General features: G+C 71.0%; 34 protein-coding genes (2 of these 34 cut by a window edge). 15 read left to right on the forward strand and 19 right to left on the reverse strand.

All coding sequences use genetic code 11. The annotated features are described in order from the left end of the window. The 7 genes from EJK15_RS06265 to EJK15_RS06295 all read left to right on the forward strand — a co-directional run. Positions 1 to 9905, forward strand: the 3' portion of a protein-coding gene (locus EJK15_RS06265; protein ID WP_138709404.1) for a WXG100-like domain-containing protein. Its footprint begins 409 nt before the window's first position; 9905 of the gene's 10314 nt are visible here — the last part of the coding sequence; its start codon lies off the left edge, out of view; its stop codon occupies positions 9903 to 9905. A gap of 49 nt (positions 9906 to 9954) precedes the next feature. After that, on the forward strand, positions 9955 to 10479 hold the full coding sequence (locus EJK15_RS06270; RefSeq protein ID WP_138709405.1) for a hypothetical protein: 525 nt from the start codon (positions 9955 to 9957) through the stop codon (positions 10477 to 10479). Continuing rightward, positions 10472 to 11020 carry a hypothetical protein gene (locus EJK15_RS06275; RefSeq protein WP_138709406.1) on the forward strand — a complete coding sequence of 183 codons (549 nt, stop codon included), beginning with the start codon at positions 10472 to 10474 and terminating at the stop codon, positions 11018 to 11020. The genes EJK15_RS06270 and EJK15_RS06275 overlap by 8 nt, the downstream gene beginning before the upstream one ends. A 317-nt stretch (positions 11021 to 11337) precedes the next feature. Continuing rightward, complete coding sequence (locus tag EJK15_RS06280; protein WP_240776803.1) at positions 11338 to 14049, forward strand: penicillin acylase family protein; 2712 nt, start codon at positions 11338 to 11340, stop codon at positions 14047 to 14049. A 31-nt stretch (positions 14050 to 14080) separates the two neighbouring features. Continuing rightward, the gene (gene vioD / locus EJK15_RS06285) at positions 14081 to 15214 is read left to right on the forward strand and encodes a capreomycidine synthase (protein ID WP_171074143.1); all 1134 of its coding nucleotides are present in this window, start codon (positions 14081 to 14083) and stop codon (positions 15212 to 15214) included. Beyond that, positions 15211 to 16050, forward strand: a complete 840-nt coding sequence (locus EJK15_RS06290) for a metallophosphoesterase family protein (protein ID WP_138709407.1) — start codon at positions 15211 to 15213, stop codon at positions 16048 to 16050. The genes vioD and EJK15_RS06290 overlap by 4 nt, the downstream gene beginning before the upstream one ends. Beyond that, positions 16047 to 16727 (forward strand): 4'-phosphopantetheinyl transferase family protein, encoded by a 681-nt coding sequence (locus EJK15_RS06295; RefSeq protein WP_138709408.1) that lies wholly within the window; start codon positions 16047 to 16049, stop codon positions 16725 to 16727. Before EJK15_RS06290 ends, EJK15_RS06295 begins: the two co-directional genes overlap by 4 nt. 76 nt (positions 16728 to 16803) lie before the next feature. Here EJK15_RS06295 and EJK15_RS06300 read toward each other — a convergent pair whose 3' ends face one another. The 5 genes from EJK15_RS06300 to EJK15_RS06320 form a co-directional block, all read right to left on the reverse strand. Further along, a complete protein-coding gene (locus EJK15_RS06300) occupies positions 16804 to 17319 on the reverse strand; it encodes a helix-turn-helix transcriptional regulator (RefSeq protein WP_206060684.1) in 516 nt (171 codons plus the stop codon). A gap of 815 nt (positions 17320 to 18134) precedes the next feature. Next, positions 18135 to 19292, reverse strand: a complete 1158-nt coding sequence (locus EJK15_RS06305) for an aminotransferase (protein ID WP_138709410.1) — start codon at positions 19290 to 19292, stop codon at positions 18135 to 18137. 119 nt (positions 19293 to 19411) lie between these two features. Beyond that, positions 19412 to 20521, reverse strand: a complete 1110-nt coding sequence (locus EJK15_RS06310; RefSeq protein ID WP_138709411.1) for a branched-chain amino acid aminotransferase — start codon at positions 20519 to 20521, stop codon at positions 19412 to 19414. 13 nt (positions 20522 to 20534) lie between these two features. Continuing rightward, positions 20535 to 21731, reverse strand: coding sequence for a cytochrome P450 (locus tag EJK15_RS06315; RefSeq protein WP_206060685.1), 1197 nt, complete (start codon positions 21729 to 21731; stop codon positions 20535 to 20537). A gap of 81 nt (positions 21732 to 21812) precedes the next feature. Further along, a complete protein-coding gene (locus EJK15_RS06320; RefSeq protein ID WP_138709413.1) occupies positions 21813 to 22949 on the reverse strand; it encodes a winged helix DNA-binding domain-containing protein in 1137 nt (378 codons plus the stop codon). A 166-nt stretch (positions 22950 to 23115) separates the two neighbouring features. On the opposite strand from EJK15_RS06320, the gene EJK15_RS06325 reads away from it, so the two are divergent. Continuing rightward, the gene (locus EJK15_RS06325) at positions 23116 to 24237 is read left to right on the forward strand and encodes an aminotransferase class I/II-fold pyridoxal phosphate-dependent enzyme (protein WP_206060686.1); all 1122 of its coding nucleotides are present in this window, start codon (positions 23116 to 23118) and stop codon (positions 24235 to 24237) included. Positions 24238 to 24272: 35 nt separating this feature from the next. On the opposite strand, the gene EJK15_RS06330 is transcribed toward EJK15_RS06325, so the two are convergent. Further along, on the reverse strand, positions 24273 to 24815 hold the full coding sequence (locus EJK15_RS06330; RefSeq protein WP_138709415.1) for a DinB family protein: 543 nt from the start codon (positions 24813 to 24815) through the stop codon (positions 24273 to 24275). A 142-nt stretch (positions 24816 to 24957) separates the two neighbouring features. Between EJK15_RS06330 and EJK15_RS06335 the strand changes: the two genes are divergently transcribed. Beyond that, positions 24958 to 26187: a cytochrome P450 gene (locus EJK15_RS06335; protein ID WP_138709416.1), complete on the forward strand. Its 1230-nt coding sequence runs from the start codon at positions 24958 to 24960 to the stop codon at positions 26185 to 26187. A gap of 83 nt (positions 26188 to 26270) precedes the next feature. On the opposite strand, the gene EJK15_RS06340 is transcribed toward EJK15_RS06335, so the two are convergent. The 5 genes from EJK15_RS06340 to EJK15_RS06360 are packed head-to-tail and all read right to left on the reverse strand — an operon-like array spanning position 26271 to position 31122. Then, positions 26271 to 27011 (reverse strand): thioesterase II family protein, encoded by a 741-nt coding sequence (locus tag EJK15_RS06340; RefSeq protein WP_138709417.1) that lies wholly within the window; start codon positions 27009 to 27011, stop codon positions 26271 to 26273. A 14-nt stretch (positions 27012 to 27025) separates the two neighbouring features. Further along, positions 27026 to 27766 carry a thioesterase II family protein gene (locus tag EJK15_RS06345; protein ID WP_138709418.1) on the reverse strand — a complete coding sequence of 247 codons (741 nt, stop codon included), beginning with the start codon at positions 27764 to 27766 and terminating at the stop codon, positions 27026 to 27028. 32 nt (positions 27767 to 27798) lie between these two features. Further along, positions 27799 to 29070: a cytochrome P450 gene (locus tag EJK15_RS06350; protein WP_138709419.1), complete on the reverse strand. Its 1272-nt coding sequence runs from the start codon at positions 29068 to 29070 to the stop codon at positions 27799 to 27801. Beyond that, on the reverse strand, positions 29054 to 30880 hold the full coding sequence (locus tag EJK15_RS06355) for a non-ribosomal peptide synthetase (RefSeq protein WP_206060687.1): 1827 nt from the start codon (positions 30878 to 30880) through the stop codon (positions 29054 to 29056). The genes EJK15_RS06350 and EJK15_RS06355 overlap by 17 nt, the downstream gene beginning before the upstream one ends. Positions 30881 to 30900: 20 nt before the next feature. Then, positions 30901 to 31122: an MbtH family protein gene (locus tag EJK15_RS06360; RefSeq protein WP_138709420.1), complete on the reverse strand. Its 222-nt coding sequence runs from the start codon at positions 31120 to 31122 to the stop codon at positions 30901 to 30903. Positions 31123 to 31368: 246 nt separating this feature from the next. Here EJK15_RS06360 and vioC point away from each other — a divergent pair, with 246 nt between their 5' ends. Genes vioC through EJK15_RS06375 form a run of 3 tightly spaced genes read left to right on the forward strand, consistent with a single transcriptional unit; the run spans position 31369 to position 40547 of the window. Further along, a complete protein-coding gene (gene vioC, locus EJK15_RS06365) occupies positions 31369 to 32397 on the forward strand; it encodes an arginine beta-hydroxylase, Fe(II)/alpha-ketoglutarate-dependent (protein WP_138709421.1) in 1029 nt (342 codons plus the stop codon). Positions 32398 to 32430: 33 nt separating this feature from the next. Continuing rightward, entirely contained in the window at positions 32431 to 39042 is a 6612-nt protein-coding gene (locus tag EJK15_RS06370; protein ID WP_171074144.1) for a non-ribosomal peptide synthetase, read from the forward strand. Beyond that, positions 39039 to 40547, forward strand: coding sequence for an amino acid adenylation domain-containing protein (locus EJK15_RS06375; protein ID WP_138709423.1), 1509 nt, complete (start codon positions 39039 to 39041; stop codon positions 40545 to 40547). Before EJK15_RS06370 ends, EJK15_RS06375 begins: the two co-directional genes overlap by 4 nt. Before the next feature lie 33 nt (positions 40548 to 40580). Here EJK15_RS06375 and EJK15_RS06380 read toward each other — a convergent pair whose 3' ends face one another. From EJK15_RS06380 to EJK15_RS06395, 4 genes are all read right to left on the reverse strand, one after another. Beyond that, the gene (locus EJK15_RS06380) at positions 40581 to 42893 is read right to left on the reverse strand and encodes a lantibiotic dehydratase (RefSeq protein WP_171074145.1); all 2313 of its coding nucleotides are present in this window, start codon (positions 42891 to 42893) and stop codon (positions 40581 to 40583) included. Positions 42894 to 42898: 5 nt separating this feature from the next. Continuing rightward, positions 42899 to 46132, reverse strand: coding sequence for a condensation domain-containing protein (locus EJK15_RS06385; RefSeq protein WP_171074146.1), 3234 nt, complete (start codon positions 46130 to 46132; stop codon positions 42899 to 42901). 251 nt (positions 46133 to 46383) lie between these two features. Continuing rightward, positions 46384 to 48171, reverse strand: a complete 1788-nt coding sequence (locus EJK15_RS06390; protein ID WP_206060688.1) for a non-ribosomal peptide synthetase — start codon at positions 48169 to 48171, stop codon at positions 46384 to 46386. A 29-nt stretch (positions 48172 to 48200) separates the two neighbouring features. Beyond that, entirely contained in the window at positions 48201 to 48932 is a 732-nt protein-coding gene (locus EJK15_RS06395) for a thioesterase II family protein (protein WP_171074147.1), read from the reverse strand. 145 nt (positions 48933 to 49077) lie between these two features. Here EJK15_RS06395 and EJK15_RS06400 point away from each other — a divergent pair, with 145 nt between their 5' ends. Continuing rightward, positions 49078 to 50307: a cytochrome P450 gene (locus EJK15_RS06400; protein WP_206060689.1), complete on the forward strand. Its 1230-nt coding sequence runs from the start codon at positions 49078 to 49080 to the stop codon at positions 50305 to 50307. Here the strand turns inward: EJK15_RS06400 and EJK15_RS06405 are convergent. From EJK15_RS06405 to EJK15_RS06415, 3 genes are read right to left on the reverse strand one after another with little or no spacing between them, the layout of a single operon-like run. Continuing rightward, positions 50294 to 52129 (reverse strand): non-ribosomal peptide synthetase, encoded by a 1836-nt coding sequence (locus EJK15_RS06405; RefSeq protein WP_138709429.1) that lies wholly within the window; start codon positions 52127 to 52129, stop codon positions 50294 to 50296. The genes EJK15_RS06400 and EJK15_RS06405 overlap by 14 nt on opposite strands. Positions 52130 to 52153: 24 nt before the next feature. After that, positions 52154 to 53779 (reverse strand): PhpK family radical SAM P-methyltransferase, encoded by a 1626-nt coding sequence (locus EJK15_RS06410; RefSeq protein ID WP_138709430.1) that lies wholly within the window; start codon positions 53777 to 53779, stop codon positions 52154 to 52156. After that, positions 53779 to 54591, reverse strand: a complete 813-nt coding sequence (locus EJK15_RS06415) for a DUF2306 domain-containing protein (RefSeq protein WP_138709431.1) — start codon at positions 54589 to 54591, stop codon at positions 53779 to 53781. The genes EJK15_RS06410 and EJK15_RS06415 overlap by 1 nt, the downstream gene beginning before the upstream one ends. A gap of 143 nt (positions 54592 to 54734) precedes the next feature. Here EJK15_RS06415 and EJK15_RS06420 point away from each other — a divergent pair, with 143 nt between their 5' ends. Continuing rightward, a complete protein-coding gene (locus EJK15_RS06420) occupies positions 54735 to 55574 on the forward strand; it encodes an AfsR/SARP family transcriptional regulator (RefSeq protein WP_138709432.1) in 840 nt (279 codons plus the stop codon). An 18-nt stretch (positions 55575 to 55592) separates the two neighbouring features. Here the strand turns inward: EJK15_RS06420 and EJK15_RS06425 are convergent, their stop codons facing one another. Next, the gene (locus EJK15_RS06425) at positions 55593 to 56807 is read right to left on the reverse strand and encodes a cytochrome P450 (RefSeq protein ID WP_138709433.1); all 1215 of its coding nucleotides are present in this window, start codon (positions 56805 to 56807) and stop codon (positions 55593 to 55595) included. Between the two features lie 179 nt (positions 56808 to 56986). On the opposite strand from EJK15_RS06425, the gene EJK15_RS06430 reads away from it, so the two are divergent. Then, a protein-coding gene (locus EJK15_RS06430) for an MFS transporter (RefSeq protein ID WP_138709434.1) crosses the window boundary here: on the forward strand, positions 56987 to 57671 show its 5' portion. It continues 665 nt past the right edge of the window; the window shows 685 of its 1350 coding nt (coding positions 1-685); the start codon lies at positions 56987 to 56989; the stop codon falls past the right edge of the window.

Consider the following 57671-nt stretch of genomic DNA (forward strand, 5'->3'; position numbering starts at 1 on the left):
GCAACTTCGCCGTCGAGACCCAGTACTCCAAGCTCTCGATCAACGTGGCCTTCTGGGTGACGGTCGTCGCCATCGCCATCGCGCTCATCGCCGCCTTCTTCACCGCCGGGTCCACCACCGCGATCGTCGGGCCGTACGCGGCCGGGGCCCGCGCGGCCATCAGCCGGATCCTCGTCAGGCTCGCGACGCTGGGGGGCCGGGGACTGGGCACGACGCGACTGGCCGGAGTGACCACGCTCAGCGGCGCCACCGGGCCCGGCGTCATCGCCAGGCTGCTTGGCACGTCGATCGGCCGGGAACTGGTCGAGGAGATCGGCGAGGAGTTCTTCATCGACGCGGTCGCCCAGTACCAGCAGATCCAGATGGGCACGCGGAAGGAATGGGACTGGCAGAAATCCCAGGCCGCGATCATCGGCGCGGGCGCCGGAGCGATCATTGGCACGAAGCTGGCCGGGCCCATGTCAGACATCACCAGTCATGTGCCGGGATTCGCCGGCCGCGCGCTGACCACCGGCCTGACCAATACGATCGCCTCCCCGGCCGGCAGCTTCATTGCCAACGGCGTGGTCTACGGCCAGTGGCAGAACCCGTTCACGGCCGATTCCATGCTGGGCGGCTTTCTCGGCGGCGCCGGGCGTACCGGAACGATCAGCCCGTTCAATCCCGACGTCTACACCGCGCTGACCAACCCGTTGACCTCTCTCACCTCCGCTTACGACGCCGCCGCGCGCACCGACGCCGCCCGCGCGGCAGGCAATCCGCCTGCGGATCCGGCAGGCGGGAACCCGTCCAGCGGTGGCCCGAACGGGGGCGGTGGCCAGCCCGGCATGCCCGGGTCCGCGCCCCAGCCCGATCCCGCGACGCCCGCGCCGGCGAGGTCCGGCAGAACAGCCTCCGCGCCGGCTGCACCCCCGGACCAGGGGACCAGCAGGACACCGGGCACCACGTCGTCCACCACCGGACGGGACGACGACAGCAGGCGCGCGGCCCCCGCGCCGGACACGGACACGGCCTCGCACAGGCGCGGCTCCACTACGCCGGACCACGATGATCAGGGTCAAGCCGGCTCGCGTCCAGAGGTATCCGGGCAGGCCGGCGCCACACCACAGCCCACCGGCGAAGTGACGCCACAGTCCGGGCCTGACACCGCCCGGACGGCAGGGAACCCTCCGCAGGACACCTCCGGGACGGCAGAGCCAGAGCCCCACGCGCACAGCGCCGCGACGCCGGCGCAAACGCCGGACGGCACCACCGCACAGCCGGACAGCGGCCCCGCACAATCAGACGGCAGCCACACACAACCAGACGGGCCGCCCGCACAACCGGACAGCAGCCACACACAACCAGACGGGCCGCCCGCACAGCGGGACGACCGACCCACACAGCTTGCCGACCTGACGGGGGCCGCCGCATCCGCCCCCGAGCCCATGACTGCCGCCGTCCGTGCCCGTACAGCGCTGATCGGCGCGATCACCGTGGACTTCCCTGACGCGGTGATCAGCCCGACGGGCGATCTCCTCCTCTCCTCCACCAACGGCGTGCGCACCGGAGCTCAGATTTCCGCCGCCACCATGAGCCGCATCCGCGCCGCCCTGGACACCCGGGCCGAGCAGGTCCAGAACCTCGCGGACCTGCAGGCCGAGGCGACCGCCATGCTGCTGGTCGCCCAGGCCGGGGAAACTGCCGCCCCCCGAACGGACTCCGCCCCCGACAGCGGCCCCGCCGCCGCGCCGGCGTACGCGAGCAAACCGGGGACGGTCACGTCGAGGCCGGTCCCCGGCACCAGGTACGTGACCGACGGCCGGCTGGGTCCCGACCTGGATCTCGACGAGGTGCTGGCCGCCGCCCGCGAGCTGCTCGAACACCACTTCCTGGACCAGGGCGTAACCGGCTTCACCTGGTCGGACGACGGCCAGACGCTGGCGGTCCATACCGAGACGAACGGCACCCACTATTTCCGCCCCGTCGTCGGCGGCCTGTCTCCGGACCTGATGGGCCAGACCAAGATCAAGGCCGGCACGGACGAGAACCACCCACACCTGGTCCACTTCGGCCCGCGCATCGCGCCCGACCAGGTGTCCAGGGTCTGGCTGCACGAGATCACCGACACCCTGCAGGAGGTGCGGTCCGCCGGCCACGGCAAGCGGAGGAGAATCCTGCCGGGCCGGCGCGGCGCGGCCACGCAGAACGCGTGCGTGGCCGCCCGGTTCAACGAGCTGGCGTTCCTGACCCACAAGTGGCAGCAGGCGCCGACGCTCCAGGAGAAGCGGCTCCTCGCCGTCGACATCGACGGCGTGGCCCGGGAGCTGAGCGGACGCGGTCACACGCCGCCGCTGCCGCCCTGGGCGCCCACTCAAGCCACCAGGCCGCGGCGGACACCGGCCTTACCCGGCGATCACCCGTCCGCGCAGGACGTACAGGCCGTCATCGACGCACTCGTCCAGGCTGAGCAGGCGATCCAGCAGCAGATCGACGCGAAGCGGAGCAGCAGCGATGCGGCGCGCGAGCAGGCCAAGCAGGCCACGCGGCGGAAGCGGAAGGCGCTCAGGCAACACGACCAGGGCCGGTTCAAGCGGGCCGGCGACGCGCGCCGGGAGAACCAGGCGCACCGAGCCACGCAGACGCGGCACACCAGGATCGCCAACGCGTACGCCCCCGCGCTGGCGCAGGCGGCGAAGGCGAGGCAGGCCTACGAGCAGGTGCTCGCGGCGATGAACCAGGCGGGAAGACCCACTCAGCCTGGGGAGGTGAGCATGGCCACCGTCAGCAGGTCGCTGACGGCCAAGGCCACCCGGCTCCACCAGAGCTATCTGAACGCGCTGGCCGCGGCGCTGCCGCAGGAGGCCAGCCTCTCCACGGCCATGCCTACGGGCCGGCTCCCTCATCTGACCACCCTCACCACCACCGTCAACGAGATCCTGGGCCGCAACGGCGCCGGTCACAAGTTCACCCCGGACGAGCTTGAGCGCGCCCTGCGGGCCGACTTCCACAAGGCCGTCTCCCCGGACGGCGTCGTGCTGCGCGTGGGCCGCGGCAGCACGGCGGCGGAGGTTCGGGTCAGGCTCACTCTAACCGACCTGGTCGAGGTGCTCGACCCGGCCATCAAGGCGTCGGAGATGATGGTGGGCCTGTTCTTCCAGTCGGCCCGGACGGTCTCCGCCACCGCGTCGGGCAGCGTTGGGCTGCCCCTCGGTTTCAACACCGCGGCCCTGGCACAGCTCATGCCCGAAGGCGAGTGGCCCAGGGCGCTTGCCGAGCTGGTGGGTGTCGGCCTCGGGGCCGCCGCCGGGCGCAACTGGTCGGCGTCGGGCGGCGCGGGGATGTTCGCGCAGGGAGGCTCGGTCGCGGACAACAGGAGCGAGTCGCTGCTGTTCGAAGCCGCCGCGACCTGGACCGTGGAGGTCCGGACGGGGAAAGAGACGGGCTGGCGGGAGACCACGGTGGTGGACTCCGGCGCACCCGGTGACGCCGCCGCGCAGCGGCTGTGGATCTCGCACTCCTACACCGACCAGCCGCCGCGCAAGCTGGCCCGGATCGACGACGCCAAGCGGGACCCCAAGCTCCCCAACCACGTCATCTCCGGCATGACGGGCCTGGAGGACGCGCTCGGCGAGCTCACCGCCGCGCTCGGCGGAGAGTACGCCCAGGTCGGGGCCGTGGCCCACGACGAGCTGCGCATGTTCGTGACGGACGAGCTGCCCCACCGGCTGCGCGACGCGGTCAACAACGGGCTGGATCGCGTCTTCACCAAGGACGGCGAGCCGCACGCGAGGGTACGCGCCGAGACCAGGGTCGTGCTCGTGGAAGCCGAGCCGCTGGGCGGGCCGAGCGCCGAAGAGTGGGAGGAGGAGGTGCTCGTCGACTTCGTCGCCGTGCCCGGCGGGGCCTCGTCCGGCGGGTCGCTGGAGGGGAAAGTCTCGGCCGGCGTCACCGCGACCGTCAACGGCCCGGGCAACTACGAGCCGAGCATCGGGCCCAAGGTCAAGGGAGCCAGGTCGGGGTCGCGGTCGTACGCGGCCACCGCCAACAAGCAGGCGATCCACCCGAGCGTGCACAGGAAGACCAGTCCGAAGCAGAGCTACCGGGTCGCGCTGGAGACCACGTTCATCGTGGAGACGTTCGGCAAGCCGCCCGTCGAGCTGACGCCGATGCGCGGCACGGCGGTGGTCAGCATGCGGGAGTCGGCCGCCTACCGCTTCGGCCTGCCCGTCGACAGCTCGGCGCTGGTGTATAAGGACGGCCGGCCCCTGACCGACGCGGACGGGAACCAGGTGCTGCGCGGCGACCCACGGCCCACTCCGCCACCGGGCCGCAAGGCCGAGCTGCCCGACTGGCTCGGCGACGGCCCGGGCCAGATGCGTGGCGCGGGGCCCGCCCTCGTCCAGGACATCAGCGGGCTGGACGAGGTCAGGCAGAAGGTGCTGGACGAGCTCGCCGACCGCGGCATCGTGCCGAAGATCGTGGACGGCGTGCCGCAGTACTCCTCCAACCGGCTCGAGCGCGCCAGCCAGATACTCAACCTGCAGGAGGTCACGGAACAGCTGTCCGAGCACCGGATCAGATCCGCCTACGACTCGCTGGCGCAGGACGGCATCCTCGTCGACCTGGTGCTGCACGGCCTGAACAGCGCGCCGGAGCACTTCATGATGCGGGTTTCGCTGAAGCAGGACTTCGGGGACTCGCGCTACATCGGGTACACGGAGTCGGAGACCGTGGTCAACCTCGACATCGGCTCCGACACCTCGGCCCGATCCGTCAGCCGGTCCACGACCTACTCGGGCGGCTTCTCCGTCGTCGAGGGCGATGGCCCCGGCGAGGGCCAGGACGGGCTGTCGCACGAGGCGAGCGTCAACGCCGGCGGCGAGCGCAAGCGTACGGCGGGCTCCAACGTCGGCAGCACGGTCAACGTGGTGACTCTGCAGGAGAGCACCGGTCCGGTCGCGATCTTCTCGCTGGCCCACGAGCTGAGCGTCGAGCTCCTGCACGACGGCGAGTCGACGCCGCTGGCGTCCGGCAGGGGGAGGGCCAAGCTGCTGTTCGCCGCCGAATTCCTACGGCCGGAAACCGAGCAGGCGCCCGCGCCGCTGGGGAAGATGTCCAGCAAGCTGCTGTCCAGCGCGCGGCTCCTGCACATGGACGTGCGCGACGTGCTTCCCGCCGCGGAGGGGGTGCTGCCGAGGGGGATGCGCGCGGATTCCGTCGCGTACCAGACCCACACGGCGTTCCTGAACGTGCGCAACCTCGTCGCCCACCCCAAGTTGCTGTCCAGACCGCTCCCCAACGACCTCGCGCTCAGCACCCGGGGATTGCCCACCCGGTCGAAGCTGCCGGTAGTCGGGGAGGTCGGCGAGGCGGAGGTGCTGTGCGTCGTCAACCAGGTGAGCGGCAATATCCTCTTCGGGCTCGGCAGCGCCGGCGTGTCCTGGGGCGGGTCGTCCGGCCACTCCGCCGGCGCCTCGGCGAACCTCACCGACCTCGACGACGACGGGGAGTCGAGCGACGGCGGGGAGTCGAGCGACGGCGGCACGCTCTCCCTGCCCTCCCGCTCAGGAGGCACCGCCGACTCCACCTCGATCCTCGACATCTGGGGCACCGAGGAGCTCACGATCGAGTTCGGCCGCCAGTACATCGTGCGAGCCCCCGTGGACCTCACCCTCACCGGCTCGGAGAGCGCGGCGCAGGCGCTGCCGCTGGCGGACCGCCTTACGCCCGGCAAGACCCTGGCGGACACGGCGCAGGGCACCGCGCTGTTCTCGATCCCCGAGTTCGACGCGCTCGTGATGTACGCGGAGGGCGAGCTCGCGCTGCCGGGAGCCCTGGTGGGCGACGCGGTCGAGTGTTTCCTCAACGGCAGCATGACCCTCGACCGAACCCTCGCCGTGCCTCTGGTCCAGCGGTACCTCAAGGACATGGCCCAGGCCGGGCCCGCGAATCCGGGGTTCGCGAGGCGGCACACCCCGCAGGCCCTGCTCGCCAAGATCAGGGAGGTCGCGGGTCTCGGCCCGGCGGCGACCACGGCCCAGCAGGGCAACGAGAGACAGCAGCTCGACCAGACACTGAGCGAGGCCGCGGACCTGATCGAGCGCTCCAGCGACGTCGTGCTGGCCCCGTCGTACGACCGGGCGACGAGCATGGGCGCGGCCAAGTCGCTCGACTTTACCGACGAACAGGGCAATCCGGTCGACATACGGAACGCGGTGCTGGACGCCGTCCGCGCCGCCGACCCCAAGGCGCTGGACGGGAGCCCGACGCTGAGCGAGGAGCTCGACGTCGACTTCTCCAGCGACTCCGCGCTGATCCACATCACCGACATGTGGTCGCCGCGCGGTTTCGAGAAGAGCTATCACTTGCAGGCCGACCCGCAGGTGAGGCGGGCCGAGGAACTGACGGTCCGGACCCGGCTGGTCTACGCCGACGCCGCGGACTCCCGCCGGGGCACCCTCCTCACGCACACCTCGCAGGCCGGCGTCATCGTCCAGCACTACCGCTACATCGATCTGTCGCACTCTGAGGCGTACAACGGCTCCTACTCGGCAGGGCTGGACCACGGCGCCGCGGACGAGGGCGGCGGGCACGGGATCGGCGTGTCGACGGACCGGGGGCGCTCGTACTCGGGCTCCGTCAACCAGCAGGGAATCCGGCTGCAGCGGATGGCCGTCTTCAACGGCCTCAACCGGGTCCGGCAGAAGATGACCCTGGTCATCGAGGTCGAGCGCAGGCCGGTGCGCGCGCGCACGATCCCGGCGAAGGTGGACCGGTGGATCGGCGTGCTCCGGGGCAGGCACCGCACGCCTCCCCCGGTCACGTACGGCGCCTCGCTCGTACGGAGCATCCCGACCGGCATGATCCGGCCCGTCGCGGAGGATCCGGGACCGCTCGTCGTCGTGCCCGATCCCCGGCAGGTCGAGCTGCACCCCGGCCACTTCCCACAGGCGCTCTGGGAGGACCCGCACGGGCCGAGCCTCTTCGAGGTGGTCACCGCCCAGCTCGGGAAGATGCTGGGCGCCAAGACGGTCGAGGAGCACCGATCCGAGTTGGTCGCACGACTGTCCCCGTCGGCCCTGCTGACCGGCTTCGAGCGGATGGCGGGGGCCGCGGGCGACATCGCCGTGCGGGTGGCCAGGCAGAAGTTCAAGGACCAGGGCGCCGAGGTCACGATCCAGGCCCGCATGTCGGACCTCACCATCGTCGCCGGGCCTTTCGAGGCCGAGAGGGGAGAGGTCGACAGGAAGGCCGACGCCCAGAACGCGACCGTGTCCCGGAGCCGAGTGCTGCCCGTCAGCATGAGCGGCAGCGCGAGGCACGGCGACTCGGGCCTCGACGGCGGCATACGGACCGGCGAGCAGGCGTCGGAGAGCGTGACCGACCACCACGGGGCGCGCCGCGAGCGCAGCATGTTCGCGAAGGGCACCGCCGCCTACACCGTCCGGTTCAGAGTCGACTACGACCTGACCTTCCAGCACGTCGCGCGGCTGCGGGACGGCAGCGAGCGCGCCGTCGGAGATCCTGCCCACCTTCCGTTCGCCGCCGGCACCCAGGTGGACGTGATGCTCTTCGAGGACGAGATCGATGAGCTGCGCTCCCGGATGGAGTCGAACGTGCGGCTCGCGCCCCCGCGCTCCGGCGATCCCGGATGGACGACGTTCACCTTCGTCCCCGGCTCCGGCTCCCAGAGGCCGATCCAGGTCCTGCAGGCCGCGCGCCTGGCCGCCCGAGAGCGCGGCGCGGTGGCCCGCGTGGCGGTCCGGGAGGCGGACGGCCTCCATCGCTACCGGGCCGCTCCCGACGGCACCGTGCACAGCGAGACCCCCGACGGGGGGTTCGCCGAGGCTTTCGCCACCCTCTCCCCGGCGCTGCTTGACGCGGCCGACCGAGCCGGCGTCGACCTGCGCCACGTCTTCATGAGCTCTGCGGAGCCCGGCACGTTCGCCCGGCAGGTCGAGGCCGACCTGACGGCGCGCGGCGTCCCCGTGGCGGGCCCGGACAAGCCGGCCTGGCCAGCCCGCCAGCCGGCGTCGAGCTCGCCGGTGGGCGGGAGCGTCGCCCAGGGGATCACGTCCGTGAGCTCTCCCGCGATCGAGGGCACGCCGTTCAGCAGGTCCGGCCGGCCCGCCGGGGATCCGGACCTGGCCCTGGCCGAGGTACGCGCGCAGCACGTCTTCGCGGCCGACGTGGGCGGGGTCGGCGCGCACCTGTCCTGGTCCGCGGACGACCAGCTGACCCTCCAGCTGCCCGCCGCGCCCGACCAGCACGTCCGCGTGCTGATCAGCGACCCGGGGGAGGGCTTCAACGCCGCCACCGAGCTGCACGCGGGGACGGAGGAGGATCCGCACGTCATGCGCGTCTGGCCGAGGGTGCACCCGGACGCCGTGTCGTCGGTCCTCGTGCACGAGCTCTCGCACGTCGCGCAGGCCGCCGCCGCGACGGCGGCGGGCGCGCCGCAGGGCGTGATCAGGACGTCGCTGTCGGACCACCAGGCCGAGGGCACGGACCTTTGCCTGACTCCCCGCCTGGACGAGCACGCCCATCTGTCGCGCAAATGGCGGGCGGCCACCGACCCCGCCGTACGCTCGCGCCTGGCCGACGCGATCGACGCCATCGGCGCGGACATCGAACGCCGCGGCCACACCCCGCCCCCGCCTCCGTGGGGAACGGGGCCGCGCGCACCGGCCGACGCCCAGCCGCAGGGCAGGATCGCGAGGCTGCTCAATGGCGGAACCACCGCCGGGCTGGACACCTCGGCGGCCGGGCTCGCCAGGCTGGCGGAGATCGCCGGCGTCGCCGAGGTGGCTCCGGTGGCCGGCCACGCGGGCGAGTTCACCGTGACCACCAGCGGCGGGGCCTTCACGCTGGTGCTGGACGCCGCAGCGCAGAATGCCACGGAGGTGAGCGTCGGCTCGCAGACGCCGGACCGGCTGGCGCTCCAGGTGCCCGGTGGAGGGAGGCACACAGGCGTCGTCGCTGTGGCCGAGCAGATCGCGGCACACGCGGCAACGCTGGCCGGCCGGCTGCCCGGCCGAGCACTCGGGCCAGGACCGATGACGCCCGGAACGGGCCCTACGGCGCCAGGCCAGGCGCTCGGCGTACCCGACGCCGTGACGCTCGCGAGGCTTCGCGGGCTGGCCCTCGCGGTCTCCGAAGCCGGGCCGGTCGGCGCGGCCGGCGCTGCGGCCGCGCTGCGCACCGCGGCGGAGCGGGCAGGTGTGGCGCCGGGCCAGGCCGGGGCGGCCCCCCGGTTGCTGGCGCTGGCGCGGGCCGGCGAGCTCTCTCCCGCTCACGTCGCGGCGATCCGTGGCCACGAGACGCTGCCGGAGGCGGCCGCGGCCAGGGCCATCGAGCGCGGAGCGGCGCTCATGGGCGCCCGGGTCCACGCGTACGGTGCCGGCCTGGCGGACATCGTGCTGCCCGGCCGCGCGCCCATCCCCGTCGAGGTGAGGCCGGCCCAGGCCGGTGACCCCGAGCCGGGCATGCTGACCTACCAGGTGGACGGCCGCCTCACGATCGGCGCGAACGAGCGCGCCGCCGCCGCGACGGCCGCGGGAGCGGTCGCCCGGGCGCTGGGCGCGGCGGCAGGCGATCACGAGGCCCTGGCCGAGCTGTACGAAGCCGTGCGCCAGGTGCGAGCGGCCACCCCGGCGCAGCGGCCGGCACGGCTGGGCGTGCTGCACGGCCTGCTCACCACCACCGATCCGGAGGTGTGGCGGCTCATCCCGGAACCGCTGGCCGCCGAACTCGGCACGCTGGCGGGCGGTCGACGCCCCCGGGACTGGCCCGCGCACCTGAACCGCCTCCGCGCGCTCGCCAACGCGACGGGCTGGTACCCGCCGGAAATGGAGTGCCGGTGCCCTGCCGGCGTGCCGTGCGTGTGCGGCCGCCGCCCCGGACCGCAACGGGTCCGGGCGTGAGCGGGATCACGCATTCCGGCATGATGGGACTCCCGAAGAGAGGACGGCTATGGCATTCGCGGTGGCGCGGACGAGGGATGAGGCACACCTCTACCTCGATCTGCACCCGTGCGCTTGCGGGTCGGTGGACACCACCTGGCAGAGCGGGCTGGTCAGCGTCGAAGGAGGGCTGGCCAACCGCTATTCCGGCACGTGCGAGGAGTGCGGGACACGACGGGAACACCTGTTCGGGCTGCCGGAGCGTCCTGTGATGCCCTCCGGATATCCGACATTCGGCGGGGCGGAGCCATCGGAGCTGCTCGACGCGGGTGAGTGGCTGTGGGTGGCCGACCTGACGGCGGGCAACGTCCCGGTGGACGACGAGGCCGAGGCCCGGCGCGCGCTGAAGATCGCGACCGCGGCCGTCGAGGAGGTCGTCAAGTTCGTGCCGCCCGGCGCGGACGCGGTGCCCGACGACGGGTTCTGGTCCGAGCGCGGGCAGCGGATACGAGCGGCCGAGCCCGGCAGGTTCCAGCTCGACCGGCTGCTGGTCGTCAGGGACACCTACCAGGACCTGGCGGGCCGGCATGCCTGAGCGCGGTCTCGCACGTTCACTCGTGGAGTCGTACGTCTACCTCGACCTGGTGGCTCACGGTGGCGAGACGGGCGCGTCGCGCCAGGCGGTGGTCACACAGGAGGAGGACGGCTGGCTGCTGCGTCTCGGCGACGCGGAGGTTCTCGTCCCCTTCGAGGCCGAGGCAGGGGCGAGACAGGAGGAGCTGACCTTCGGCTTCGGCCTCTCCGAACTGATCGACCCCGGCCAGTGGGTGCTCATCGCCGCCACATACGCGAGCAGGGCCTTGGAGGGCGGACTCCTCTTCGCCGTCGATCCCTCGGACGCCGGGGCGTTCGACAAGGTGGCGGCCGACTGGCGCTTCGCCGCCGACGCCGTGGCCGAGGCGCTGAAGTTCTTCCCCGACGGCGCCGCCGAGCTGGCCCCGGAGGCGTTCTGGAGCGAGATGGGCAGGTCGCTCCGGGAGTCCGAGCCCTATCGGCTCACCAGGAGGAAGCTGGAGAGCGACCTCGCCTTCTACCGCCAGAGCCTGGACGACTTCCGCCGCCTCCACGCCCGCTGACCGCCGGTCGGATGAGAGCGCTCACTGCTTCCACCCTGTGACGCCTTGGTCACACGATCAACCTCCGGCTGCGGCGGCGTTACGGTCACCACGAATCGAAAGACGGCCGGAACGACGCCGACGGCACGCTCGACTCCTACAACGTCAAGAGGGAATGAAGCTGACGCTCTACCTGGGCGCCGCGGGCCCATGCCGAAGGGAGCGTTAGGCGTCCTGCTGACGGCCGCGCTCATGGTCGCCAGAACACGGGACGTGTCCGGCTCCGACGCGCCACCGACGATCTGAAGGAGGGCGATCCCGCACGAGACAGGCATACCTTGATACCCGACGACACTCTGCGAACCGGTGAGACGGACGTCGAACGAGCCAAGCCGCCCAAGCACGTTCCGCGTCGTGGCCGGCGGCGCCTGCGCAGGGCCCTGCGGTGGACGGCCGGTGTGGTCACGGCGCTGGCACTCGTGGTCTCCGCGCTGGTGGTCTGGTCGGTGCGGCGCGGCTTCCCCCAATACTCCGGGCAGCTCTCACTGACCGGGCTCACGGCACGGGTGACCGTCTACCGCGACGCCTACGGCGTGCCCCAGCTGCATGCCAGGTCCGCGGAGGATCTGTTCAAGGCGCAGGGCTACGTGACCGCCCAGGACCGCTTCTGGCAGATGGACTACCGCCGCCACCTCACCTCGGGACGGCTCGCCGAGCTGTTCGGCGACCCGCTCGTGCCCACCGACGCCTTCCTGCGCACGCTGGGCTGGCGGCGCGTCGCCGAGCGCGAATGGGCGCTGATCTCCCCGGAAACGCGGAACTACCTGCGCGCCTACGCGGACGGCGTCAACGCCTGGATCGCCGCGAACGGCGGCGCGGACCCGGCGGGCAAGGGCCTGGAGTACACGCTGGTCGGCCTGCAGAACTCCGCCTACACGGTAGAGAAGTGGGACCCGGTGGACTCCCTCGCGTGGCTCAAGGCGATGGCGTGGGAGCTGCTGGGCAACATGGACGCCGAGATCGACAGGTCACTCCTGCTGGCTCACGGGCTGAGCAGGAGCCAGATCGAGCAGTTGTACCCGCCTTACCCGTACGCGAGGAACAGTCCCATCTCCGGCGACAGCGCGTTCCACACCGGCGTGACGGCTCCGGCGGCGTACTCCCGCCCAGGCGAACGCCTCTCCCGCCAGGCGGCGCCCGCGCTCGCCGCGCTCGGTGACACGATGCGGTCCCTCCGGCTGCGGCCGTGGAAGGACCCCGCCGGCATCGGGTCGAACGCCTGGGCCGTCAGCGGCGCGCACACGGCGTCGGGCAAGCCGATGCTGGCCAACGACCCACATCTGGCGGCCTCCATGCCGGGGACCTGGTACCAGGTGGGGATGCGCTGCGACTGCTCGTACAACGTCCAGGGCCTGTCGATGCCCGGGGTTCCCGGGGTGGTCATCGGGCGCAACGATCGCATCGCCTGGGGCCTGACCAACCTGGCCGCCGACGTGACCGACCTCTACCTGGAGAAGGTCAAGGACAACCGCTACTTCGACGGTACGGCGTGGCGCGACCTCACGACGAGGCAGGAAGTGATCAAGGTGGCCGGCGGGAGACCAGTCGCCATCACGGTGCGAGCCACCAGGCACGGCCCGCTCCTGTCCGACCGCAGGCCCGACATGCTCGGGGTCGCGGCGCGGCCGCCCATCGACCCGTCGGGCAGACCGCTGAGCAACGTCACCCCGGCGCTATTGAGCGACGTCACTCCGGGGCCGCTGCCCAGCCTCGATACGGGCGAGCCCGGCGTGCCCGCGCAGGCGGCGGCGCGGCCGTACGCCGTGGCGTTGCGCTGGACCGCGTTCGAGCCTGGCCGCACGATGGACGCGCTGTTCGCCGTCAACACGGCGGCGAACTGGACGCAGTTTCGCGCCGCGGCGGCGCTGTTCGACGAGCCCGCCCAGGACATGGTCTACGCCGACGTGGACGGCCACATCGGCTACCAGGCGCCGGGGCGCATACCGATCCGCACCAAGGGCGACGGCAGGTGGCCGGTGCCGGGCTGGGACCCCGCCTACGACTGGAAGGGGCGCATCCCCTTCAACGAGCTCCCGAGCGTGTTCGACCCGCCCGGCGGCGTCATCGTGACCGCGAACCATGCCGTCGCAGGACCGGAATACTCCCACCTCATCACCGCCGACTGGACCTACGGCTACCGGGGCCAGCGCATCCTCGACCTGCTCGCCGAGCAGACCGCACGCGGCAAGCTCGATGTCGCGGCCGTGCGGCGGACGCAGTTCGACAATCGCAACGGCTTCGCGCCCGTGGTGGTACCCGCGCTGCTGGCCGCGCCTCTCGGCGGTGACGCCACCGTCGCGCGGGCGCGGGATCTGCTGAAGGGCTGGGACTTCCAGCAGGATGCCGACTCGCCCGCCGCGGCCTTCTACAACGCCACCTGGCGGCACTTGCTGGGCCGTACCTTCGACGAGTTGCCGGAGGATCGCCGCCCGAGTGGCGGCGATCGCTGGTGGGAGGTCGTCAGACCGCTGATGGAAGAGCAGGCGTCACCGTGGTGGAACGACAGACGCACCGCGAAGACCGAGTCGATGAACGACATCCTCGCCGCCGCCATGAGCGACGCGGCGGCCGAACTCACCGACCGGCTCGGCGCGGACCCCGCCGGCTGGCGCTGGGGCGACCTGCACACGCTCACGCTCCAGGGATACGGGCCAGGCCAGTCGGGCATCGCGCCGGTCGAGTGGCTCTTCAACCGCGGTCCCGTGCCGATCGCGGGTGGCAGCGACGCCGTCAACTCCACCAGCTGGTCGGCGGGCAACGACTATGAGGCCGGCTTCGTGCCCACGGCGCGAATGATCGTTGACATGTCCGATCTTGACGGCTCACGCTGGATCCAGCTGGCAGGCGCCTCCGGGCATGCCTTCCACGACAACTACGGCGACCAGCTGGACCTGTGGCGTACCGGAAGGGACACGCCGATGCCGTGGACGCGACAGCGCGTCGAGGCGGCGGAGCACGTCCTCACCTTGGCGCCGACCTCTGTCCGATGAACCTCGCCCCCGGCGTGAAGGGATGAAGACCATGGATGTCGCCTTGGCCAAGCTTGAGGAATGGATGCGGCTTTACTACCACAAGGTCGACCACGACATCGGCAGCAGCGGAGTGCGGGACCTGACGATCGAGGAGCTGCGCACGATGTGCGGGTTCGAGCTGTCCGAACTCGACTCGATGATCTTCCACGACAGCGAGAGCTTCGGTGGCAGCAGGTTACGCGCGGCTCTCGCGGACCGGTGGGCGGGTGGCGACGTGGAGGGGGTGATGGTCACCCACGGCTCCAGCGAGGCGATCTACATCGTCATGCACACGTTGCTCGACCCGGGTGACGAGGTGATCGTGGTCGACCCCGCCTACCAGCAGCTCTACGATATCGCCGCCGGGCTGGGCTGCCGGATCACCCGATGGCCGCTGCGCCCGCGCGAGTGGTCCGTGGACCTGCCGCTGCTCAGGAAGCTGGCGGCGTCAGGGCCGCGGATGATCGTCGTGAACTTCCCGCACAACCCCACGGGCGTCTCCATCACGCCCGCCGAGCAGCGGGAACTGGTGGCGATCGCCGCCGAGGTCGGCGCCTGGCTGGTGTGGGATCACGCGTTCGGCGAGCTTACGTACACGGCGGACCCGCTGCCGCTGCCCAACGGCTCCTACGACAAGTGCATCTCGTTCGGCACCTTCTCCAAGAGCTACGGGATGGCGGGCCTGAGGGTCGGCTGGTGCCTGGCGCCGCCCGACCTCCTGTCCAGGATGGCGGTGCTGCGCGACTACATCGCGCTGTACGTCTCGCCGGTGCTGGAGTTCTTCGCGGAGAAGGCGGTCAGGAACGCCGACCGGATCGTCTCCATGCAACGTGAGCACGCGCACGCCAACCTGCGGCTGTTGCTGGACTGGGCGGCGAAGATACCGGACCAGGTGCGGGTGAGCCCGCCCGCCGGCGGGGTGACCGCGTTCGTCGAGTTCCCCGGCCACCCCGACGCGACGTCGTTGTGCCGCCACCTCGCGGAGCGCGACCGGGTCCTGCTGGTGCCCGGCGAGTGCTTCGGCGACGACTTCGTCAGCTTCGCGCGGCTGGGCTTCGGCGGCACCACAGCCGAGCTGACGGCCGGGCTGTCGTGCCTCCAGCGGGCGCTGCTCGGCAGCACCCGGATGGCGGAGGTCCTGTGACCGGCTCCCTGCTCGCGGTCAGCGACCTGCACGTCGGCAACAAGGAGAACCGGGAGCTGCTCCTCGGCCTCTGGCCGAACTCCCCCGCCGACTGGCTGATCGTGGCCGGCGACGTGGCCGAGCGGGTCGGCGAGATCAGGTGGGCGCTCGAACTGCTGAGCGCGCGATTCGCTCGCGTGATCTGGACACCAGGCAACCACGAGCTGTGGACCCTCCCGCGCGACCCGCACGCCCCGCGTGGCGACTATCGCTACCGCGGCCTGGTCGAGATGTGCAGGGAGCTGGGCGTCGTCACCCCCGAGGACCCCTACCCGGTCTGGGAGGGGCCAGGAGGGCCGGTCACGGTGGCGCCGTTGTTCCTGCTGTACGACTACAGCTTCCGCCCCGAGGGGACGAGCACGAAGGAGGAGGCGCTCTCGCTCGCCTACGAGTCGGGCGTGGTCTGCACGGACGAGCTGCTGCTCCATCCCGATCCGTACGTCAGCAGGGAGGCCTGGTGCGAGGCGCGCGTCAAGGAGACCGAGCAGCGCCTGGCCGGACTGGATCCCAGCGTCCCGACGGTGCTGGTGAACCACTATCCGTTGGTGCGGGATCCGACGAGCGTGCTGCGGTATCCGCAGTTCGCGCAGTGGTGCGGCACGGAGCGCACCGCGGACTGGCATCTCCGCTTCAACGCCGTCGCCGTCGTCTACGGCCACCTGCACATCCGCAGGACCACGTGGCACGACGGCGTGCCGTTCATGGAGGTCTCCGTGGGCTATCCCAAGGAATGGTCGAGACCCGGCAGGTCCACCGGACCACGCCAGGTCCTGCCCTTTCCCGGCGGCACGACGTGATCGAGGATTTGCTCCCGCCGGCCGCCGTGGCGCTCGAAGCCTTCGACGACCCGCCGGGCCTCCGGCTGTACCCGGAGGAGGCGGCGTGCATGGCACGCGCGATGGAGTGCCGCCGCCGGGAGTTCGCGACCACCAGGCAGCTCGCCCGCTCGGGTCTCACCAGGCTCGGGCTGCCTCCGGCCGGGATCCCCAAGGGGGAACGCGGCGCGCCGCGCTGGCCGGACGGCGTGGTGGGCAGCATCACGCACTGCGCCGGGTACCGCGCGGCCGCGGTGGCGCGGGCGGCTGACCTCCTCAGCATCGGCATCGACGCCGAGCCGCATGGTCCGCTGCCGCCCGACATCCTCGAATTCGTGGCGACACCGGCGGAGCGCGCCAGGCTCGCCGGCCTCGCCGCGGCGAACCCCAAGATCGCCTGGGACCGCCTGCTGTTCAGCGCGAAGGAGTCGGTGTACAAGGCGTGGTTCCCGCTCGCCCGGTCCTTCCTCGACTTCGAGAGCGCCGACGTCGAGTTCGATGAGGCGACGGCGACGTTCGTCGCCCGCCTCCTCGTGCCGGGACCGGCCGTCGCCGGCAAGGAGCTGCGCGAGCTCACCGGCCGCTTCGCCGTCCGCGACGGCCTGGCGGTCACCGCGGTCGCGCTCGGTCCGTGCTTACTCCCTGACCTCCTGCGGTGATGGCACCGCAGGAGCGTCATGGCGTTCCCCCACCGACCGCCATCCTCCCGGCCAGAGGCCCGGCTGGGCCGACCGCCTAGGGAAGGGCTCCAGGCCTGTCTAATACGTCCTGGTACTGCGGGTGCTCGGCCCCGGCCCGCGAGGAGTCGTGAGCCGGGGCCAGGTCCCTCGCCGGGGACCCGGCGGCGCCGCCGGCCTCGCCTCCGACCAGCCGGCCGAGCAGGGCTGCCCGGGTGAGTTCCGCCTTGTTGCCCACTCCGAGCTTGGTCCGGATCCGCTTGACGTAGGTGTCGACGGTGTGCGGGCTGATGCCCAGTCTGGTGGCGATCTGCCCGTGGGTCAGTCCCCGGGAGATCTGGCGGAGCACCTGCTCCTCCCGTCCCGAGAGGTGGTGGCCGGGCATCTCCGTCCGTTCGAGGGTGGGCCTGCCGCCATGGTCCGCGGGGAAGACCCGGGATCCGGAAGTCACGGCCCGCACCGCCGAGACCACACGTTCCGCCGTCTCCCGCTTGCCGATCACACCCGACGCTCCCGCGTGCAGGTAGCTGTCGGCGTCGTCGGCCGCGCCATCGTTCAGGATCAGGACCTCCATGCACTTGGCCACTTCTCCGATGTACGCGAGATCGTCGGCTGGCGAAAGGGCGTCGACGTCGATCAATGCGGCATCGGCTATCCAGGATGGTTCTTCGTCGGGTGATGTTCTCTCTGCCACTACTTGGATCCCGGCGCTGGTCAGGGCCTGGACAAGACCAGCGAGAAAGATAGGCGAACTGATAAGGACGTCGATTCTAATCACAATGCCCCCGTAGGCTACGCCAGTCCAGCAGCGTGAGGAGAGTGATTCATCATGGGTAACTATATACCCCTCTTACCTAGGTTTTCACGTCTTCCTACAATTTTCTACATTGCTTGTTTGGGTTTGCTGACGGGGCTTTGGGGACGTAAAGCGGAGATCTTCATCACCGTGCAACGGCGTCGTCCGGTTACGGTCACGACAGGTCCTTGTGATCACGGCGTGGGACGCTGCCGCCGCGGCGAAACCGGCCCTGGACCTGGTGGCGGACAGCCGGCGAACTGGCCTCGCGCCACGCCGCCCACCTGCGGCGTCGGCGGATGTGGCGTCGCAGCCGCGGGGATACCCGGTGAGCCCTGGAATGGTCAACCACTGCACGAATTCCTGCCACTCTCCGCGCATTTCATGTGACCCTGCATAACAACCGCGCGATCGACGGGGCGGAATCTTGCTGGCAATGGCAAATTAAACCAATAAAAGGATTCTCCGCTGTGGAATCTGGGAGGCGGGCACCGCGCCGCGCTCAATTATCGGATGACAGATCACGACCGATGGCCTTGTGAGATCAAGTAATATGTGCACTGCGACGAATGGCCTGCCCGGCGCTGTCACATTCATGCGGCGGCTGCGACGAGGCGCTTGGCGAAATCGTCGAAGGCAGCGTGGCCGACATTGCCGAAGCTGATCCGGAGCATGCCGCGGTCGTCGGGCTGGAACGCCGTGCCGGGGATGACCAGCGTGTCATACGTGATGGCGAGATCGCGGACGACGTCCTCGGTGGAGCGCCCGGCGAACGGATGGCGTACCCAGCCGAAGAAGGCGCCGGCGGACAGCAGCTCGAAGCCGCCAGGCCGCTCCTCCATCATGGACACGAACCGGCGCCGCTTGTCGGCGGCCTCTCGCGCCCGCTCGCGCCGCCACTCCTGGGCCATGCTCAGACCCGCCCACGCGGCCTCCTGACCGATCCGCGGAGCGCAGACGGCCACGCAGTCGAGCAACTTCATCACCTCGCGGTTGAGCCGCGGCGAGGCGGCCATGGCCCCCACCCGGTAGCCGGGGATGGCGAAGTCCTTGGAAAAGCTGTGCAGGCTGACCAGGGTCTCCGCCCATTCCGGATCGGAGAAGAGGCTGTGGGCCGGTTCGCCGGTGTCGCGGAAGGAGCGGTAGGTCTCGTCGAGGATCAGCGCGAGGCCGTGCCGCCTGGCCACCTCCGCGATGGCCGCGATCCTGGCGGGATCGACCGTCGCCCCGCTGGGATTGCCCGGCGTCACCAGGACGATCGCCCGGGTCCGCTCGGTGATCAGACTCCGCGCCGCCTCCGGGCTCGGCGTGAGGTCCGGTCCGTGCTCAAGGTAGACCGGCCTGATCCCGTTCAGGCGCAGCCACATGTCGTGGTTGGGGTAGTACGGCAGGGCGAGCATGACCTCGTCGCCGGGATCGGCCAGCGCCGAGACGACGAGGCAGAACGCCTGGTTGCAGCCGGCGGTGACGACGACGTGCTCCTCGCGCACCTGCCCCCGGTAAGCCTGGGAGAGTTCGGCGGCGAAGGCCTCACGCAGGTGCGGGAGTCCGGCGATCTCCACGTAGTCGCCGCCGTGGGTGTCTCGCGCGATGGAGGCGATGTGCTCGACCACCGCGGGCGCGGTCGGATACTGCGGTGCCGCCTGGGCCAGGTCGAGCAGCTCACCGTTCTTGCGCCGGTGGTCTAGGAGCGCGTATGCCGCGCCGAACGGCGAGTCGATCTGATGGACCGTCCTGGGATTCAGTCGCAAGGGGATGCTCCCTTCACATGCTTGACTGCGCTGAGCCTCTCCGCCACCAAGCGGTGCGGCCATTCCCCCCTTCAGGGGACATTGCGGTCGATGCACACCGTGGTACCGCCCCAAATGGGCTAACAAACCTTGTGAATCCAGGTAAACGGGTCGGGATCGCGCCCGTACTGAATGCCCATGAGGGCCTCCCGGAGCCTGAGCGTGACGGGACCCGCCTCGCCGTCACCGACGAGCCAGTCGCCCGACGCGCTCCTGACCTTGCCGACAGGCACCACAGTCGCCGCCGTGCCGCAGGCGAACACCTCGGTGAGCTCGCCCGACTCGCACTGCCGCCGCCACTGACCGACTGAGATCCGCCCCTCCTCGGCGTCGAGGGCGAGCGTGGGCGCGAGCTGAAGCAGCGAGTCGCGGGTCACCCCGGGCAGCAGTGTCCCGGTCAACGCGGGCGTCATGATCCGCGGGCGGCCGCAGTCCTTGGCTGCGTAGACGAAGAACAGGTTCATCCCGCCCATCTCCTCCACCCAGACGTGCTCCGCGGCGTCCAGCCAGACCACCTGGTCACATCCCTGGGACACCGCGTGCCGCTGGGCGGCGAAGGCGGGGGCGTAGTTGCACGCCGCCTTGACCTCGCCTGTTCCGCCGGGAGCGGCGCGTGTGTAGTCCTCGGACAGCCATACGCTGAGCGGTTTCGGTGCGCCTCCGCCGAGATAGGTCGCCGGCGAGGCGATGGCGCAGAGCAGGTAGCTGCGCGAGGGCAAGGTGAAGCCGAGGCCGCGCTGGGTCGCGATCATGAACGGGCGCAAGTACAGGCTGTAGCCGTCGCCGCTGGGCACCCAACTCCGCTCCTGGGCGATCAGCAGCTCCAGCATGCGGATAAAGGTGTCCTCGGGCAGCTCGGGCATCGCCAGCCGCCGCGCGGTCCTGTTGAACCTGGCGGCGTTCTCCATCGGCCTGAACAGCACGATGGCCCCGCTCTCCTGGCGGTAGGCCTTCATGCCCTCGAAGAACTCCTGGGCGTAGTGGAACACGACGGTGGCCGGGTCGAGGCTCAGCGGCCCGTACGGTTCGAGGCACCCGTCGTGCCAGCCGTGTTCCGCGGACCACCGCAGGGTGACCATGTGGTCGGTGAAGTGTTCACCGAACCCCGGGGAGGCGAGGACCGCCTCCCGCTCGGCGTCCGGCACGGGGTGGTCGCTTGGACGGATCTCGAAGTGGGGGGAGGCGCTCATGGGGCAGTTCTCCTCAGACGACGGCCAACGGCTTCGGGCGGCGCTTGATCTCGGAGGGCAGCGAGGCGAACCCGCGCTGGTGCGGCGAGTGGACGCGGCGTGCCCTGGACATGTCGATGTCGTAGTCCGACACCAGTGCGCCGACCTCCTGCAGAGCGACCGTGATCTCCAGCTGGGCCAGCGCCGCGCCGAGGCAGTAGTGCGGACCGTGACCGTAGCCGATGTGCTTGCTCGTGTTGCGGTCCAGGTCGAAGGTGTCAGGGTCGGGGAAGACCCGCTCGTCGCGGTTCGCCGACGCGGGCAGCAGGGCCACCCGGGCGCCCTTCGGCAGGCGGGTGCCGTGGATGGTCGTGTCCTCGGTGAGCGTCCTCGCCATCATCTGGCTCGGCGAGTCGTAGCGCAGCGTCTCGTTCCCCCAGTCCTCCGCCCGCCCGTCCAGGCCCGCGCGCCCGATGTCGGGAAGGCGCCAGCCGTGGTACCAGGCGTTGCCGATCAGCTTGCCGGTCGACTCGTTGGTGGCGCTGACGAGCAGGAAGAGGAAGGCGACGAGCTGCGCGTCCGTGAGCGCCTCACCGTCGGCCCGCGCCTCGATCATGGCCGAGGTGAGGTCGTCTCGAGGATGCTTGCGCCGATCGTTGACCAGGCTGACGTAGTAGAGGGCCAGGCGCAGCCCCGCGCCGATGGTGGCCCTGGACCTCTTGTCGGTGCCGTCCTCGCAGTGGTTCAGCAGGTCGTTGTCGGCGCGGATGCGCTCCCGGTCGGCGGCGGGTATCCCGACGACCTCGCACATGACGTCGTTCGGCAGCGCGGCGGCGAAGTCGGCGGCGAAGTCGAAGGTGCCGCCGTCCCGTAATGGCGCCAGCCTCGCGCGCGTCAGCTCGCGGACCCTCGGTTCGAGCAAGGCGACCCAGCGCGGCTTGAACGTGTTCCCCAGCAGGCGGCGCATCGTGCCGTGCTCGGGAGGGTCCATGGCGAGGAAGAAGCTGGTCTTGACCGCTTCAGGACCCCACAGGTCCGGCTCCAGGGAGATGCCGTTGCGACTGGAGAACAGAGCCGGGTTCCGCAGCGCGGACAGGACGTCGTCGTAGCGGGACAGGGCCCAGAAGTCGCGCTCGGTGCTGTGCCACAGGGGCGCGTGCTCACGCATCCAGGCGTACACCGGGTACGGGTCCTCGTGAATCCGATAGGAGAACGGGTCATAGACGCGCATGTAGACAACTCCAGTGCGAAGGCCGCGATACTCGGAAGGTACGCACATGCCATGGGCGTTTCCTGTCACCCGAACCAGGGGCTACCCGGCGAGCAGCCGCGTCTCCACCCCGGGCAGTTTGCTCCACCAACTGTCGTAGCGGCGGTAGGGATGCGGCTCGCGGTCGGCGAGCAGCGCCACGAGCGCCCCGGCCTCGGCGGCGAACTCCTCCCAGACCTCGCCGGGCAGGTCGTGGAAGGCGGCCGCTTCGATTCCTCCCTCGGCAGGGCGCCACACGCCGGCCACGTAGCCGTCGACCAGCAGAGTGGGGAGCACGTCGCCGTTGGAGCGGATGACCAGCCTGCGGTACTCGGGCGGGATGAGGCGGTTGCGATCGACGTGGGCCAGCAGCGTGTTGTCCCACATGGCCATCAGCCGGGGCGGGGCCGCCGTGTCCTCGGCCGGGCGCGGCGCGCCGGGCAGGTCGAACACCGCCTTGCCGTCGGGGCCCTCCATCCGCTCGACGGCGCCGTCCATCTCACGCAATGCGGCCTTGACCCTGGCCTGCTGGACCAGGGCGAACTGCGCGATGTCGGCCACCGTCGCCGGTCCGAACGCCGCCAGGTAGCGCAGCACCAGCGCCTCCAGCGCCTTGGCTGAGGCCTCCAGGTCGAGCACGGGCCGCGTCCGCGCCGCGATGTAGGTCGAGCGTGAGGTGAACGACCACGGGCCCCCGGTGGGCACGCGCTGCATCGGCGTGTACGACCGCAGGATCGCCCACACGCCGGTCGGGGACACAGCGCCGCAGCGTGGTTCGAGCCAGGCCTTCAGCTCCTCGCCGGTCCGCGGCTGATCGGCGAACTCCAGCAGATCCCGCACGAGCGCCCTGCCGGCGTCGAGGGTGAGCCCGGCCGGGGTGAAGCGGCCGTTCAGGTGGGTGGCGTACATCGTCGGCTCGATGGCGTCGCGGAAGGCCGCGTAGTCGTCGGTGTGCACGGCGTGCAGGGTCATCCGCATCAGCGTCCCCTTGACGACCGTGTAATCGGCGAAGGCGGCGTCGACGTCGGCGGGGTCCAGGTCGATGATCCGGTTCCACATCGCCAGGTACGGCGAGGCCGCGTGCTGCGCCTGCAAGGCCATCACCCGGTGCATCGCGTCGGCGACGCTGAGCGGCTCCCGTCGCAGCAGCAGTTGCCGGGCGAGCGTGGCCCGGTTGATGGCCCGTGCTGTGACCTTCATTAGGGAATTGTCTCAGCTGGTAAGCCACAGGTGGGTCCCCAGTAGAGGGGACAGGTACACGGATTTGCCGCCGCCTAGGCTTCCCGATGCAGCGGCATTTGCCGCGTACACCGATGTCATGCCGCTGGGAGGCCCACACATGATTGAGGTTGGCAACCTCACCACGATGGAAGTTGACGCACTGACCGACATCGATGGCGGCCTCAACCTAACCGACGGCCACGCGAGGCTCGTTCTCTCCGCGGAGCAGGCGGCCATCGTCGCGAGGGTTCCGGAGATGTTCGCCGAAGCCTCACGCCGTCCTTTCCCCGACATCGAGCGCGAGGCGCACGGCACGTTCCTGCGCGCGATCGGGCAGCACAGCGCTCCCATCGGATCAGGGCGCATCCTGAGCTGCTACTCCTCAACGCTCGCCACGGACATCGTGGCGCGGGCGCTGCCGGTCGGCTCGACCATCGCGGTGCTGCATCCCACCTTCGACAACATCGCCGACCTCTTTGTCACCCGTGGGCTGAAGCTGGTGCCGTTGTCCGAGAAAGCGCTCATGGACATGGACTGGCCGGAGCCACCGGTGAGCGCGATCGTCGCGACGCACCCGAACAACCCGACCGGGCTGATCACTCCGGAGGGCCATCTCAGGTCGCTGGCCGAGCACGCCGCGAGCCACGACCAGCTGGTCATCGTCGACGCCAGCTTCCGAGGGCAGGTCCGCGACGCCCAGTACGACACCTACGCGGTCCTCGACGACGCCGGCGCCGACTGGATCGTCATCGAGGACACCGGCAAGTTGTGGCCGACGCACGAGCTCAAGGTCGGGATGCTGGCCTACAGCGAGCGCACGAAGCTGCCCATCGAGCGGGCGTTCTCCGAGTCGCTGCTGTCCGCCTCGCCGGTCGTCCTGCTGCTGGCCACCGCCCTGGCCCGCGACTGGGTCGACGGCGGCTACGAGCGCGCCCAGGCCGTGGTGAAGCGCAATCGCGCCGTGCTGAAGGACACGATCGCCGAGGCCGGTCTGTGCCTGGCCGACCCGGACTCGCAGATCAGCGTCGCGCGGATCGAGCTGCCCCCGCACGGGCCGGACTCCTCGCTGTTGTACAAGGACATGGTCGCGCGCGGGGTTCACGTGCTGCCGTGCGCGCCGTTCCACTGGGCCGACCCGAACGGCGGCCTGCGCTACATCCGGGTGTCGCTGGCGCGGCCGTACACCACGGTGGAGGCGGCGGCGCAGCGGCTGGTGCAGTCGTATCGGGAGCTGTCCGCGACGACGGCGACCGCGCCGCCCCGCTGATCATGCCTTCAGGGGTACGGCGGAGCCTCCCGGGCCTACTCCCCCGTCTGCCCGTCCACCGACTCCCGGATGAGATCAGCATGGCCGTTGTGCCGCGCGTACTCCTCGATCATGTGGCACAGGATCCACCGCAGGCTCGGCGCCTGGCCGTTGGCCCAGGTGCGCCGGGCCAGCCGGTCGAGGCCGCCGTCGGCCAGCGCCTCGCCGATCGCCACACGGGAGCGGGACACGGAGTTCTCCCACAGCGCGAAGAGCTCCTCGGAGGTGTCGGCCGCGGCGGAGTTCCACTCCCAGTCGGGGTCGGCGCCCCAGTCCACCGTGTTCCACGGGGCGGGCCGGTCGCGCCCGTGCAGCCATCGAGTGAACCAGTCGTCCTCCACATAGGCCAAATGCTTGAGCATTCCGCCCAGGGTCATCGAGGTGACGCCGACGGTCGCCTTCAGCCCGGCCGCGTCCAGTCCTCCGCACTTCCAGGCCAGCGTCGCGCGCTGGTAGTCGAGGAATCCCAGCAGGGTCGCGCTCTCATCGCCGGCGAGGGGCGGAGACGGCCGGCCGTACTCGTCCACGTGGCTGCTCATAGGCGGCGAGTTTACTGGGCGGAGCTCGTCGCCGGGCTAGAAGTTCTCGCCGTTCCTCCCACGGTGGGCCCCCGGTTCTGGGGACGCGACGGGTCGCCGCGGCCCGCCGTACATTCGCCGTGACAGCAGTGGAGTGGTGTTGATGGGTACAGACGGCCTGACCATCCCCGACGGGCCCGAGGACGCGGTGGCCTCGCGTCACTACGACCCGTTCGACTACAAGGTGCAGGAGGATCCGCACCCTGTCTACGCGTGGATGCGCGAGCACGCGCCGGTCTACCGGAACGAGGAACGCGACTTCTGGGCGCTGTCCCGCCATGCCGACGTCCACGCCGCGCTGCGCGATCCGGTCCGTTTCTCCAACGGGCACGGTATCTCGCTGGAGCCGGAGCTGTGGGGGCCGCAGGCGAGGAAGACCAGCTTCTTCCTCGCCATGGACCCGCCCGAGCACGGCGTCTACCGCGGCCTGGTGACCTCCGCCTTCACCCCCCGCCGGGTGGCCGCGCTCGAACCCCGGATCCGGGAGCTCGCGCGTGCCCGGCTGAGGTCGCTGTGGGACCAGCCGACGTTCGACTTCGCCGCCGACTTCGCCGCTCCGCTGCCGAACGACGTCCTCTGCGAGATGCTGGGCATCCCCGCCGCCGAGTGGGACCAGGTACGCGTGGACACCGACCAGCTGAACTACCGCCAGAACGGCTCGGACGGGCGCAGCGCGACCTCGATGACCGCGGCCCTGCGCCTGGCCGGCCGCTTCGCCGGCTTGGTCGGGAAACTGCGCCGCCGCCCTGGCGACGATCTGACCTCGACGCTGATCCAGGGGGAGGTCGACGGGGTCAAGCTCACCGACGCGCAGATCGTCGCGTTCCTGTTCGTGATGATCGGCGCGGGCAACGAGTCCACCGGCAAGACGCTCGGCAACGCCTGGTACCACGGCTGGCTCCGCCCGGACGTGCAGCGGGCGGGTCTCAACGGGCGCGCGGAGGACTGGGTCAACGAGACGCTGCGTTACGACTCGTCGAGCCAGATGGTGGCGCGGGTGCTCACCGAGGAGACGGTCATCCACGGGACCCGGCTGCCCGCGGGTGCCCGGATGGCGATCCTGCCCGCCTCGGCCAACCGTGACAGGCGCGTCTTCGCCGACCCCGACACCTTCGACCTGGACCGCGACACCAAGCGGATGATCAGCTTCGGCCATGGGCCGCACCACTGCCTCGGGGCCGCGCTCGCCAAGCTGGAGATGAAGATCGCCCTCGAGGAGATCGGCGCGCTGGTGTCGGGCTACGAGATCGACATGGCCCACGCCCATCGATCGCACTCTCCGCACCAGCGCGGGTTCGCATCCCTGCCGTGCAAAGTGACCCGCCGCCGTTGATCGCGCTTTGGAGGCCATTGGGTACGGCGGGCCCTTAGAACAGGGCCCTTTGGGCAGCAGGCTTTTTGCGGAAAAGGCCGGGATCACGCCAGGTCGTGGCTGATGGCCCGGATCACTTGGTGCTCGCCGTCGGAGTCGAAGAAGTGCCCGCCGGGCACCGGGTCGAGGTCGAAGCGCACGGACGTCTCGGCTCGCCAGCCGTCCATCTGCTCAGGGGGCGCCTCTGGGTCCTCGGTGCCGGCGAACGCGCGGATCGGCACCTCCAGCGGCGTCAGCGGGCGGAAGCCGTGCGTGCTGAGCACGGTCAGGTCGGCGTCCAGCGTGGGCAGCAGGCCCGCGAGCAGCTCCGGCTCGGCGAGGACCTCGGCCGGGGTGCCGCCCATCTCACGGACGTAGCCCTCCAGGCCGTCGTCGCGCCCCTCCCAGGCCCAGGTGCCGTCGTCGAAGCAGGGCGAGGCACTGGCCGCCACGAACATCATGCTCGGCATCGGCATCGCGCGCTCGCGCAACTCGTGCGCGAGCGCCCAGGCCACCCTGGCCCCCATGCTGACGCCATAGCAGGCGAACGGGCGGTCGAGCAGGGGCTTGATCATCTCGATGAGCTCGTCGACGAGCGGCGCCATCCTGTCGTAGGGCGGCTCGGCGAACCTGTCGGCCCGACCCGGCAGCTGCACCGCGATCGGCTCGACGAAGTGCGGCATCAGCCGCGGCCAGTGCCGGTACATCGCCGCGCTGCCGCCCGCGTGGTGAAAGCACAGCAACTGTACTTCGGCGGGCGCGCTACGCCCGAAACGTTTGAGCCAGCGGCGATCGCAGTCCTGCACGTGGCCGTCCTTCCCTATGACGTCCTGAGCCCGGAGCACAGCAGGTCGAGCAGTTCAGCGGGCGCCTCGATGAACCGGTGATGGCGTCCCTCCAGGAGCACGGACGTCGTCTCGCCGCACTCCCCCCATCCGCCCATGGTCGAGAACGGGATCTCGTCGTCCTGGCTCCAGCCGATCGCGGTGATCGGGCAGGACAGGCGGAACGGGTCGGGCATCACGTAACGCTTGTTGGTCTCGACGTCGGCCCGCAGCACCTCGAGGTAGAGGGCGATCAGCTCGGCGCTGGGCTTGCCGCCGAGCTCGCGGATCAGCTTCTCCAGCTCGGCGCCGAGCTCGTCGTCGTCCATCGACAGGAACCTGCCGGCGGGCCCGTCCTGGGGGGCCACCTCGGACGAGACGTACACCCGGGCCGGCGCCGGCATCCCGGTCCGCACCAGCTCCGCCGACACCTCGTAGGCGGCCAGCGCCGACCCGCAGTGGCCGAAGAAGCCGAACGGGACGTCAAGACAGGGTTCGAGCCCGATCACCATGAGCTTGGCCAGCTCCTGGTAGGAGTCGAAGTTCGGCTCGGCGAAGCGGGTCTCGTGGCCGGGCAGCTCGACCGGGAGGAACTCGACGCCGTCGTGCTGGTGCGGCCACTGGCGGTACATGCTGGCGCCGCAGCCCGAGTACGGGATCAGGAAGATCCGGCCCGTCGCCGCAGCCGATGGCCGGTGTGGCAGCCACGGGTTCCGCTGGTTCGGGCGTTGAGGCATGTGCGGCCCTCCGGGAGTCGAGCGGGTCGGGGTCAGGCGGCGGGCTTGACCGCCCGCGCCGTGATCGGCAGGTGCTTGTAACCGGAGATGAAGTTCGACTGCAGGCGGACGGGCTCGCCGGCCGGCTCGAAGGCGGTGAAGCGCGAGAGCAGCTCGTTGAACAGGATCCGCAGGGTGACCCGGGCGACGGTGTGGCCGACGCAGTAGTGCGGGCCGATCCCGAAGGCGACATGCTTGTTGGGCCTGCGGCGCAGGTCGAACCGCTCGGCATCCGGGAAGGCCTCCTCGTCGCGGTTGGCCGCGCCGAGCCAGGTGACCACCGCCTCGCCGGCCTTGATCTTCGTCCCGCGCACCTCGGTGTCCTGGACGGCATACCGCATGAAGTGGCTGACCGGGGAGGCCAGGCGCAGCCCCTCCTCGACGGCGGTGGGAGTGACGCTCAGGTCGGCCGCCCAGGTGTCCAGCAGGCCGTCGCCGATGTGCTCGGTCATCATGTAGTTGGGTGAGTGCGGGGTGGTGACGACCGCGCCGAGCAGGACGCTGTAGCAGTTGGACATGACCTCGCCGGGCGTCATGGTCCGGCCGTCCACCTCGGTGGTGATCAGGATGCTGATCAGGTCGTCGCCGAGGTTGCGGCGGCGCTCCTTGTAGATGTCCTGGAAGTAGGCGAACAACTCGCGGTGCGCCTGGTCGAGGGTGGCCTGGCCGCCACCGGGCACCCGGTACTCAGGGTCCTCGGCCGCGATCGAGGCGTTGAGCAGGTGACCGAGCCGCGGCCAGTCGGCACGCGGCAGGCCCATCGACTCACCGCCCACCGCCACCGGCAGGGCCAGCATCGCCTGGGCGAAGTCGAAGGGACCGCCGTCGCCGAGCGGGCCGATCACCTCAAGGACCAGGTCGCGGATCAGCTGGTGCTGGGCCTCGATCGCCTTGATGGCCAGGGCCTTCTGCAGGCGGGCCCGCATGATCGTGTGCCGGGGCGGATCGGTCGCGGCGATCTGCCGTCCGCCCGCCGGGTCCTCGACGCCGAGGATGTTCAGCAGCGTGCCCCGCTCGGAGGTGAAGGTCTGGGCGTCGCGCAGCACGCGGTCGGCGTCGTGGTACTTCACCACCGACCAGAACCCGTTCCGCTCGTCGGCCTGCTGCCACTCCAGGTGGTCCAGTTCCCGGAGGCGCTCCCAGGTCGAACGGAAGCGGAAGTCGAGGTCGGCGTAGAGCATCGGATCGGCCAGCCCCTGCGCGGCCGCGGTGACCGGGCATCCGGGCGCGACCTGCTCGTCGGCGGCGCTACTGGGTTGCTGCATCCGCGCTCTCCTTCCCGGGCGGCGTTTCCGGCGGCTCTCGTCTCGGGTGCAGCTCCTCGGCGAGGGCGGCGATCGTCGGCCGCAGGTACAGGATGCGGGCCGGCAGGTTGACGTCGAACTCCTGCTGCAGCGCGGAGAGCAGCTCGGCGGCCAGCAGCGAGTGCCCGCCCAGGTCAAAGAAGTTGTCCTGCACCCCGATCGGCTCGACGTCCAGCGCGTCGCTCCAGATCGCGGCCAGGCGGTCCTCGACCGGGCCGCTCGGCTCGACGTAGTCGTTCCAGACGTTGCGCGGGATCTTCTCAGTGGGCAGCGCGGAGCGGTCCACCTTGCCGTTGGGGTTGAGCGGGATGTCGCTGACCACGATGACGGCCCAGGGCACGAGGTGGGCGGGGACGGTTCCCAGCAGCTTCTCCCGCAGCGCCGTACCGAAGGAGGTCCATTCGGCCGGGTCCATCTCCCCCACGGCCACGTAGGCGATGAGCCGGGTGTCACCGGCCCCGTTGGTGCGGGTGACGACCGCGGCCTGCTCGACGCCCGGCTGGCGTAGCAGCTCCATCTCCACCGTGCTCAGCTCGACCCGGTAGCCGCGGATTTTGACCTGCCGGTCGGAGCGGCCGAGGTAGTCGAGCGTGCCGTCCTCGGACCGGCGCGCGAGGTCGCCGGTGCGGTACATCCGGCTGCCCGGCGGCGCCGCCGGGTCGGGGTCGGCGACGAACCGTTCGGCCGTGGCGCCGGGCCGGTTCAGGTAGCCGGTGGCGACGCCGTTCCCGCCGACCCACAACTCGCCGACGTCCCCGTCAGCGACGGGCCTGAGCCGCTCGTCCAGCACGACGGCGGTGCTGCCGTCGATCGGCACGCCGATGGGCACGCGCGCGGCCGAGCCGCTCGTGCGAGTCGTCCAGCACGTGCTGAACGTGGTGTTCTCCGTGGGCCCGTAGCCGTTGGTGAAGACGAGGCCGGGGTAGGCGGCCATCACCCTCTGCACGTGCGCGGGGGACAGGACGTCGCCGCCGGCCAGCAGGTGGCGGATGCCGTTCAGGCCGTCGAGGTGGTGTGTGACGATCTTGTGGAACAGGCCGGTGGTCAGCCACAACACGCTGACCCCTTCGTCGCGGAGCGTCGCCACGATCTCCGCCAGGTCGGCGTGCCCGGTCGGCGCGAGCGCGAGCCGGCAACCCCGCACCAGGGGCATCCAGATCTCGAAGGTGGAGACGTCGAACCCGACCCGGGTCAGCTGCAGAAAGACGTCGTCGTCACGCACGTCGATCCAGGTGGGCGCGTTGATCAGCCGCCAGACCGCGCGGTGGGGGACGACGACGCCCTTGGGCTCGCCGGTGGAGCCCGAGGTGTAGCAGACGTAGGCGGGGGTGTCCGGGTGCGTCTCAGGCGCGGTGACGGGCTCGTTCACCTCAGGCTCAGTGACGTCGTACGGCAGGACGTGCGCCACGTCCGGCGCCTGGTCGTGAAACTGCGATCCGACGACGGCGAAGCGCGCCCGCGCGTCGCTCACGATCCGCGCCCGCTGCTCGGAAGGTTCGGCCGGATCGAGGTAGAGGTAGGCACCACCCGCCTTGAGGATCCCGGTCAGGGTGACGATGAGCTCCGGCGTGCGGCCCAGGACCACCGCCACCACCGCCCCGCCGCCGACACCGGTCGCCCGCAGGCGCCGCGCCATGGCCTCCGCAGATCGATCGAGCTCCCCGTAGGTCAGGGTGTGGCCGCGGAAGCTGACCGCGACCCGGTCCGGCGTCCGCGCGCACTGCTCGGCCACCATCTCGTGGACGCACCGTGGTGTTCCGCTGTCGGTCATCGCCGCTCCCATCGAAGCCACTACTCGTGGGCGGAGGTCGCGACGGCTTCGCGCCGTGCGCTGCGGGGGCGCAGGTCTGTCCAGTTGGCCTCGATATAGTCCAGGCATGCCTGCCGCGTGTCCTCGCCGTGCACGACCCGCCACCCGGCCGGGACGTCCAGCGCCGCGGGCCACAGCGAATGCTGGTCCTCGTCGTTGACGAGCACCGTGAAGCTGCCATCGGGGTCATCAAACGGGTTCATGACGTGAACCACTCCTTATCAGGACGTCCACAACGGTGCGGCTAGTCAGCAAAGCTATCGAGATCGGCATCGCCGGTACTGTCACGTGAAATGAGGACAGTAGGCCCGGCACCCGCCTGAAACACGGCTGGGACGGCCGGATGTCCCCTCTAACGGGGACCAATGCAGGCTGCCGATGGCTCCTAAACTTCGGGACATCACCCGACATCGACACGCCTGTCTGCTGCCCGGGGAAGGGAACGTGCGGTGCACCATCTGACACTGACGCCTGACGACAACGCGGTGCTGTCCCCGATGCTCGCCGAGATCGCCAAGGGCTACGACACGATCGAGAATCTTGAGCTGATCCGGCGGGCGCCGGTGCTCGCCCAGTCCTTGCCGGTCCACGTGCTGGAGTTCCTGGAGGAGTTCCGCATCGGGGAGCCGTCGGCCCTGTGCGTCATCTCCGGCCTCGACATCGACGAGGGGCAGCTCGGGCCCACTCCCACGCACTGGCGGGACAGCCAGTTCAACTCCCCGGCCTTCGCGCAGGAGGTCTTCTTCCTGCTGTGCGGCTCGGTGCTCGGTGACGTGTTCGGCTGGGCGACCCAGCAGGACGGCCGCATCATGCACGACGTCCTGCCGATCAAGGGGCACGAGAACTACGAGATCGGCTCCAACAGCCTGCAGCACCTGTCGTGGCACACCGAGGACGCCTTCCACCCCTGCCGTGGCGACTACGTGGCGCTGATGTGCCTGAAGAACCCGGACGCGGTGGAGACGATGGTGTGTGACGCCGCCGATCTCGACTGGTCCGCGGTGGACGTGGAGGCGTTGTTCGAGGCTGAGTTCACCCAGATGCCCGACAACTCGCACCAGCCGCAGAACGCCACGCAGTCCACCGGCGACCCGACGGTCGACCGCCTGCGGGCGCGGAGCTTCGCGCTCATCCAGTCGTGGAACGACCACCCGGCGAAGCGGCCGATCCTCTTCGGGGACCGCGACAAGCCGTACATGGCGCTCGACCCGTACCACATGCGGACGGAGGGCTGGCCCGAGCGGTCGCTGGCGGCCTTCCAGGGGTTGTGCGACCAGATCGAGGCGAACATGAAGGACGTGATCCTCCGTCCCGGTGACTGCGTGTTCATCGACAACTTCCGGGCCGTGCACGGACGCAAGTCGTTCCGCCCGCGCTACGACGGGTCGGACCGGTGGCTCAAGCGGCTCAACGTCACCCGCAACCTCCGCGGCTCGCGCGCATGGCGGCCGGCGGCCGACAACCGCATCATCTACTGACCCGTGCCACAGCCGCCCGGAGGTACCTGGGACGTGATCAGACACGACTTTCCCGACGCTCGCACCGTCGCCGAGGTGAGGACGCTGGCGTGGTTGCTGCGGTGGCGGGCCACGCACCAGCCCGAACGTGTCGGATACGTCTTCCTGGCCGACGGCGCCGGAGCCGAGCATCCACTCACCTACGCCGCGCTGGATCGGCGGGCGCGCGCGATCGCGGTCCAGCTCAGGTCGGCCGGCGTCGCCGAGGGTGAGCGGGCGCTGCTGCTCTATCCGCCCGGCGCCGACTTTCTCGCGGCCTTCTTCGGCTGCCTGTACGCCGGCGTGGTGGCGGTCCCCACGTTCCCGCCCGACCCGCTCCGCTTCGACCGGACGCTGCCCCGCCTGCTGACGACCGTGACCGACGCGCGGCCTGCCGTGGTCCTGACCATCGCGGCCCTGCTCCCCCTCGCCGAGAACCTGCCGCAGCGGGCCGCGGCGTTCGGCGGGATGGCCTGGCTCGCGACCGACTCCGCTCCGGAGGAGGAGGCCGGCGAGTGGATCCCGCCGGAGGCGGGTGGCTCGGCGACCGCTGTGCTTCAGTACACCTCGGGCTCCACAGCCGCGCCGAAGGGGGTGATGCTCACCCACGGCAACCTGCTGCACAACTCGCGGCTCATCCACGACTTCTTCGGCACCACGGCCGACAGCCGCGGCATGAGCTGGCTGCCTCCGTATCACGACATGGGCCTCATCGGCGGGCTGCTGCAACCGCTGTTCGCCGGGTTTCCCGTCTGGCTCATGTCCCCGCTCGACTTCCTGCGGCAGCCGTTGAGCTGGCTGGAGGTGCTGTCGCGAAGGGAGGTCACGGTCAGCGGCGGCCCGAACTTCGCCTACGACCTGTGCGTGCGCAAGACGACGCCGCGGCAGCGACAAGAGCTGGACCTGAGCTCCTGGCGCGTGGCCTTCAACGGCGCCGAGCCCGTGCGCCGCTCCACCCTGGAACGCTTCGCCGAGGCATTCGCACCGGCCGGTTTCACGACGGAGTCCTTCTTCCCCTGTTACGGCCTGGCCGAGGCCACGCTCATCGTCAGCGGGAACTTCGCCCCGGCCCAGTCCGGGCACCGGCTGGTCAGCTGCGGTCCTGGCGCCGCAGATCAGCGGATCGTCATCGTCGACCCGTCCACGCGGCACCCGTGCACGCCCGGCGACGTGGGCGAGGTATGGATTCACGGCCCGAGCGTGGCGGACGGCTACTGGAGGCAGCCGGAGGAGAGCCGCGAGGTGTTCCAGGCGCGGATCGCCGACGGCGGCGACGGGCCCTACCTGCGCACCGGCGATCTCGGCTTCTTCCGTGACGGCGAGCTCGTGGTCACCGGGCGGCTCAAGGACCTGATCATCATCCGGGGGCGCAACCACTACCCGCAGGATCTTGAGGCCACCGCCGAGCAGGCCCACCCCGCGTTACGGCCCGGCTGCGCCGCCGCCTTCGTGGTGGAGGAGGAACAGGAGCGGCTGGCGATCGTCATGGAGGTCGTCCGCGAAGCCGGGGAGCTCGACGTCGCCGAGATCGCCCGGGAGATCCGGCACCGCGTCGCCGAGCGGCACGAGGTGCGCGCCGACCTGGTGGTCCTGCTCCCTGCCGGTGGGCTGCCCAAGACCACCAGCGGCAAGGTACGGCGCGGCGAATGCCGCAGGCAGCTCCTGTCCGGCGAACTCGCCGAGCTGGGCCGCGGCGAGAGCGGATCGGACCAGGCGGACGGCACAACGGCCCCCACCCGATCGGCCCTGCTCGCCATGCCCGCCGACCGCCGCGCCGAGACCGTCGCAGGCTACGTGCGCGACATGACCGCCGCCATATGCGGCGTGCGTGCCGACGACATCGCGCCGGACCTGCCCCTGCTCGCCGCCGGGCTGGACTCGCTCGCAGCCCAGCAGCTCAGGCAGCAGGTCGAGACCGAGCTGCAGGTGCGCCTGCCCCTGGCCGACATCCTCAGCGGAGCGAGCCTGGCCGACGTCGCCGCCCAGATCGCCGAGCAGGTGGACGGGCAAGCCGAGCCCCCGCCGCCCGCCGTCACGCCCGCAACGGCGCCGCTGGCCGAGACGCGGCTCACGCCCGGCCAGCGCACGTTGTGGTTCCTGCACCAGCTGGCGCCCGGCAGCACGGCGCACACCACGGTGAGCGCGTTCCGGCTGACCGGCCCGCTCGATCCTGACGCGCTGGAGCGGGCCTTCGACGAGCTCGCCTCCCGGCACCCGGCTCTGCGGGCGAGCTTCACGAGCAGGGACGGCGAGCCGGTCCAGGTGATCCGGCCGGACCTTCGCCACGCGTTCATCCGCTCCGACGCGGCCGGGCTCCACGGCGAGGCGCTCGCGGCGCGCCTGGCGCGCGACGCCCACCGCCCGTTCGGCCTCGGCTCCGGCCCGCTCGTGCGGCTGCACCTGTACCGGCGCGCGGCCGACGAGCATGTTGTGCTGGTCACCGCTCATCACATCGTGACCGACTTCTGGTCCACCATGATCCTCGGCCGCGAGCTCGCGGCGCTGTACGCCGGACAGGCCGGCGGCCCGCCCGCGCGGCTGACCACGCCGGGGGCGGGCGTCGCTGACGTGCTCGCCTGGCAGGACGCGCTGCTCAGCAGCACTGCCGGGCACGAGCTGGAACGCTACTGGCTACGACAGCTCGGCGGCGGCGCTCCCCGCCTGGAGCTCACGCCGGGGAGTCCGGTCAGCACGTCGAGCCGCGGCCAGGCCCGCCATTTCCGTTTCGACGGAGCGCTGGCCCGCAAGCTCAAGCACTGCGCGGCAACGGAGGGCGTGACGCTCCATGTGCTGCTGCTGGCCGGCTACCAGGCGCTGCTGCACCGGCTCACCGGGCAGGACGACATGGTGGTGGGCGCCCCGCTGGCCGCCCGCACCCGTCCCGGCTTCGCCGAGATCGTCGGCTACCTCATGAACCCGGTGATGATCCGGAGCAGGGCCGACGGCTCGCTCACGTTCCGTCACCTGCTGGAGCAGACCAGGAGCCAGGTCATCGGGGCTCTGGAGCATCAGGACCTGCCCAGCGCGCTGCTCGCCGAGCGGCACGCCGCCGCGCGCCGCGGGTTGTTCCAGACGATGTTCGTGTTCAACCAGCCGGCCGCGGCCGACGCTGCGGAGTTCCCCGCAGTCCTCCTCGGCCACGGCGGGGTCCGGCGTCCCTTCGGCGATCTGCTGGCCGAGTCGCTGCCGGTCGAGCCGCGCGAGAGCGCGTTCGACGTCGAGCTGTCGCTGTCCGAGATCGACGGCGCCGTTCACGGCCTGCTCCGGTTCCGGAGCGACGTGCTGGACGGCGCGGCGGCGGAGCGGTTCGTCGAGCGGCTCATGGCTCTGCTCGACGCCGCCGCCACCGACCCCGGCAGGAGGCTCGGCTCGCTGGTGCGCGCCACCGGCGCCGAGCGCGCCCGGGTCCTCGACGAGTGGAACGCCACTGGACGCGCCCTGGACAGCGGCGTGAGCGTGGCGCGGCTGGTCGAGCGACAGGCCCGCCGTACACCCGAGGCGAGCGCCGTCGTGGCGGGCCGCGAGCGCCTGTCCTACCGGGAGCTGGACGAGCGCGCCAACCAGCTCGCGCACCTGCTCCGCACACGGGGCATCGGCCGGGACGACCGGGTCGGTGTGTGCCTGGACCGCGGTCCCGCCGTCGTCGAGGCCGTGCTCGCGGTCCTCAAGGCGGGCGCGGCCTACGTCCCCGTCGATCCGCTCAATCCGCCCGAGCGCGTCGCCGCCGCCTTCGCCGACGCGGGTGTCGGCGCCGTCCTGAGCGAGCGCGGCCTGGCCGGGAAGGTGCCGGACACCGGAGTGCCGGTGATCCTTCTCGACGCGGACCGGGCGACCATCCTGCGCCGGCCCACCACTGCCCCGGCGCAGTCGGCCGGGCCGGACGACGCGGCGTACGTCATCTACACCTCGGGCTCGACGGGAGCGCCGAAGGGCGTGGAGGTGCCGCACCTGGCCCTCGCCAACTACACGCTGCACGCCGCGGAGCTGTACGGCATCGGGCCAGGCGACCGCGTGCTGCAGTTCGCCTCGATCGGGTTCGACGCGAGCGCGGAGGAGATCTATCCCTGCCTCACGCGTGGCGCCTGCCTGGTCCTGCGCACCGATCGCATGCTGGCCGACCCTGGCGAGTTCCTGCGGTCCTGCGCGGCGGCGGAGGTGACCGTGCTCGACCTGCCCACGGCCTTCTGGCACGACCTCGTCCTCGCGCTCGACCGCGGCGCCGCGACGCTGCCCGGCACGATCCGGCTCGTCATCATCGGCGGGGAGAGCGCGCTGCCGGAACGGGTCGCCACCTGGCGGGCGAAGGTCGGCTCCGGGGTGCGGCTGGTCAACACCTACGGGCCCACCGAGGCGACCATCGTCGCGACGACCTGCGAGCTGACCGGCGACGACGCGGGCGCAGGGGCGCCCATCGGCCGTCCCATCTCCAACGCGCGCGCCTACGTGCTCGACGACGCGTGCCAGCCCGTACCCGCCGGCGTGGTGGGCGAGCTGTACCTCGGCGGGGCCGGGCTGGCCCGCGGCTACCTGAACCGCCCGGGCCTGACCGCCGAGCGGTTCGTGGCCGACCCCTTCGGCCCCGCGGGCGGCCGATTGTACCGCACCGGCGACCTGGTGCGGCACCTGCCGGACGGCTCGCTCATCTTCGTCGCGCGCGCCGACCGCCAGGTCAAGCTCAACGGCTACCGGGTCGAGCTGGGGGAGGTCGAGTCGGCGCTGCGCCGCCTCCCCTCCGTCGCCGACGCCGCAGTGGTACGGCACAGCCGTCCCGGGCACCTGCTGGCCTACGTGACGCCGGACGGCGAGGTGGCGAGCACCGCCGAGCAGCTCCGCACGTCCCTGCGCGCCCACCTGCCCGGATACATGGTGCCGGTGCAGTACGTCATGCTGCCCGCGCTTCCCCGGACCGTCAACGGGAAGGTCAGTTACACCGATCTGCCTCCCGCCGACCCGGAGGCCGTGCTGGAGGAGTCCACGGCGCCGGCCGAGTCGCCGCGCACGCCGGAGGAGCACGCGCTGGCGGAGATCTGGCGCGAGGTCCTGGGGCTGCCGGAGATCCACCGGCACGACGACTTCTTCGCGCTGGGCGGCCACTCGCTGCTGGCCACCAAGGTGCTCGCCCGGGTGGGTGACACGCTCGGGCTCGACCTGCCCCTGCGCGCGGTGTTCGAGTCGCCGACCCTGGCCGCCCTCGCAGCTCGCCTTCGCGGGGCCCCGCGGGTCCGGTCGGCGCCCCTGCTGCCCGCCCCGCGCAACCAGCCGCTGCCGCTGTCGTTCGTCCAGGAACGGATCTGGTTCCTGCGGCAGCTGGAGCCGGAGAGCACCAACTACAACGTGCCCCGCGCCCTGCGCCTGCGGGGCAGGGTCGACCTGGAGACGCTCACCCGGGTGCTGGCCGACCTGGAGATCCGGCACGAGATCCTGCGGACGACCTTCCCTGACGTCGACGGTGAGCCGGTGCAGCACGTCCACGAGCCGCGCGGCATCCCAGTGACGCTGGTCGACCAGAGCGGGCTGCCCGAGGACGAGCGCGACGCCTGGGTTCACGAGCACATCCTGACCGCGGGCCAGGAGCCTTTCGAGCTGGAGGAGGGCCCGCTGCTCAGGGTCACGCTCGTGCGCCTGGCGATCGACGAGTACGTGCTGGTCGTCGTGGAGCACCACATGATCCACGACGGGTGGGCGCAGGGCGTGTTCCTGCGTGACTTCCTGGAGCTGTACGAAGCGCACGCCACCGGCCGCGACCCGCGCCTGCCTGAGTTGCCCGTCCAGTACGCCGACTTCGCGGTGTGGCAGCGTGCCACGATCCAGGGCGAGCGGCTGGAGACCCTGCTGGACTTCTGGCGCCGGCGGCTCGACGGCGCGCCGCCCCTGCTGCGGCTGCCGACCGACCGCCCCCGGCCCGAGGTGCTGACCTCAAGCGGCGGCGAGGAGACGCTGGTCATCGACGCCGATCTCGCGCGGGACCTGCGCGAGTTCGGCCGCGAACAGGACGCCACGCTGTTCATGACCATGTTCGCCGCGTTCACGATGTTGCTGTACGGCCGCAGCCGTCAGCAGGACATCGTCGTCGGCAGCGGCATCGCCAACCGGCAGCGGACCGAGCTGGAGAACCTGCTCGGCATGATGATCAACACCGTCCTGCTCCGGGTCGACCTGTCCGGCGACCCGCCGTTCCTGGAGCTGCTGAACCGGGTGCGCGAGACCTGCCTGGAGGCCTACGCGCACCAGGACATGCCGTTCGAGAAGCTGGTCGAGCATCTGCGTCCGGCGCGCAGCCTGAGTCACACGCCGCTGTTCCAGGTGATGTTCAGCTTCCTCGACACGCCGATGCCGACGCTGCGGCTGCCGGAGGTCGGCATCGAGGTGCTGAACGCCCACAACCGCTCGGCCAAGTTCGACCTGAACGCGGTGATCGTCCCCCACATGGGACAGCGCTTCGGCGACGCCGGGCTCGGCGAGAGCATCACGGTGCTGCTGGAGTACAACGCCGACCTGTTCGACGCGGCGAGCGTGCGCGGCCTGCTGGAGCGGTACCAGGCGTTGTTGCGGGCGATCGTCGCGCAGCCGAAACGCTCCGTCGACGACCTGCTGGACCAGACGGGCGCGGTATCGGGTTCTCGATGATCAGGAGGCGCGGCCTCATGGGCGCGATGTCACTACCCGAGGTGTTCACGGAGGTCTGCGCGCGGCAGCCGGAGCGGACGGCGGTGGTCTGCGGCACGCGGAGCCTGACCTACGGCGAGCTGGCCACGGCCGCGCGGAGCCTCGCTGCCGAGCTCGTGCGCCGCGGGGTCGCCCGCGGCGAGCTGGTGGGCCTGCGGGTCAGCCGCTCGGCCGACGTCCCGGTGGCCGTTCTCGGCATCACGCTGGCCGGGGCCGCGTACGTGCCGCTCGATCCGCAGTATCCGGCGGATCGCCTGCGTCTCATGGTGGCCGAGGCCGGGATCAGGTATGTCGTGGGCGAGCCCGGCGAACACCCCGGCATGAACGTCCAGAACCACGTGCCGGTCTGGGATCACGCCCCGGCCCCGGCGGACGGCCTGCCCGCGCTGAACCGCGACGATCTCGCCTACGTGATCTACACCTCCGGCTCCACGGGACGGCCGAAGGGCTGCGTCGTCACGCACGGGAACGTGCTGAGCCTGCTCGACGGCGCGCTGCCGCTGTTCGCCGTCGGGGCCGACGACCGGTGGGCCCTCTTCCACTCGATCAACTTCGACTTCTCGGTGTGGGAGCTGTGGGGCGCGCTGGCCACGGGAGCGGCCGTTATCGTCGTGGACGCCGATACGGCCGTTGACCCTGAGGAGTTCCTGGAGCTGCTGATCCGCGAGCGGGTGAGCGTGCTGAACCAGGTGCCCCCGGTCTTCCGCGTGCTGGCGGAGACGCACGCCGACGCCGGGCGGCCGCCGTTGCCGCTGCGCTATCTGATCTTCGGCGGGGACGCAGTCGACCTCGACGTGACGGCGGCCTTCCTGGCGGCGCTGCCCGAGGGCGCCAGGCCCGTCGCCGTCAACATGTACGGCATCACCGAGACCACGGTGCACGTCACCTTCAAGGAGCTCGATGCGGCGGCCCTGCACGGCTCCAACAGGTCGCCGATCGGCCGTCCGCTGCCCCACCTGGACATCGTGCTGCGCGACGAGTCCGGTGCTGAGGTGCCGGTGGGCGAGGTCGGCGAGATGTGGGTGTCGGGCGGCGGCGTGGCCGTCGGCTATCTGGGCCGGGAGGAGCTGACGGCCGAGCGGTTCGTGACGAGCGGCGGCGTGCGCTTCTACCGGTCGGGGGACCTGGCCCGCCGCCTGCCAGACGGCGAGCTGCAGTACCTCGGCCGCGCCGACCGCCAGGTGAAGTTGCGCGGGATCCGCATCGAACTGGGCGAGATCGAGGCGGTGCTCCGGGGGTGCACCGGCGTGCGGGACGCGGTCGTGCGGCTGGTCACCGACCGGGCCTTGGGCGAGCTGCTGGCCGCGTGCGTGGTGGCCGACGACGGGTTCGACGCCGAGCTGGTGCGGGCGGAATGCGGGCGGGTGCTGCCGTCGCCCATGGTGCCCACCCGGTACGAGCTGCTGCCTGCCATACCGCTGTCCACCACCGGGAAGGTCGATCGGGCGGCGCTGCCGTACGCCTGAACTCGCTTGTGAGCGAGGCGCACGGCAGGCGCGTCACGCCCGGCCGATGGCGATCATCCGCACCTCGGCGGTGTAGCGGGCGCCACTGGCGTCCTTCAGCCAGAGGCGGTCGACGTCCGGCATCATCTCCGCGATCGTGACCGTGCCAGGCCCGGCCTCGGCCGTGCGCCGGATCGACTTGCCGAGCAGGTTCACCAGGGACAGGCTCCGGAAGTCCACGGCCATCGGCTTGCGCTCTGTCGCCACCCGGACGAAGCCCCGCTCCGGGATCCCGTGCTCCGCCCGCCAGCGGCGGGCCTGCGCGTAGCGCAGCCGCTCGTCCTTGACGAAGGCCCAGGCCAGCTTGGCGGCCGGCAACGTCCACGCCTCGCGGCTGGCGACCAAGCTGTCGATGGTGATGCGCGGCCGGTGAGGCGCGCCGCCGAACGGCTGGAACGCGTCGACGACCAGCGAACTCAGCAGGTCGCCCACGGCCTCCAGGAAGGTGTGTTCGCCGCCTCCGGCACGGTGGCGCACGACCAGGTCGTCACCGCGGCGCCCGGCCACCAAGTCCAGCACGGAGACCATGGTGGCGCCGGGCGGCGGCTCGATCGACTCGTTGCCGATGCACAGGTAGGTGTAGCCCGGCAGCATCATCTCGCCGGCCCGCGACATGCGCGTGGTGGCCAGCGGCGAGTCCGCGCGTGGGATGAGCAGCATCCGCTTGTCGAGGTGGCTGGCCAGCGCGGCCTCGCGCAACCGGGCGGGGTCGGGGTGCTGGTTGACGAAGACCTTGTTCTCCAGCGTGTTGCACGCGCAGTGCAGCTCGCCGAGCACGTAGTCGAGCTCGCCGCGGTCCAGGGCGGCCTGGTCGTCGGCGACCAGCATGACGTCCGGAGAGAAGCATCGCGCGCCGCTCCAGCGCGGCGCTCCCGTGGCGAATTCCTGGGCCACGCGACCGGCGATCGCCGCGGCGCTCACCCGGTGCTCCCGCGTCCCGTCGAACGCCTCCAGGGGCAGATCGAGCACCCGCCGCCACTTCTGCCTGTGCTCGGCCACGACCTCGTCGACGATCTCCGATCCCGGCGTCAGCGTGAGCTTGCCGAGCTCCGGCATGACGGAGGTCAGCAACTGCAGGAAGGGCATCTCGCGACTGTCCGTCCTGGACAGCTCCCGGTCGAGCACCTGCCGCGCCCGGGCCTCGTACCGCTCGGCGACCGTGTTGGCCAGCCACCGTGCGCTGTCCAGCAGCAGCCCGAGCGGCGCGGCCAGGCCGTCGGTCACCCGGCGGCCGAGCTGGACCTCGACCTCCCGGACGGTGTCCTCGTAGACCAGCGTGCGTCCCGCGTAGACGCTGCCGGAGCGGCGGGTGGCCGCGCGGCCGGTGATCCGCTCGAAGGTCTCCGCCAGCGCCCGCTGCGCCTCCATCAGCCGCTCGGCGTCACCGGCCGCGGCCGACACGGCGTCGCGCGCGCCGACCAGCTCGTCGAGCGGCGCCCGGGCCTGGGCCCGGACCGCGGTGTCGGCGATCAGGTCGATCCGCTCCGCCAGCGCCCGCTCAGGCCAGGTGTCCAGCGGACCGGCCAGGTCGATCCGCACCGCGCCACGCTCGCGCAGCCGCAACAGGGTGGCCACGGTCGCCGGATCCAGCGGGTCGCCGGCGATGTCCCGCACGGTGCGGCGGCCGTCACACTGCCGCAGCACGCTCACCTCGGCGGCCGCCAACGTCGCCGGCTTCCGGAACGGCAGCCGCAGGACCCCTCCGGTGAGCGTCGCCGACGGCTCCATGCGGGGGCGCAACCACGGCCACACCTCGCGCCTGGCCGCGACCGTCTCGGCGATCGCGTCGATCGCCCACCCCTCGAAGTAGGTGGTACGGCGAGCCAGCAGGCCGGGCCCGGGCACCACCGACACGCCCGTGTCCTCCGGCCCGATCCGCGCCCAGCCGAGGGGGCCGAAGAAGCCGACGGTGTCGTTCTTGAGGCTGTAGCGCTGCAGGTAGCTGGTGATGGTGAGCTCATGACGGCGGCCCTCGCGCAGGCTGCGCGGCTCGCCGCCCGCCACCTTGTCCAGGCAGACCCGGACGACCTGCGGGTTCTGCCAGGCCACGGCCTCGCGGAAGGCGGCGTCGCGCGCCGCCCTGCGCATAACGGCGGTCAGCCGGTCGGCCGCGGCGGCGAAGACCTTCTCGTACTGGTCGCGGGTGGCGGGCACGCCGTCGTCCAGCAGGTCAGCCGCACTGGCGAGCTTGTCGTCACAGATCTCGACGAACCACTCGGCCGGGAATCCCGTGCTGCGCAGGGCGGCGTCGCGCCACACCATCCACCCCGACTCACCCAGCGGCGTATGGTGATCTGTTGCCGGCACCACGGTCATGGTTGGTCACGCTCCAGTCCGGCCGACTCGATTTCGTTCAGCAGCGCTTCGAGGTCCGCCGCGCCGTACGACTCTCCCTGGGTCCTGACGATCAGCTGCGCGAGGTTCTCCACGGTCGGCGAGCCGAAGACCTCCCGCAGCGACAGCTCGATGGTGAACGTCTCCCGGATCCGCGAGGCGAGCTGGGTGGCCAGCAGGGAGAAGCCGCTCAGCTCGAAGAAGGTGTCGTGGATGCCGACCCTGTCGATGCCGAGGAGCTCCTCGAAGATCGTGGTCAGCCTGCTCTCGATCGGCGTGCGCGGGGCCACGTAGTCGTCGATTTGGGCGCTGTCGGCGTCCGGCTCTGGCAGGGCGTCGAGGTCGTAGTCGCCGTCGGGGGTGAGGGGCAGGTCGTCGAGGATGAACAGATGCTCGGGGATCAGCCGGTCGGGCAGCTGGGTCAGCAGGTACTGGCGAACCCGGGCGGTGCCCTGCTCGGGATCGGGACCGGTGAGGTAGCCGAGGAGGATGAGGCGGCCGTCGGCGGCGACATGCTCGGTCACGAGCGCGTCGCGGATCTCGGGGACGTCGCGCAGCGCGGCCAGCGTCTCGATGGGGTCGAGGCTCGGGCTCGTGCCCACGCGGCCGACGAATTCGAGGGTGCCGTCGCTCCAGCGGCGGGCCAGGTCTCCGGTGTGGTGGGAGCCTGAGCACAGTTCGGCGACCTCTCCGACGGCGGCGGGCTGCCCGCCGGGGTGGCGAAGCTCTGCCAAACCGTCGGCCAGGTCGGCGCTGAGGGGAAGGCGCACGGGTGCGGTCAGCCCCTGCCAGTCGTCAGGGACGGGATAGGCGGCGATGGGTCGCCCGTCGCGGCCCACGCGGTAGACGCCGACGGCGTGGCAGCCGGGCGACAGGCGGCGCAGCGCGTCGACGTCGTGGGAGAGCAGGGTGCCGTGGTTGTCGAGGAAGGCGTGCCGCAGCCCAGGGAGCGGGTCGCCGGTGGCGGCGAGGGCTCGCAGGATCGGTGGCGTGAGGTAGGCGACCGTGACGCCGTTGGCGCTTAGCCAGGTGGTGAGCGAGGAGATGTCACCGGCGAAGGAGTGCTCGGGCAGGATCAGCGCCGCCCCCGCGCGGAACGCGCTGGACATCGCCGAGGTCAGGTGAGGGGGCAGGGGTGACAGGACCGCGAACCGGTCGTCGCCGGTCAGGCCGAAGCGCTCGACCGCCCAGTCGCCTCCCGGCTCGGGCGGCGGGTCGCCCGGCCTCGGTTCCGGTTCCACGTCGTCGAACAGCGTGCTCAGATCGATGGTATCGTCGGCGGCCCCGCCGGCCGGGTTCACATCCACCACCGTGGAGACCCCGAGGTAGTGGGCGGGGACCGGGCCGTCCTCCTCGATCACCGAGAAGGTCGCGCCGGCCTTCCCGCAGCCCAGAACCGCGGCCACGAACGCGGCCGTCGGCCTCCGCACGACTCCGAAGTGCTCCATCCGCGCCGCGGACCGCTGCTCCAGGACCTCCGCCACCCGATGGGCGGCGTGGCTGAGCCACCGGTAGCTCCGTGCACCGTCCCGGTCGATCACCGCGACCCGGTCCCGGCCCTGGGCGAAGCCGTCCACCGCGAGATACGGCGCGGCCACGGGCCGATCACCGGTCTCGGTCTCATCCTCGACCGGCTCCAGCGGGTAGTCCAGCAGGCCTCTGGCGGGGTCCTCCACCACCGCGTGGAGGAACACGCGCAGGTGGTCCAGGAGCGTCCGCATCATCGCCGTCTGGTAACGCTCGGCGTTGAACTCGAGGTTGGCCTGGAGCGCGCCGTGCACCTCCTGCGCGGTCAGCGTGAGATCGAACTTGCTGGCCAGCGCGGGCATGTCCACGGGCTCGACCACGACGTCGCTGATCCGCTCGGCCTCCGGGCTGCCGATCACGTTCAGGATCACCTGGAACAGCGGTGTGCGCCGCGGGTCACGCGGCACCTGAAGCTCCTTCACCAGCACGTCGAACGGGGCGTCGGAATGCGCGTAGCCGTCCAGCGAGACCTGGCGCACCCGCGCCAGCAGATCAGCGAAGGTCGGCTCGCCCGACAGGTCCACGCGGAAGGGCAGCGTGTTGACGAAGAACCCGATCAGCTTGTCCGTTCCCTCGTCGGTACGGCTGGCCAGCGGAACCCCGATCACGATGTCCCGCTGGCCGGACCAGCGGCCTAACACCGTGGCCAGGCTCGCCAGCATCACCATGAACGTCGACACGCCGTGCTTGCGGCACATGTCGTGCAGCGCGGCCGTCTCCTCCTCCGACATCGCGAAGAGCACCCGGTCGCCCCGCGCTCCCCTGACCGGCGAGAAGCGCTGGGCGGTCGGCAGGGCGAGCGGGGGCGGCGCGTCCGCCAGGTGCTCCCGCCAGTAGCTCACCTCCCGCTTGAGCGCCTCGCCTGCCAGCGATGCGCGCTGCCACACCGCATAGTCCCGGTACTGGACGGGAAGCTCGGGCAGGCCGGCCTTCTCCACGTCGCCGCCCGCCTCGTACAGCGCCGACAGCTCGCGCACGAACAGGCCGACCGACCAGGCGTCGGAGACGATGTGGTGCATAGTGACGGCGAGCACGTGCTCGGTGTCGCTCAGCTTGACCAGCAGGCACCGGAACAGCGGTCCCTGAGCCAGGTCGAAGGGGGCGGTGGCCTGCTCGTCGGCCAGCCGGCGGGCCTCGCCGTCGCGGTCGCCCCCGGCGGCGGTGAGATCCACGAGGTCCAGCCGCCAGTCCTCGCCGAGATCGTCCACAACCTGGATCGGGCGGCCGTCCACCGTGGGGAAGCGCGTGCGCAGCGTCTCGTGGCGCAGGAGGATCGCGCGGACACTGGCCTCCATGGCTGCGGCGTCGAGCGGGCCGACCAGGCGCCGCCGCCCATGGACGTTGTACGCCGTGCCGGGCCGCAGCTCGTTCTCCAGCCACAGCCGCTCCTGGTCGAAGGAGAGCACCGGGTCGGCGTCCGCGGGCCGCCGCGCGACGACGCGGGATTCTGAGGGCGACCGCGCCGCCACCGCCGAGGCCAGCGCGGCGACCGTGGGTGAGGCGAAGAAGTCCTTCACCGGGATCCGCACACCCAGTGTCTTGCGGATCCGCGCCACCACCTTGGGAGCCAGCAGCGAGTGGCCGCCCAGCTCGAAGAAGTCGTCGAACACGCTCATATCGGAGCGGCCGAGGACGTCGTGCCAGATCGCGACAATGGTCTCCTCGTAGGGTGTGCGCGGCGCCATATGGCGGCTCGACCGTGCGCCGGAGGTTTCCCTCCCGGCACCTGTGTCAGCTTCGGAAGCCCAGGAAGGGTGTGCCATAGTCCGAACGGTACGTGGCCGCTGTGGTCGTGCGGATGTCACACAAAATGGGGATCGCCCGAGGGATAACCAACGCAGCATGGAACGTTCCGTCCACCGATCGGCGCAGCGTGATGGAGGGCAGGAGGGAGCCGCGCTCTGAGCATGAGGGCCGCCTGCCGTACGGGAAAGCTCTACAGCGCCGACGCGGACGAGGCGTCGAGCGACGGCCGGGCCTGGTCGATCACCTTGGCCAGATCCTCGACCACGCTGTTCTCGAACACCACCTCAGGAGGCAGGTCGGTCTGCAGGTCGCGCCGGATGCGCATCCGGCCGCGCGCCGCGAGCAGGGAGTGGCCGCCGAGACCGAAGAAGTCGTCGTGCACGCTGATCGCCTCGACGCGTAGCAGTTCCTCCCACAGCTGGACGAGGTAGCGCTCGGTGTCGGTGCGCGGCGGCTCGTAGGAGCGGCGCCTGCGCGAGCGGTCGTCGGCCACCTCGCGCAGCCGCCCCCAGTCCCGCTTGCCGTGCGGGTCCAGCGGCATCGCGTCCAGGACGATGAACTCGGCCGGCACGTACGGCGAGGGCAGCCGCTCGGTCAGGAAGGCACGCAGCTCCATCGGGGAGAACTCGTCGGCCGTCGGGATGACGAAGGCCACCAGGCGCAGGTCACCGGCCTCCCCCACGGCGGTGATCGCCACCTCCCGCACCTGCGGGTGCTGGTAGAGCGTCCGCTCCACCTCGGCGGGCTCGACCCGGTGCCCGGAGATCTTCACCTGGTTGTCGACACGGCCGAGGTACTCCAGGGCTCCGTCGGCATCCGGGCGCACCCGGTCGCCAGTGGCGTACATCCGGCTGCCGTCCCCGGCGAACGGGTCGGCGACGAACCGCTGCGCGGTGTGCCCGGGCTGCTCCAGGTAGCCTCGCCCGACGGCGGCGCCGCCCACGTACAGCTCCCCCGCCTCGCCGGGCGGCACCTGCGCGAGCCGGTCGTCCAGCACGTACAGGCACGCCGATGCCAGCGGGTAGCCGATCGGCACCCGGGTGCACTGCGCGGGGAGGTCGCGGATCTCCTGGGCGGTGCTGGCCACGGTGGCCTCGGTCGGGCCGTAGAGGTTCAGCAGCTCACCGGTGAAGCCGCCGGCCCGCAGCTCACGGCAGGTGTCAGCCAGCAGGACGTCCCCGCCGGAGCACAACACCCGCAGAGACGCGAAGGCCTCGCGGTCGTGGCGGGCGACGTGGTTGAGCGCGATGGCGGGGGCGAGCATCGCGGTGATGCGGTGGCGCCGGAGCTGGCGCCGCAGGTCGACGCCGATGAGGTCGGCGATCGCCGGTATGACCACCATCTGGGCTCCGCCCGCGATGCTGCGCAGCAGTTCGAAGGTGAAGGTGTCGAAGGACAGGTTCGACGACTGCGCCACCCGGTCCTGCGGGCCCACCGCGGGGATCGCCGTGTCCACCGCGAACGCGATCATCTGCCGGTGCTCCAGGATGACGCCCTTGGGCTGACCGGTCGAGCCCGAGGTGAACAACACGCACGCCGCGCTCTTCTGGTCGATGTGCCGCGCGGGCGCGGGCGCGGGGGCGGAGTCGAGCACGCGCCAGTCCAGCTCCGCGACCTCCACGGGCAGGGGGGCCAAGCGCCGGGCCCTGCCGGGTTCGGTGAGCAGCAGGCGCAACCGGCCGGCGGCGGCCATCTGGTCACGCCGGAGGTTGGGATAGCTGACGTCGATCGGCACGTACGCGGCCCCGGCGCTCAGCACGCCGAGCACCGTCACCACGGCGCCCACTCCGCGCGGCAGGTAGATGCCGATCCGGTCCTCAGCCTGTACCCCGAGCCTGATCAGCTCGTCCGCGACGGCCTCGACGCGGTCGGCCAGCTCCGCGTAGCTGAGCCGGGTCTCGTGGTCGCTGACGGCGGTCAGGTCCGGGTGGGTGCTGACGGTCCTGGCGAACAGCTCGGGAATCGTCGCTACGGACACAGGCTCATCCTCTTCGCAGTCTCGTCGGATCAGAACTCGAGGTCGTCCTCGATGATCTTCCTGAGCCCACTGGGCCCTGCCAGGAATGTCAGCGGGTCGCCGGGCAGCACGTACTCACGCGTCTCCCCGTACTCTCGCCACTCCGCCAGGTCGTCCGGGCCCACGTCGGGATCGTCCTCCCACCCGATCGCGCTGATCGGCACGCCGATCGCCTTGGCCGGCGGCGCGTGGTCGAGGCACATCTGAACGTCCCTGCGCAGCACGCGGACTGACAGCGCCACCAGCTCGGCCGGTATCTCGCCGTCTCCGAGATCGTTCGCGACGCGTCGCAGCTCTCCCGCGATGCGGCGGTCGGACATCCAGGGGTGGTAGAAGCCGTAGAAGCCGCGGCTCGGCACCAGCGACGCCGAGACGAACAGCCGCTCGGGAGGCGGCGCACCCAGCTCCAGCGCGCGGTTGGTGAACGCGTGCGCGAGCAGCGCGCCCATGCAGTGGCCGATGACGGCGTAGGGCCGCTCCAGATAGGGGCCGAGCGCCCGCACCGCGTCCCCGGCGAACGTCTCGAAGTCCCGGTACGGCTCTTCCTTGATCCGGTGTTCGCGGCCGGGCAGCTGCACCGGATGGACCTCGGCCTCCCCGATCCGCCCCGGCCAGCGGCGCAACGAGGACGCGCCCGAGCCCGCGTACGGGAAGGCGAACAGCAGCGGCCCACCTCCGGCCGACGGCTCCTGCAGCAGCCAGCGCGTGGATGGTTGGCGCACGTGCCCTCCAGGGATCTCGACTGCCGACATTCGAGACGCTAGAGGCGAGGGGTTAGCCGCCGGTTACGCGTCGGCGGCGTAACCACGCGCTAACCATCGCGCGGGATAGTCGGAGGGTGTTCATCGGCGGACCGAAGGGGTGCGCGTGTCCCAGCTGCTGCCCGAGCTCGACCCGGACCAGGTGGAGACCCTGGACCTGACCTCGCCCACCGTCCACGCCGAGCACGACCTGTCCGCGGTGTGGCGGCGCCTGCGGTCGGACCACCCGCTGTACTGGCACCCGCCGCGAGACCAGAATCCGGGATTCTGGGTGATCACCCGCCACGCGGACGCGCTCAGCGTCTTCCGCGACAGCCAGCGCTTCACCTCGACCTCGGGCAACGTGCTGGAGACGCTGCTCGTGGGGAGCGACTCCGCCACCGGGAAGATGCTCGCGGTGACCGACGGCTCCCGCCACACCGAGGTGCGCCGCATCATCACCACGGCGCTGACCCCCGCCGTCTTCGACCGGCTGGAGAAGCGGATCGAGGGTCAGGTGCGGCAGCTCATGGCGCGGGCCCTGGAGCGTGGGCAGTGCGACTTCGGTGATGACGTGGCCGCCCAGGTCCCGCTGGCCACCATCTGCGACATGCTCGCGGTGCCCGACGCCGACCGGCCGTACATCCACCGGCTCGGCTCGTCCTCGGTCAGCTCCCACGAGCCCGCGCACACCACGACCAACGCCTGGACCTCGAAGAACGAGATCCTCGCCTACTTCATCGAGCTGGCCGAGGAGCGGCGCGGAGGCTCGGGCGACGACCTGGTCACCATCCTGGCCAACGCCGACGTCAGGGGCCGCCCGCTCGGCACCGACGAGATCGTCTTCAACTGCTACAGCCTCATCCTGGGTGGCGATGAGACGACCCGGCTGGCCATGACGGGCGCGGTGCTCGCGCTGGCCGAGAATCCCGAGCAGTGGCAGGAGCTCCAGCGAGGCGAGGCCGGCCTGGACAGCGCGGTCGAGGAGGTGCTGCGCTGGACGACGCCGTCGAGGCACCTCGGCCGCCTGGCCACCGAGCCCGTCGAGGTCGGCGGGGGACGGATCGAGGCCGGAGACGTCGTCACGGTCTGGCTCGCGTCGGCCAACTTCGACGAGCGGGAGTTCTCCCACTCCGAGCGGTTCCTGCTGGACCGCACGCCCAACCGCCATCTGACCTTCGCCTACGGACCGCACTTCTGCCTCGGCGCGCGGCTGGGCCGCATCCAGCTCGCGGCCACGCTCACCGCCCTTCGCGACATGGTCGCCGGGATCGAGGTGACCGGGAGCCCGAAGCGGGTCTACTCCAACTTCCTCGGCGGCACGTGCAACCTTCCTGTCCTGCTCAAGGCTCGCTGAGGGGCGGCGCCGTACCGGACCACTCGGCGTCGAAGTGGGCGGCGAGCTCGCGCAGCACGGGATGCTTGAACACCGCGACGAGCGGGATGGCCCGCCCGGCCTGGCGGCGAAGGTGGGCCACCAGCCGGATCGCGAGCAGCGACTGGCCGCCGAGCTCGAAGAAGTTGTCGTCCGCGCCGACCAGCTCGACCTGGAGCACCTCGCGCCACGCGTCGGCGATCAGCCGCTCGGTCGGGGTCCGCGGCGCGGTCGCCTCCCGGTCGGCGCTCTCCGGCCTGGCCGGTGGTGGCAGCGCCGCGCGGTCCACCTTGCCGTTGCGGGTGAGCGGAAACCGCTCAAGCGCCACCAGTACGGCCGGCACCATGTATTCGGGCAGGTGCTCGGCGGCCACGCGCCGCACCTCCTCAGCATCGAACCCGGCGGCGGCCCGTTCCAGGCGGCAGTAGCCGACGAGACCGGCGCCGCCCGGCATGTCGTCGCGGACCAGGGCGACCCCCTGGACCACCCCAGGGCAGCGGCTCAGCACCGCCTCGACCTCGCCCAGCTCGATGCGGTACCCGCGCAGCTTGACCTGGTCGTCGCAGCGGCCGAGGAACTCCAGCCTGCCGTCCTGCCCGATCCGCGCCCGGTCGCCGGTCCGGTACATCCGCCCGCCGTCCCCGGCGACCACGTCGGGCACGAAGCGCTGCGCGGTCAGCCCGGGCATGCCGAGGTAGCCGCGTGACACACCGGCTCCGGCCACGTACAGCTCGCCCTCGACCTCGGGAGGGACCGGCCGCAGCTTCTCGTCGAGCAGGTGCACCCGGACGCCGGGCAGCGGATCGCCCAGATGTGGCCGGCTGGCGTGGTCGATCCGCGCGCACGTGGCATCGACCGTGCATTCGGTCGGGCCGTACAGGTTGACCGGCGCGAGGACTCCGGCGGCGCGCTGATCCGCCAGGCGGCGCCACAGCGCGGGAGTGACGGCCTCGCCGCCGACGAGCAGCCGCAGCGGCGCGCCGCCGCGCTCCTTCGGCAGGTATTCGAGCAGCGAAACCACGTGCGACGGGGTGATGTCGAGCTCGTCGAGCCGCTCCTCGGCGATGAGCGCCGCGAGTGCCTGCGGGTCGCTGCGGACGTGGTCGCCGATGAGGACGACGGTGTCGCCGCGGCACAACCGCGACCACTGCTGCACCGAGGCGTCGAACGACGGGCTGGCGTTCCAGCCGACCCTGGCCGGTACGGGCCCGGTGACGGACGCCAGGCCGTCCAGCAGCGAGGCCAGCGATCCATGCGTGACCTCGACGCCCTTCGGGAGGCCGGTCGAGCCTGAGGTGTAGATCGCGTAGGCACGCTGTCCCGGGCGGATGGCGGCGCGGCGGGACGGCCCGCCGGTGGCGACGCGGGCGCAGGTGTCCACGCTGAGGATCTGCCTCGCCAGTGCCGGCGAGACGCGGCGGCGGGTGGCGGCGTCGGACAGCACCAGTGCGGTGCCGGCCTGCTCACACATGTATCGCAGCCGGCCGATGGGCAGGGCGGGGTCGAGAGGCAGGTATCCGGCTCCGGCGCGCAGCGTGCCGAGCAGGCCGACCACGAGGTCGAAGCCGCGCGGCATCAGCAGGCCGACGAGGGACTCCGCGCCGATGCCCCGCCCGGCCAGGCCGGCCGCGACCGCGGCGCTGCGCGCGGCCAGCTCGCCGAAGGTGAGGACGTCGCCGTCGCAGACCAGCGCCGGGCGGTCGGGGTGTGCCGCGGCCACCTGCTCGAATCGGCTGACGGCCGACCGCCAGCCCGCAGCCTTCGTGTCGTCTGCCGCGGCGACCGCCTCGGCCGGTGAGGTCATGGGAGCGGCCCTCCATCGATGTGGTCAGTAGCTGAACTTGGCCGGTTCCACGTTCAGGGCGGCCACGCCGTCGGCGAAGCGTTGTTCCAGAGCGGCCAGCCGCGCGGGCCCGCCCCCTCGGTTGCGCACGCCCATCAGCTCCTGGCTGGTACGGAGCAGCTGCGTCAGCTCCCCCACGCCCACGCCCTTGCCCTCCAGGTAGGGCAGCGACCAGAAGTCGAAGTCGTACAGAGGCAGCCAGACCGACTCCGTCACCCGCTCGAACATCTCGTCGGTGAGCGCCGCGGCCTCCGCTGAGGACATGCTGAAGTGCGACCAGCTGTAGCCCTCGCCCGCGATCGCCAGCTGCTCCTTCTGCTGGTAGATCGGCGAGCGGGGATTGGCCCACCAGGCCTGCGCCCGCCACAGGTCGGGCGCGGTCTCGTTGAGGAAGTCGATGGTGTTGCCCACCGTCTTCTCGGTCTCGCCAGGGAATCCGACGATGATCGAGGCGAAGGTGGCGATGCCGCGTTCCTTGAGCCGGGCGATGCCGACGCGGTACTGGCTGTCCTGCGCGAGCTTGTGCATGTTGGCCAGCACCTCGCTGTCGCCGGACTCGATGCCCAGGAAGACGCCGGCGCAACCGCTGCGGGCGGCCAGGTCGAACGACTCCTCGTCACGAGCGTTGGAGCAGCGGAAGTAGGAGTACCACCGCAGGCCGAGATCCTCGTCGATCATCATCTGACACAGCTGATTGAACCGTTTGGGCGGCACGTTGAAGGTGTCGTCCACGAAGACCACGTTCTGCACACCCAGCTCGGCCAGCGCGCGCAACTCCTTCCGCACGGTCTCCACCGACGCCGTGGCCAGCGCGCCGGCGCGGGTCGGGTAGTCGCAGAAGCTGCACTTGAACGCGCAGCTGCGCGCGGTGCGCAGCTGGGCGGTCCTGCCGATGAGGTCAGGGCTGAAGCCGGCCCAGTCGATCGAGCACTCGTCGAGGTTGTTGTTCTCCGGGCGGCGACGGGTGCGGACCCACTCCCCGTCCGGGCAGTGGATCAGGTTGTCCACGGCGGCGATGTCGGCGCCACTGCGAATGGCGTGGCACAGCCGGCCCAGGCTGAGCTCGCCCTGCGACTCCTGGATGTAGGAGTCGGCGCCCATGGCGAAGAAGAAGTCCTGGACCGCGCCGGTCATGCCCGACTGGCACAGGTTGTCGACGAGAGGGCCGCCGACCACGATGTGGCTCGACGGCGACATCTGGCGGACGTATTCGACGATCGGGCCCACCGGCAGGATGTTGACGTAGAACGTGGTGGTGATGGCGACGACGGCGGGCTGCTCGGCCAGCAGCGCCGCGAGGCGGTCAGGCTCGGCGCTGAACAGCGAGACCGGTTCTGCCCGCAAGCCCCGCCTGCGCAGGTAGCTGGTCAGGTACAGCGCCGCCAGGTTGAACACCTCGCCCACGTGGTACCTGTCGGCACGGCCTGTGTCACGGTTTCTGATGCGGCTGAACGCGTCGAGCCATGGCATCGCCGTACCATCGACCACCAGGTGCTCCGAGCGCATGATCTGGAACTCCGGCGTGCCTGGACCGGCCCGCTCGCACATGACCCGGTAGTCGTCGAAGTCGCCTTCGTTGTATCCGATCACTACGCAGTCGAGACCGTCCATCACGTCTCCTGTACGATCGCCGGCGCCTGGTCGGCGGAGAGTTCCTCGTCAGCCGGCGAGAGTCGCGGCTCCGGCCTGCGGCGTTGCTCACGGTCCAGCCACCACTCCACCGTGATGAAGGCGACGGTCCACGGCAGCCAGGTCGCGGCGGCGGAGGCCGCCTGCTCCATGAAGTGCTTGTTGCCCATGAACGTCGTGTCGAGCTGGGAGGCGAGGTACATCCCGATCGGCAGACCGAGGATCCGGTTGAAGATGATCGAGATGGTCAGGGTGAAGCTGCGCAGCATCCACCGGCGGTGATCGGCGTACCACCCTTGGCGGGCGAGCACGAATCCGTAGGTCGTGACGGAGAACCACAGCAGGGCCAGCACGATGTCGCTCAGCGCGCTGACGGGACCGAACGGCCAGATCACCGAGATCACCAGCGCGCCGGCCGCGGCAGGCCAGACGCCCGCGAGAACGTAGATCCGGCCGGCGTACCTGTGCACCCGGCGGTGTCGGCGCCGCAACCACGGCCAGACCTGCAGGACGCAGGTGGACATGGCCACGGTCGCGCCCAGCACGTGCGTCATGAGCACCGGGAAGTACAGGGGGTGCTCGGCCGGTGAGAGCCTGCCCACGCTCGGATCGAAGCTGAGGTACCTCGGGATGAAGAGGCTGAGGAACACGACGACCGCGGCCGCCAGCACTCCCAGGGCAATGCGGCCACCGAGCCGGCGTCGACCGGGACGGGCGGCGCGGCCTTGATGACCGTTCCGCTTCTCGTCGCCGGCCCGCGTCCGGCTGACAGACGGTTGCGGTACGGATGACATACGCACAAGGATGACCGCGCGACCCGTGATCAGCGCATCCCTTCTTCATGTGACATCACTGGGCGAGGGCGGTCCGGATAGCTTCGAGTACCCGCAGAGAGGTGCTAAGAACGGCGGCAACTGTGGAAGAACCCGGCGTCGGTGTGTCCATTCGCACGTTCGGCACGTTCGAGCTCGCGTTCGAAGGCTGCCCGGTGGAGCGGTGGAAGGCGGGGAAGGCTCGCAACCTGCTGCAATTCCTCCTCCTGCGTCGCGGGCGGACCGTGTCGCGCGACGTGCTGTACGAGTCGTTGTGGCCGGACGCGTCATGGTCCAAGGACTCCAGCTCGCTCAAGGTCGCCGCCCACATGCTCCGGCGGGTCCTGGAGACGCGGCAGGCGGAGGACGGGCCTGCGCTGCGCCTGCTCACCCGCGAGTCCGGCTACCTTCTTGAGGTCGTCGACGTGCCGATCGACTTCGAGACCTTCGTCTCCCTGGTCGACGAGGCGCACGCGGCGCAGCTGCGCGGCAACGACCGGGCCACGGCCGCGGCGCTCTACCGGCGGGCCGCCCGGCTGTACCGGGGCGACTTCCTGCCGGACGAGGCGTACGAGTGGGCGGCCGCGCAACGGGAGTGGCTGCGCAGCCGGCTGCTGTGCGCCCTGACCTACCTGGCCGAGACGGACATCCTGCGCGGCGACCACGTCGGCGTGATCCGGTGGTGCCAGCGGATGCTGGAGGTCGAGCCGTTCCATGAGGAGGCCTACCGGGCGCTGATGCTGGTCCACGGCCACCTCGGCCAGCGTGAGCAGGTCCAGCGCTGGTACCGCCTGTGCGCGGGCCGACTGCGCGACCACCTGCAGATGGCGCCGGACCTGGCCACCCGGCGGCTCTACACCCGGGCGGTACGCGGCGACTTCACCGGCCGCGCCATCGATCCGCGGGCCTGGCAGCGCGAGCTGCAGCCGAACGGCCGCACCTCGCTGCTCCAGACGACCGCGTGAGGCTCCAGACGACCGCGCTCAGCCGCTCGCCACCAGCTCGACCGGCAGGTGCTTGATGCCGAGCATGAAGTTCGAGCGCAGCCGGTCGATCTCGCCGGTCAGGGCGAAGCGCAGGCGGCGCCGCGCCAGCTCCTCCACCAACAGCGTGATCTCCATCCAGGCCGCCGACATGCCGACGCACCGGTGGTTGGCGACGCCGAAGGCCAGGTGGTGGTTCGGGGTGCGTCCGAGGTCGAGGCGGTCGGCGTGCGGGAACTGCTCCTCGTCGCGGTTGGCCGAGGAGTTCCACAACGTCAGCGTCTCCCCCGCCGGAATCGAGATCCCTCGCAGCGTCACCTCCCGCATCGTGGTCCTGCGCACGTACGCGTTCGTCGACGTCCACCTGAACAGCTCATCCACCGCGGTGTTCACCAGGCTCGGGTCGGCGTGCAGGCGGCGCTCCTCCTCCGGGTGCCTGATCAGCGTCTCGACGATCGCCGACGCGGTGAACGGCGTGGTCTCGTTGCCGCCGACCGCCACGTTGAGCGCGTTGTAGAGGATCTGGCTCTCCGACAGCTTCCGCCCGTTCGTCTCCGCGGCGATCAGGATGCTGACCAGGTCCTCGCCGGGGTCGCTGCGGCGCCGGTCAAGCAGGTCGGCGAGGAAGTCGAAGATCTCCACCTGCGCGCCGACGAGCGTCATCGCCTCGCCGTTGTCGCGGACGTACTCGCCGTCGCGGAAGCCGATCATCGTGCGGGTGAGCTGGAGGAGGTGGAAGGCGTCGTCCCGGCCGATGCCGAACATGGCGGCCAGCAGCCCGGCGGGCAGGTTCGGTGAGACGTCGGCCGCGAAGTCGCCGCCGCCGTCGGCGACGAGGCGGTCGAGCGCGTCGGTGAGATAGCGCCGCACGTGCCTGGCAGCCTCGTCCATCATCCGCCGCCCGAACGCCTTGTGCACGTGCTGGCGCAGCAGCCGGTGCTCAGGCGGGTCGGAGCAGATCAGCATCTGTCCTGTCGCGGTGTCGGTCGCGCTGCGGTACGAGCCGCCGAGGACAGTTCCGTCCTTGGAGGAGAACGACGCCGGATCGCGGTACACGGCGCTCACGTCCGCGTACGTCGTCAGCGCCCAGTAGCCGCCGTCGGCGGTCGCGTTCCAGTAGACCGGTGCGGTCTCCCGCAACCGCGCCCACGCGGCGTGCGGATCGCCGGACACGAACAGGTCAAGATCGTCCAGATCGATGAGCGCTGTCGACATTGTCCTACCTTTGCCGGTTAACAGGACGGGCCCAGCCTAGGCTCCGGCGGTTGGCCGCCGGTTACGCGCGCGAGGGATGTCCCATGAAGTAGGGAAGTGCCCGCGGGAGCCAAGTCCCCGACCATGGGACGCGTGCGCGGTGGCCGGACGGCTGTCGACGGCGAACGGAGTATTCGCTCATGCGTAGGTTCACCACACTATGGGCTGGCTATCTGGTCTCCGTACTGGGCTCGTCACTCACCAGCCTGGCGCTAGGCGTCTGGGTGTTCCAGCAGACCGGGTCGGCCACCCAGTACGGGCTGATCATCGTCATGAGCTTCCTTCCGGGGATCCTGGTCACGCCGCTGGCCGGCGCCCTCGTCGACCGCTGGAGCCGGCGGAGCATCCTCGCGGTGAGCAACGCCCTGGCCGCCGTCACGATCTTCGCTCTGGCGGCGCTCTACATGGCCGGGGCGCTCCAGCCGTGGCACATCCTCATCGGCGTCGGCGTCCAGTCGCTCCTGCGGGCGCTTACCGCCCCGACCATGAACTCCATCGTCATCCTGCTCGTGCCCAAGGAGCAGGTCGGCCGCGCGAACGGGATGGTGCTGCTCGCCCAGGCGCTCGGCGGCACCGTGGGGTTCGCGGCGGGCGGCGTGCTCCTGCTCGCCATCGGGCTGGGCGGCGTGCTCCTGCTCGACTGCATGTCCTTCGTCCTCAACATGCTGGTCGTGCTGTTCGTCTCCATCCCCCGGCAGGCGAAGTCCGCCGCCGGGTCGGAGAACACGGGCACGCTGCTCAGCGAGATGCGGCAGGGCTGGACGTACCTGTCCAGGCGGCGTGGCCTCGTCGCGCTCGTCGTCCTCTACGGCGCGGTCGGCGTCT

It is taken from the genome of Nonomuraea basaltis, from assembly GCF_005893125.1.
Taxonomy (GTDB): domain Bacteria; phylum Actinomycetota; class Actinomycetes; order Streptosporangiales; family Streptosporangiaceae; genus Nonomuraea; species Nonomuraea basaltis.

What these genes read in the sequence shown, in the direction of transcription:
- EJK15_RS06270 (WP_138709405.1), top strand. Translation starts at nt 9,955, where the DNA reads ATGGCATTCGCGGTGGCGCGGACGAGGGATGAGGCACACCTCTACCTC.
- EJK15_RS06275 (WP_138709406.1), top strand. Translation starts at nt 10,472, where the DNA reads ATGCCTGAGCGCGGTCTCGCACGTTCACTCGTGGAGTCGTACGTCTAC.
- vioD (WP_171074143.1), top strand. Translation starts at nt 14,081, where the DNA reads ATGGATGTCGCCTTGGCCAAGCTTGAGGAATGGATGCGGCTTTACTAC.
- EJK15_RS06300 (WP_206060684.1), bottom strand. Translation starts at nt 17,319, where the DNA reads ATGGAGGTCCTGATCCTGAACGATGGCGCGGCCGACGACGCCGACAGC.
- EJK15_RS06310 (WP_138709411.1), bottom strand. Translation starts at nt 20,521, where the DNA reads ATGAGCGCCTCCCCCCACTTCGAGATCCGTCCAAGCGACCACCCCGTG.
- EJK15_RS06315 (WP_206060685.1), bottom strand. Translation starts at nt 21,731, where the DNA reads ATGCGCGTCTATGACCCGTTCTCCTATCGGATTCACGAGGACCCGTAC.
- EJK15_RS06320 (WP_138709413.1), bottom strand. Translation starts at nt 22,949, where the DNA reads ATGAAGGTCACAGCACGGGCCATCAACCGGGCCACGCTCGCCCGGCAA.
- EJK15_RS06325 (WP_206060686.1), top strand. Translation starts at nt 23,116, where the DNA reads ATGGAAGTTGACGCACTGACCGACATCGATGGCGGCCTCAACCTAACC.
- EJK15_RS06330 (WP_138709415.1), bottom strand. Translation starts at nt 24,815, where the DNA reads ATGAGCAGCCACGTGGACGAGTACGGCCGGCCGTCTCCGCCCCTCGCC.
- EJK15_RS06335 (WP_138709416.1), top strand. Translation starts at nt 24,958, where the DNA reads ATGGGTACAGACGGCCTGACCATCCCCGACGGGCCCGAGGACGCGGTG.
- EJK15_RS06345 (WP_138709418.1), bottom strand. Translation starts at nt 27,766, where the DNA reads ATGCCTCAACGCCCGAACCAGCGGAACCCGTGGCTGCCACACCGGCCA.
- EJK15_RS06350 (WP_138709419.1), bottom strand. Translation starts at nt 29,070, where the DNA reads ATGCAGCAACCCAGTAGCGCCGCCGACGAGCAGGTCGCGCCCGGATGC.
- EJK15_RS06355 (WP_206060687.1), bottom strand. Translation starts at nt 30,880, where the DNA reads ATGACCGACAGCGGAACACCACGGTGCGTCCACGAGATGGTGGCCGAG.
- EJK15_RS06360 (WP_138709420.1), bottom strand. Translation starts at nt 31,122, where the DNA reads ATGAACCCGTTTGATGACCCCGATGGCAGCTTCACGGTGCTCGTCAAC.
- EJK15_RS06375 (WP_138709423.1), top strand. Translation starts at nt 39,039, where the DNA reads ATGATCAGGAGGCGCGGCCTCATGGGCGCGATGTCACTACCCGAGGTG.
- EJK15_RS06385 (WP_171074146.1), bottom strand. Translation starts at nt 46,132, where the DNA reads ATGGCGCCGCGCACACCCTACGAGGAGACCATTGTCGCGATCTGGCAC.
- EJK15_RS06405 (WP_138709429.1), bottom strand. Translation starts at nt 52,129, where the DNA reads ATGACCTCACCGGCCGAGGCGGTCGCCGCGGCAGACGACACGAAGGCT.
- EJK15_RS06410 (WP_138709430.1), bottom strand. Translation starts at nt 53,779, where the DNA reads ATGGACGGTCTCGACTGCGTAGTGATCGGATACAACGAAGGCGACTTC.
- EJK15_RS06415 (WP_138709431.1), bottom strand. Translation starts at nt 54,591, where the DNA reads ATGTCATCCGTACCGCAACCGTCTGTCAGCCGGACGCGGGCCGGCGAC.
- EJK15_RS06425 (WP_138709433.1), bottom strand. Translation starts at nt 56,807, where the DNA reads ATGTCGACAGCGCTCATCGATCTGGACGATCTTGACCTGTTCGTGTCC.